At 36.2% G+C, this 57,671-nt stretch carries 54 protein-coding genes, 3 pseudogenes and 1 riboswitch (2 of these 58 only partly in view); of the genes and pseudogenes, 11 read left to right on the forward strand and 46 right to left on the reverse strand.

Features of this window, described 5'->3' with window-relative positions; genetic code table 11:
* Positions 1-111 carry the 5' portion of a Leu/Phe/Val dehydrogenase gene (locus C7Y47_RS01575; protein ID WP_132356637.1) on the reverse strand. Its footprint begins 984 nt before the window's first position, so the window shows 111 of its 1,095 coding nt (coding positions 1-111); the start codon lies at positions 109-111; its stop codon lies off the left edge, out of view.
* 433 nt (positions 112-544) lie between these two features.
* Here C7Y47_RS01575 and C7Y47_RS01580 point away from each other — a divergent pair, with 433 nt between their 5' ends.
* On the forward strand, positions 545-781 hold the full coding sequence (locus C7Y47_RS01580) for a DUF2627 domain-containing protein (RefSeq protein ID WP_132356638.1): 237 nt from the start codon (positions 545-547) through the stop codon (positions 779-781).
* Positions 782-849: 68 nt separating this feature from the next.
* On the opposite strand, the gene C7Y47_RS01585 is transcribed toward C7Y47_RS01580, so the two are convergent.
* From C7Y47_RS01585 to nusB, 18 genes are all read right to left on the reverse strand, one after another.
* Positions 850-1,575 carry a glycerophosphodiester phosphodiesterase gene (locus C7Y47_RS01585; protein ID WP_142507160.1) on the reverse strand — a complete coding sequence of 242 codons (726 nt, stop codon included), beginning with the start codon at positions 1,573-1,575 and terminating at the stop codon, positions 850-852.
* Entirely contained in the window at positions 1,568-3,139 is a 1,572-nt protein-coding gene (locus tag C7Y47_RS01590) for a DUF342 domain-containing protein (protein WP_142507161.1), read from the reverse strand. Before C7Y47_RS01590 ends, C7Y47_RS01585 begins: the two co-directional genes overlap by 8 nt.
* 382 nt (positions 3,140-3,521) lie before the next feature.
* On the reverse strand, positions 3,522-3,716 hold the full coding sequence (locus C7Y47_RS01595; protein WP_142507162.1) for a hypothetical protein: 195 nt from the start codon (positions 3,714-3,716) through the stop codon (positions 3,522-3,524).
* A gap of 277 nt (positions 3,717-3,993) precedes the next feature.
* Positions 3,994-4,374, reverse strand: coding sequence for a PH domain-containing protein (locus tag C7Y47_RS01600; RefSeq protein ID WP_142507163.1), 381 nt, complete (start codon positions 4,372-4,374; stop codon positions 3,994-3,996).
* A 445-nt stretch (positions 4,375-4,819) separates the two neighbouring features.
* A complete protein-coding gene (locus tag C7Y47_RS01605) occupies positions 4,820-5,122 on the reverse strand; it encodes a hypothetical protein (RefSeq protein WP_142507164.1) in 303 nt (100 codons plus the stop codon).
* An 894-nt stretch (positions 5,123-6,016) separates the two neighbouring features.
* Positions 6,017-6,868 carry an aminoglycoside phosphotransferase family protein gene (locus C7Y47_RS01610; RefSeq protein ID WP_142507165.1) on the reverse strand — a complete coding sequence of 284 codons (852 nt, stop codon included), beginning with the start codon at positions 6,866-6,868 and terminating at the stop codon, positions 6,017-6,019.
* A 457-nt stretch (positions 6,869-7,325) separates the two neighbouring features.
* Complete coding sequence (spo0A, locus tag C7Y47_RS01615; protein ID WP_053483724.1) at positions 7,326-8,117, reverse strand: sporulation transcription factor Spo0A; 792 nt, start codon at positions 8,115-8,117, stop codon at positions 7,326-7,328.
* Between the two features lie 338 nt (positions 8,118-8,455).
* Positions 8,456-9,403, reverse strand: a complete 948-nt coding sequence (locus tag C7Y47_RS01620; protein WP_142507166.1) for a SpoIVB peptidase S55 domain-containing protein — start codon at positions 9,401-9,403, stop codon at positions 8,456-8,458.
* A gap of 120 nt (positions 9,404-9,523) precedes the next feature.
* Positions 9,524-11,215 carry a DNA repair protein RecN gene (recN, locus tag C7Y47_RS01625; RefSeq protein ID WP_142507167.1) on the reverse strand — a complete coding sequence of 564 codons (1,692 nt, stop codon included), beginning with the start codon at positions 11,213-11,215 and terminating at the stop codon, positions 9,524-9,526.
* Positions 11,216-11,250: 35 nt separating this feature from the next.
* Positions 11,251-11,700 (reverse strand): transcriptional regulator AhrC/ArgR, encoded by a 450-nt coding sequence (gene ahrC, locus C7Y47_RS01630; protein WP_053483721.1) that lies wholly within the window; start codon positions 11,698-11,700, stop codon positions 11,251-11,253.
* Between the two features lie 100 nt (positions 11,701-11,800).
* The gene (locus C7Y47_RS01635; protein ID WP_142507168.1) at positions 11,801-12,619 is read right to left on the reverse strand and encodes a TlyA family RNA methyltransferase; all 819 of its coding nucleotides are present in this window, start codon (positions 12,617-12,619) and stop codon (positions 11,801-11,803) included.
* Positions 12,619-14,520, reverse strand: coding sequence for a 1-deoxy-D-xylulose-5-phosphate synthase (gene dxs / locus C7Y47_RS01640; RefSeq protein ID WP_142507169.1), 1,902 nt, complete (start codon positions 14,518-14,520; stop codon positions 12,619-12,621). Before dxs ends, C7Y47_RS01635 begins: the two co-directional genes overlap by 1 nt.
* Before the next feature lie 164 nt (positions 14,521-14,684).
* Complete coding sequence (locus tag C7Y47_RS01645) at positions 14,685-15,566, reverse strand: polyprenyl synthetase family protein (RefSeq protein ID WP_142507170.1); 882 nt, start codon at positions 15,564-15,566, stop codon at positions 14,685-14,687.
* Positions 15,567-15,569: 3 nt separating this feature from the next.
* Complete coding sequence (gene xseB / locus C7Y47_RS01650) at positions 15,570-15,803, reverse strand: exodeoxyribonuclease VII small subunit (protein ID WP_053483717.1); 234 nt, start codon at positions 15,801-15,803, stop codon at positions 15,570-15,572.
* A 2-nt stretch (positions 15,804-15,805) separates the two neighbouring features.
* The gene (gene xseA, locus C7Y47_RS01655) at positions 15,806-17,158 is read right to left on the reverse strand and encodes an exodeoxyribonuclease VII large subunit (protein WP_142507171.1); all 1,353 of its coding nucleotides are present in this window, start codon (positions 17,156-17,158) and stop codon (positions 15,806-15,808) included.
* A 687-nt stretch (positions 17,159-17,845) separates the two neighbouring features.
* Positions 17,846-18,661, reverse strand: a complete 816-nt coding sequence (locus C7Y47_RS01660; protein ID WP_142507172.1) for an undecaprenyl-diphosphate phosphatase — start codon at positions 18,659-18,661, stop codon at positions 17,846-17,848.
* Positions 18,662-18,808: 147 nt separating this feature from the next.
* Positions 18,809-19,675 (reverse strand): bifunctional methylenetetrahydrofolate dehydrogenase/methenyltetrahydrofolate cyclohydrolase FolD, encoded by an 867-nt coding sequence (folD, locus tag C7Y47_RS01665; RefSeq protein ID WP_142507173.1) that lies wholly within the window; start codon positions 19,673-19,675, stop codon positions 18,809-18,811.
* Between the two features lie 33 nt (positions 19,676-19,708).
* Positions 19,709-20,089, reverse strand: a complete 381-nt coding sequence (gene nusB / locus C7Y47_RS01670) for a transcription antitermination factor NusB (RefSeq protein ID WP_142507174.1) — start codon at positions 20,087-20,089, stop codon at positions 19,709-19,711.
* A 606-nt stretch (positions 20,090-20,695) separates the two neighbouring features.
* Here nusB and C7Y47_RS01680 point away from each other — a divergent pair.
* Positions 20,696-21,865: an MFS transporter gene (locus tag C7Y47_RS01680; RefSeq protein WP_255504967.1), complete on the forward strand. Its 1,170-nt coding sequence runs from the start codon at positions 20,696-20,698 to the stop codon at positions 21,863-21,865.
* Between the two features lie 77 nt (positions 21,866-21,942).
* On the opposite strand, the gene C7Y47_RS01685 is transcribed toward C7Y47_RS01680, so the two are convergent.
* Positions 21,943-22,353 carry an Asp23/Gls24 family envelope stress response protein gene (locus tag C7Y47_RS01685; RefSeq protein WP_132356667.1) on the reverse strand — a complete coding sequence of 137 codons (411 nt, stop codon included), beginning with the start codon at positions 22,351-22,353 and terminating at the stop codon, positions 21,943-21,945.
* Between the two features lie 535 nt (positions 22,354-22,888).
* On the opposite strand from C7Y47_RS01685, the gene C7Y47_RS01690 reads away from it, so the two are divergent.
* Together C7Y47_RS01690 and C7Y47_RS01695 are read left to right on the forward strand one after the other, a co-directional pair.
* The gene (locus tag C7Y47_RS01690) at positions 22,889-24,205 is read left to right on the forward strand and encodes a S1 family peptidase (RefSeq protein ID WP_142507176.1); all 1,317 of its coding nucleotides are present in this window, start codon (positions 22,889-22,891) and stop codon (positions 24,203-24,205) included.
* Between the two features lie 128 nt (positions 24,206-24,333).
* Positions 24,334-24,633 carry a hypothetical protein gene (locus C7Y47_RS01695; protein ID WP_142507177.1) on the forward strand — a complete coding sequence of 100 codons (300 nt, stop codon included), beginning with the start codon at positions 24,334-24,336 and terminating at the stop codon, positions 24,631-24,633.
* 928 nt (positions 24,634-25,561) lie between these two features.
* On the opposite strand, the gene C7Y47_RS01700 is transcribed toward C7Y47_RS01695, so the two are convergent.
* The 3 genes from C7Y47_RS01700 to C7Y47_RS01710 form a co-directional block, all read right to left on the reverse strand.
* Positions 25,562-26,020 (reverse strand): hypothetical protein, encoded by a 459-nt coding sequence (locus C7Y47_RS01700; RefSeq protein ID WP_185903366.1) that lies wholly within the window; start codon positions 26,018-26,020, stop codon positions 25,562-25,564.
* Between the two features lie 460 nt (positions 26,021-26,480).
* Positions 26,481-26,729: a hypothetical protein gene (locus C7Y47_RS01705; protein WP_142507178.1), complete on the reverse strand. Its 249-nt coding sequence runs from the start codon at positions 26,727-26,729 to the stop codon at positions 26,481-26,483.
* A 126-nt stretch (positions 26,730-26,855) separates the two neighbouring features.
* The gene (locus tag C7Y47_RS01710; protein ID WP_132356669.1) at positions 26,856-27,038 is read right to left on the reverse strand and encodes a hypothetical protein; all 183 of its coding nucleotides are present in this window, start codon (positions 27,036-27,038) and stop codon (positions 26,856-26,858) included.
* Between the two features lie 390 nt (positions 27,039-27,428).
* Between C7Y47_RS01710 and C7Y47_RS01715 the strand changes: the two genes are divergently transcribed.
* Entirely contained in the window at positions 27,429-27,737 is a 309-nt protein-coding gene (locus tag C7Y47_RS01715; protein ID WP_255504968.1) for a hypothetical protein, read from the forward strand.
* Positions 27,738-28,153: 416 nt separating this feature from the next.
* Here C7Y47_RS01715 and accC read toward each other — a convergent pair whose 3' ends face one another.
* From accC to aroQ, 12 genes are all read right to left on the reverse strand, one after another.
* Positions 28,154-29,512, reverse strand: a complete 1,359-nt coding sequence (accC, locus tag C7Y47_RS01720) for an acetyl-CoA carboxylase biotin carboxylase subunit (RefSeq protein ID WP_142507179.1) — start codon at positions 29,510-29,512, stop codon at positions 28,154-28,156.
* A gap of 13 nt (positions 29,513-29,525) precedes the next feature.
* A complete protein-coding gene (gene accB / locus C7Y47_RS01725; RefSeq protein ID WP_142507180.1) occupies positions 29,526-30,026 on the reverse strand; it encodes an acetyl-CoA carboxylase biotin carboxyl carrier protein in 501 nt (166 codons plus the stop codon).
* Positions 30,027-30,228: 202 nt separating this feature from the next.
* Positions 30,229-30,786: a SpoIIIAH-like family protein gene (locus C7Y47_RS01730; RefSeq protein ID WP_142507181.1), complete on the reverse strand. Its 558-nt coding sequence runs from the start codon at positions 30,784-30,786 to the stop codon at positions 30,229-30,231.
* Complete coding sequence (locus tag C7Y47_RS01735; protein ID WP_142507182.1) at positions 30,787-31,206, reverse strand: hypothetical protein; 420 nt, start codon at positions 31,204-31,206, stop codon at positions 30,787-30,789.
* A 62-nt stretch (positions 31,207-31,268) separates the two neighbouring features.
* On the reverse strand, positions 31,269-31,412 hold the full coding sequence (locus C7Y47_RS24800; RefSeq protein ID WP_166672062.1) for a hypothetical protein: 144 nt from the start codon (positions 31,410-31,412) through the stop codon (positions 31,269-31,271).
* A 1-nt stretch (position 31,413) separates the two neighbouring features.
* Positions 31,414-32,325 (reverse strand): stage III sporulation protein AE, encoded by a 912-nt coding sequence (locus tag C7Y47_RS01740; RefSeq protein WP_142507183.1) that lies wholly within the window; start codon positions 32,323-32,325, stop codon positions 31,414-31,416.
* A gap of 12 nt (positions 32,326-32,337) precedes the next feature.
* Positions 32,338-32,715, reverse strand: coding sequence for a hypothetical protein (locus C7Y47_RS01745; protein ID WP_142507184.1), 378 nt, complete (start codon positions 32,713-32,715; stop codon positions 32,338-32,340).
* A 5-nt stretch (positions 32,716-32,720) separates the two neighbouring features.
* Positions 32,721-32,930 carry a hypothetical protein gene (locus C7Y47_RS01750; RefSeq protein WP_012295089.1) on the reverse strand — a complete coding sequence of 70 codons (210 nt, stop codon included), beginning with the start codon at positions 32,928-32,930 and terminating at the stop codon, positions 32,721-32,723.
* Positions 32,931-33,064: 134 nt separating this feature from the next.
* On the reverse strand, positions 33,065-34,072 hold the full coding sequence (locus tag C7Y47_RS01755; RefSeq protein ID WP_142507185.1) for an NAD(P)H-dependent flavin oxidoreductase: 1,008 nt from the start codon (positions 34,070-34,072) through the stop codon (positions 33,065-33,067).
* Positions 34,073-34,682: 610 nt separating this feature from the next.
* Positions 34,683-35,240, reverse strand: coding sequence for an elongation factor P (efp, locus tag C7Y47_RS01760; RefSeq protein WP_142507186.1), 558 nt, complete (start codon positions 35,238-35,240; stop codon positions 34,683-34,685).
* Positions 35,241-35,257: 17 nt separating this feature from the next.
* Positions 35,258-36,319 carry a M24 family metallopeptidase gene (locus C7Y47_RS01765; protein WP_132356678.1) on the reverse strand — a complete coding sequence of 354 codons (1,062 nt, stop codon included), beginning with the start codon at positions 36,317-36,319 and terminating at the stop codon, positions 35,258-35,260.
* 2 nt (positions 36,320-36,321) lie between these two features.
* Positions 36,322-36,756 (reverse strand): type II 3-dehydroquinate dehydratase, encoded by a 435-nt coding sequence (aroQ, locus tag C7Y47_RS01770; RefSeq protein ID WP_142507187.1) that lies wholly within the window; start codon positions 36,754-36,756, stop codon positions 36,322-36,324.
* A 656-nt stretch (positions 36,757-37,412) separates the two neighbouring features.
* Here aroQ and C7Y47_RS01780 point away from each other — a divergent pair.
* Positions 37,413-38,345 carry a DUF1385 domain-containing protein gene (locus C7Y47_RS01780; RefSeq protein WP_132356681.1) on the forward strand — a complete coding sequence of 311 codons (933 nt, stop codon included), beginning with the start codon at positions 37,413-37,415 and terminating at the stop codon, positions 38,343-38,345.
* Positions 38,346-38,515: 170 nt separating this feature from the next.
* Here the strand turns inward: C7Y47_RS01780 and C7Y47_RS01785 are convergent, their stop codons facing one another.
* The 7 genes and pseudogenes from C7Y47_RS01785 to C7Y47_RS01820 form a co-directional block, all read right to left on the reverse strand.
* Positions 38,516-39,424, reverse strand: a complete 909-nt coding sequence (locus C7Y47_RS01785) for an NAD(P)H-dependent flavin oxidoreductase (protein WP_142507189.1) — start codon at positions 39,422-39,424, stop codon at positions 38,516-38,518.
* 188 nt (positions 39,425-39,612) lie between these two features.
* Entirely contained in the window at positions 39,613-39,966 is a 354-nt protein-coding gene (locus C7Y47_RS01790) for a hypothetical protein (RefSeq protein ID WP_142507190.1), read from the reverse strand.
* A gap of 289 nt (positions 39,967-40,255) precedes the next feature.
* Positions 40,256-40,720 (reverse strand): hypothetical protein, encoded by a 465-nt coding sequence (locus C7Y47_RS01795; RefSeq protein ID WP_142507191.1) that lies wholly within the window; start codon positions 40,718-40,720, stop codon positions 40,256-40,258.
* A 726-nt stretch (positions 40,721-41,446) separates the two neighbouring features.
* Positions 41,447-43,228, reverse strand: a pseudogene (locus C7Y47_RS01805) (vitamin B12-dependent ribonucleotide reductase); the annotation flags it as partial.
* Between the two features lie 76 nt (positions 43,229-43,304).
* Positions 43,305-44,156, reverse strand: a complete 852-nt coding sequence (locus C7Y47_RS01810; RefSeq protein WP_142507193.1) for a helix-turn-helix domain-containing protein — start codon at positions 44,154-44,156, stop codon at positions 43,305-43,307.
* 208 nt (positions 44,157-44,364) lie between these two features.
* Positions 44,365-45,153: pseudogene (locus C7Y47_RS01815) on the reverse strand (ribonucleotide reductase N-terminal alpha domain-containing protein); the annotation flags it as partial.
* A gap of 201 nt (positions 45,154-45,354) precedes the next feature.
* Positions 45,355-46,185, reverse strand: a complete 831-nt coding sequence (locus C7Y47_RS01820; protein ID WP_185903368.1) for a lipoate--protein ligase family protein — start codon at positions 46,183-46,185, stop codon at positions 45,355-45,357.
* A 549-nt stretch (positions 46,186-46,734) separates the two neighbouring features.
* On the opposite strand from C7Y47_RS01820, the gene C7Y47_RS01825 reads away from it, so the two are divergent.
* Both C7Y47_RS01825 and C7Y47_RS01830 read left to right on the forward strand, forming a co-directional pair.
* Positions 46,735-47,124 (forward strand): rhodanese-like domain-containing protein, encoded by a 390-nt coding sequence (locus C7Y47_RS01825; RefSeq protein WP_142507296.1) that lies wholly within the window; start codon positions 46,735-46,737, stop codon positions 47,122-47,124.
* Between the two features lie 594 nt (positions 47,125-47,718).
* A riboswitch (glycine riboswitch) is annotated at positions 47,719-47,795 on the forward strand.
* 164 nt (positions 47,796-47,959) lie between these two features.
* Complete coding sequence (locus C7Y47_RS01830; protein WP_142507195.1) at positions 47,960-49,297, forward strand: amino acid permease; 1,338 nt, start codon at positions 47,960-47,962, stop codon at positions 49,295-49,297.
* A gap of 76 nt (positions 49,298-49,373) precedes the next feature.
* On the opposite strand, the gene C7Y47_RS01835 is transcribed toward C7Y47_RS01830, so the two are convergent.
* The 3 genes and pseudogenes from C7Y47_RS01835 to C7Y47_RS01840 all read right to left on the reverse strand — a co-directional run bounded on the left by C7Y47_RS01835 (position 49,374) and on the right by C7Y47_RS01840 (position 54,300).
* Entirely contained in the window at positions 49,374-50,342 is a 969-nt protein-coding gene (locus C7Y47_RS01835) for a glutaminase (RefSeq protein ID WP_142507196.1), read from the reverse strand.
* A 276-nt stretch (positions 50,343-50,618) separates the two neighbouring features.
* Positions 50,619-51,009, reverse strand: a pseudogene (locus C7Y47_RS26230) (amidohydrolase); the annotation flags it as partial.
* Between the two features lie 429 nt (positions 51,010-51,438).
* The gene (locus C7Y47_RS01840; protein ID WP_142507197.1) at positions 51,439-54,300 is read right to left on the reverse strand and encodes a hypothetical protein; all 2,862 of its coding nucleotides are present in this window, start codon (positions 54,298-54,300) and stop codon (positions 51,439-51,441) included.
* A gap of 299 nt (positions 54,301-54,599) precedes the next feature.
* On the opposite strand from C7Y47_RS01840, the gene C7Y47_RS01845 reads away from it, so the two are divergent.
* Genes C7Y47_RS01845 through C7Y47_RS01855 form a run of 3 tightly spaced genes read left to right on the forward strand, consistent with a single transcriptional unit; the run spans position 54,600 to position 57,201 of the window.
* The gene (locus tag C7Y47_RS01845) at positions 54,600-55,049 is read left to right on the forward strand and encodes a hypothetical protein (RefSeq protein WP_142507198.1); all 450 of its coding nucleotides are present in this window, start codon (positions 54,600-54,602) and stop codon (positions 55,047-55,049) included.
* Between the two features lie 15 nt (positions 55,050-55,064).
* The gene (locus C7Y47_RS01850) at positions 55,065-55,967 is read left to right on the forward strand and encodes a tetratricopeptide repeat protein (protein ID WP_142507199.1); all 903 of its coding nucleotides are present in this window, start codon (positions 55,065-55,067) and stop codon (positions 55,965-55,967) included.
* Positions 55,960-57,201: an ATP-binding protein gene (locus C7Y47_RS01855; RefSeq protein WP_142507200.1), complete on the forward strand. Its 1,242-nt coding sequence runs from the start codon at positions 55,960-55,962 to the stop codon at positions 57,199-57,201. Before C7Y47_RS01850 ends, C7Y47_RS01855 begins: the two co-directional genes overlap by 8 nt.
* A gap of 73 nt (positions 57,202-57,274) precedes the next feature.
* Here the strand turns inward: C7Y47_RS01855 and C7Y47_RS01860 are convergent, their stop codons facing one another.
* Positions 57,275-57,671, reverse strand: partial view of a serine hydrolase domain-containing protein gene (locus C7Y47_RS01860; RefSeq protein ID WP_142507201.1) — the 3' end only. It continues 896 nt past the right edge of the window; 397 of the gene's 1,293 nt are visible here — the last part of the coding sequence; its start codon lies beyond the right edge, outside the window; its stop codon occupies positions 57,275-57,277.

Below are 57,671 nucleotides of genomic sequence, written 5' to 3' on the forward strand. Positions count from 1 at the left end.
CCCAAGTGTTGTGTCATGGATAGCGATAATCGCTTTTAACCCTGATGCTTCATCTTGGCAAAATACCAATTGTTCATAATCATACTTTTCCATATACTTGAAGATTTCCATGAAAACTCGCCCCTTTGCTTTTGAAAGTGCATCCCCAAATGCCCATTCCAATTCAGTATAATAAGTGTATCAATTATGCCTCGGCATAATTGCGTCCGGAAACGGCTTTGTGCCTGTACAAAGAATTTCTTTCCTATTCCATGACATTCGCCGGAGGCTTTAAATTCTTTCAGCTAGTATTTGGACACCAGCTGAAAGAATTTAAAATTGTTTAACAATGGATAATAATGCTCCATTTATTTTTACAATACTCACAATTTCGCAATTTATCAACTATTATTACATTTTCTTGTTTAAGTAAGAATTTTCTAAACATTCAGTTACAGCTATTCTATTATGTCTTTACTAGTTTTTGGGTATATCAGTAACATAGCTTCCTTGACATTCCGATATCCACAGGTACAATTAAAATTAGGAATAAGGGGGGACATGCATGGCTCGTTTAGCTGCATTTATTGTAATGCTTATTCCAGGTCTTATGGCTGCAGGTGGCATTAAATTTATGCGTGATACATTATTTGGTAAGCTCATTTCACCTTTCCCATTTTTATGGCTACAATTCGTCGTTGGCATTATTCTCTTTGTTATAGGCTTTGGCTTTTTCGCAGGATTCTTACTCCACCGCGATCGAAAAAATGGAAAAGTGGCTCCGCGCTTCCAAAAAAAATAAAAATAGCTATCCGTTTAAGTTCAAAAGACTTATTGGATAGCTATTTTTATCTTCATTCATTAGAATGATTAACGTTGCTGTTTCGCAATTACTTTATCAGGAAAATCAGTAATCCAACCAATCACAGAAGGATGCGGATTCAATAAAAATGTTTCATCCCCATCGATTGCATAATAACGACATGCTTTATTACTCGCTACACAAGCCTCCAAATATCTTGGCTTATAGTACCTTTTATGCATATGAACACTGTCAATAGCTTTGTAATCACTAAGCAAATCCCACTTTAATTTTTTTGTTGCTATAAGTGCTGTTTCATAGTTTGGCTTATATTGTTTCACAATCTCCAGTAGCTCATAGTGAAACGATGAAAAATGACTGCCAACTGGCAAAGTAAGCCCATGAAGCATTTGAATAAGTGCGTTTTTATTATTAAGAATTGTAGATTTTAATTCGATATTAAGGGGTAGCTGTCGTGAATTTGCCCAAGCTAAAACTACATCAAACGTCGGGATTTTAAACGTTGAAAACAACCGCCTCCAAGGCTTCCCAAGTTTAAAGCTTACTAGCTCTTCTATCGTACATTCGTTCACATGCTTATTGATGCCAACCAATCTTGACAGCTGTGGATCATGATACACAACTGGAATACCTTCTTTTGAAAGCTGGATATCTAATTCAATTCCATCTGCTCCAAGCTCTAAAGCCTTTTCAAAAGCCTTCAAAGTATTTTCAAGTGTATACGCTGAAGCCCCCCGATGTGCAAATACAGGAATGAATGATTCCCTAGACATTTAACTCACCATATTCAAGAAGAAATTTACCATTTGTCACCTTACTTAATAAGGATGATTTTTTGCCAATTTGAATATAGGTACCAGGATGAGCTTCCTTCGTCACAATAATTTCTTCTTTTCCAGCATGACGCATCTCATCCATTATGAGCTTAACCTCATGATCGATTGTTACTGCATCCGCTTTCAATTTTGTTAAGCTTTGTTTTGTTTCTTCAAATGTAGCTATTTGTTCCTTAGACATTTTATCAAGGAAAGGCAGTAAGCTTTTAATTTTCCCCTCGCGCTCAGAGATTTCTGATTGTAGCGACTTAAGCTGTGTAGCCCTCTCTTGCATAATAGAGTATCTTTCTTGTTTATTAACGCTTTCAATGATTAAGTCCGTCCGACGCTCTAAACGATTTCCTGAGATGGCAGTGACGATTGTATTTTTAGCTACCGTACGGCCCCCAATAATTTTCCCTTTCCGTTCATCCACAAAAATTGAATGTGCAGTGAGTTGTGATCCTAATGCGTAAAATCCTATATGAATGCTGTCAGCTGCAACTAGATTTGCTTCATTGACATGCTTAACGAAAATATTTCCGCCTGCCTCTACAATAGTTGAGCCTAAACCAAAAATCCCTCCACGAATATAAACGTCTCCTTCAATGGATTTAATAAGTTTGGCACCGCTTACACTTTCAGCACCCTCGATGGAAATATCTCCAGTAGCAATGACTGTATAGCCTGATGTAACGGTTCCTTTTATACTTAAAGAGCCATTAAATTCAATATTCCCTGTTTCAACGCCAACGTCTCCATTAATCGGCAAATGTCTATTAACACCGATCATACCTTTGATATCATCTAAGACACCAGCTATTTTAGAACGGATGACAGTTTTCCCATCCTCTTCTACTTCATAAGCCGATTTTTTATCGTATCGTATAGGAAAATCACGACCTGGTACAGCAGCCATAATTTCTCCTAGTACATTTTTCCCTGATTTACCTAATGTTGCAGGGATTTTTTCACCTAGCCAAGAACCTTCTGAAATTTCAGAAATAAAGTTCATGTCATAATAATCAGCTTTCCCATCTTCGCGAATTACTGGCTTTCTCTCTGGTTTAGGTAAGTATGTAATTTGTGCATCTGTTCCTGCTACAGGTGGTGTACCTTGTGCAATTAAAAATGCTTTTCCTGGATCAATTTTAGAAATATCAAAATCTAATATTCCATAAACAATTCCTTCGCTCTCGATTGTTTCCAGAATTTGTTGCGTTAATTTCTCTTTATTCTCTTGTATATAATCATGTGTTTCATATACAAATATTGAGGCAGACATTTTATCTCGTGCAATTTCTGCTTCAACATTAGGAAGCCAGCGTCCAATTTCAACAGGGCTAGTGTTTTCTGTTGCTAAGACATTTTTTAATATTGAAAAATTTGATAATTTAAGTCGGGGATGACTACGTAAAATACTATCAAATTCTTTTAATGGATAGCCAGCACTGTAAGTAATCATATAGACCTTACCATTTTCTTCGGTTATTTCGAATTTATCATTTCGAACTAGTATCAAGTTACCTCCTCCTTCCCTCTAACAGTAAGTATATACAATCTAATTACATTTGTTTAGAGACAATTGTCACTACCAAGAAAGATTTTACCCATACTTTGTAAGCAATATATTTATATATACCTTTAATTTTTATATCGAAATTAGTCGGTTTATACTATAAAAAGGTATGTTTTTACTCAAATTTAAAAATTCCCTTTCACGAATTGAAAAATCCCACCGTTAATAATCAGGAAATTCACAAAATCTTTAATAAATTTAAATAATACTAATGTATCTGTCTTAATTTTCATAAACCTACATTAGGCCTTCAATACTAAATGAATATGTCTTGAAAACCATTTATCAACTACTCATATAGGCTTCGAATTGAGTTAAAATATAGCTACGAGTCATTCTCTAGAATAACCTCAATGCGAATATGAGCGCCAAGTTGATCGAAATTCAGGAGCTGTTCACGTGTCATATAGTACACACTAATGCTTCCATTAATTCCAAGTCGCATCTCAAATAAATTTTCTTCTATCTGCGTTATTTCTAACGAGTTATTTTCGTCAAGCTGTAAGTTTACACTTTTCATATGTTATCACCCAATATAATTATATACGTTCAAGCAAAGATAAACGATCCACAGTATTGTTGACCGATCAATTATGCTTCGGCATAATTGCGTCTGGAATCGATGCTTCACCAAGAAACTACTTTCCGATTCCATGACATCCGCCGAGGCTTTAACTTCTTTCAGCAAGTGGTTTGGTAGCGACAGGTACAGGTATTTGGATACCCGCTGAAAAGTAACTTAACATTCATCTCACCACCAATAGATGTGGGACTTTTGCTGAAAGAAGTTATATTTATTACTTTCCTAATACATATTCCGCTAACACACTTTGAATTTTATAGATGTTAGTTGATTTATTAAAGTTTTTCTGAATCGGTAATTCACTACCTGAAACCCAAATTTTCAACTCTGCATCTAAATCAAACGTTCCCGCAGTTTCTACTGAAAAATGAAGAATACTCTTATATGGAATTGAATGATATTGCATTTTCTTCCCAGTTACTCCTTGTTTATCGATTAAGATAAGTCTTTTATCCGTAAAAATAAAAGTGTCTCTTATAATTTTATAGGCATGTTTAATTGTTTCGTGAGGTGTTAATAAATCTTTAACTTCTTCCCGTAATTTTTCTAGATTTACTTCACTTGCATTACCTATTATCCCATCAAATAAACCCATTTTAATTCCTCCTCCAAATGTCCATTCTTCATTTAAAATATGAGATTATTTTTCCATAAATTCAATGTAAATCTGCTGCAGTTAACCTTTACCTACGTGTATTAGCATAAAACGTCAGGTTAGGCGGCTTAAAAAAGTAAGTACATTTAGATTTTTACAGAACAATCCAACATATACGTTCAATTTTGATTTTTAGACATTAAAAATACGCCCTCTTAAACAGTCGGCGCAAACTGTCTAAAAAAAGCGTTAAAATTTTTGCTACGTTACTTAACTTTGATTTACCGGTCAATCTCCGCCAAACCAAACGCTATAAAGGATCACAGCTATTCCTTTCACTGTTATCGAAGACTATAAGACTGGAGAAAATGAAGAAGTCATTGATTTCAGTGAGAAAAGATTCGAAAAGATTTATTTCTAAAAAGCCGAGATTCGGCTTTTTTTATTAAGCTTCAGAAATTCCTATCCCAAAGCTAACTAATAATAAAAATATAGTCAAAATTACAAAACATAGACTATTGACAAAGACACTTAAGATTATAATATTTGTTTTTTTAGTTCTAATCCCCATCACCATTGAAACAATAAATCCAATATCTATTAATGCTAATAGCCATAAACAAATAGTTAGGAATGGTTCATTCACGAAACGACTAATAAAGAAAACTGCAAAAGTAGCTATGACTAATATAAGCGTAAAGATTATTGGCCTCGATTCTTTGCGAATAACTTGAAGATCACTTTCCATCAAAATCACCTCTCTGTATCTTTCATAACTGATTATCTTATATTTTTTTGCTATACAAATAGCTGGTCTAACTTTACTTAATATTATTAATAAGTCTCCATGAATCCACTTCGTCTGATTATGATCCAACCCATTAATTTTTCAATTGACGGGCATAGTTCATCATATATTTTTGGTAAGTTTTCATGTAAAAGTTCTTTTGTATCTATCCATAACCTATCTAATACGAAACGATTATGACGCGCTGGCTCATAAGGTCATACTGACGTTCTAGCTCGTACTGATACACGTAATCAAAGTGTCTCCAACATATAGCGTCATTCTCGTAACTCCAACAAATTGTGCGACCTGATCTTGCGTCAAATATCCGTCATTTTGAGCGAGTAGATCAATCGCAGTAACCTTTAATTCATGTCTCTTTAGTTCGCGCATAAGGCGGGATATCTCTGCATCTGATACCACATACGATTTCTAGAATCATTTTCCGACTATCACCTAATCACCTTCTTTAAAAAGAGGGCAAGTACCGCTATAAAAGCAGATACCTGCCCGTTATATTACACAATAAACATTACTGATATAGACCATATGATAAGAACGAATGAGAGAGTAAGGAAAAAAGTGTTTACTTTAGTTTCTTTATCATTTTTAATTTTTCTAATTATATTTACAAGATTTAAACAAAAAATAATCCCTAAGAACAGCATTACAAATAAACATTATACACGAAATTGGAAAATATGGTTTTATCCACTAAAACTCATTGCAATCCTTTAAACAAAACTTGTGTCGCCTGCCTTTCGATTAATTTCGCTAGTTGATACGCAATCTTTTCGATGTCATACGTTACTGTAAACGAATCATTACGACGTCTCCGAATAAAGAACAGAACTTCTATAAGCTTCTTATATATTTAATAATTTTATAAAAATAAAGGATGTGCTCTTTAGTTGATTGAGTATCGACTTTCAATAAACTTAAAATTCCTTTAACATACCAAAGTTCTAACGTTTGGTAGAACTCATTCAAATTAACCGAAACGTCATATTCTGCTAAAAATACTTGAGTGTATGTATCAATTTCCTCTAAATTCTGAGGTAAATATGACGCAAAAATGGCTACTAAATCAAAATATCTAGGTCCTTTCCGTGCCTCACTAAAATCGATGAAGCAAACATTTCGTTCAGCAGTTAACAAAATATTCCACGCACCTAGATCTCCATGAATCCACTTCGTCTGATTATGATCCAACACCATTAATTTTTCAATTGATGGGCATAGTTCATCATATATTTTTGGTAAGTTTTCATGTAAAAGTTCTTTTGTATCTATCCATAACCTATCTAATGCGAAACGATTATGACGCGCTGGTTCATAATGAAAATCCCTTAAATATTCTTGCAACATCTGATAAGTATTTAAAACCTTTTGCAAAGGAGCTTTTTCGTTTACTGAAGGTACGTAAACCTGTATTTGAAATAAATTTTTATCTATTTGAGTAAATGGCCCATCAAACTTTGAAGTTAAAATCTCACTCACAATATTTTTATTTTTTGTTCTAATATGTTGTATAAGTTTATATTCAAAGTAAGCCTGCTCTTTCGTATCAACGGATTTCAAAATATATTTTTCCGAAGTTTTTGTATGCAATAAAAAGGTTGAAGCTGTTTTTCCATTAGTTAATAAAGTTTCATTTGTAATTGTAGGTATATCAAATTCCTTTACTATTTCTAAAAAATAATCCATAAATTATCGCTCCTCTTGGCAAATTAAGTTGCTTCTAAGTTAAATGTTGGGGTGTATTTAGCACACTAACCTAGATGAACTCCGATTTCTTTATACTTCAAATTAAAAAAAGTAATCGCAGCTTCGAAAGCCATATGCATTCCGTTACATCACTTTTTGTAATCGTGGGATATTCATGTTAAAATTCATGCACAGTTCACCTTCTTATTACTTGTTTCTCGACAATTCAAGTATATATAAAACAGCGAATCTGTGCTTTTTATATGCGTGTAATTGTGTGAATACATTATAGAATCAAAAAAAAACACCTCCATGAATGGGAATTCCCCATAAATGAATGTGTTTCATAGTTTAATTCACTTAATTAACATTAAAGTTATATGATCTCAGTAATTAGTCGGTATAAATTCAATGAATTCTCTCTAAATAAGTCCTGTAATCCCTTGTAACTCTAGCCTTAACTCGCCATCATGTCGATGCGAATCTTGTCTGCAATCATGGCGATGAATTCACTATTTGTCGGCTTCGATTTTAAATGATGTACCGTATAACCAAACATCGACGAAATTGATTCATAATTGCCACGGTTCCACGCGACTTCAATGGCATGACGAATCGCACGTTCAACTCGTGATGGCGTTGTATTGAATTTTTTAGCAATTTCCGGATATAAAATTTTTGTCACAGAGCCTAATAACTCGATATCTTCGAACACCATTTGGATAGCTTCTCGCAAATAAGAGTAACCTTTAATATGAGCAGGAACGCCGATTTCTTTAATAATGGCTGTAATCGTGCTATCTAATTGATGTTGATTTAATTTTTGAGGTGCCGCTGGTTGTAAAACACTTGTCTTTTTAGGAAGTGTAGCCTTCTGCCCAGCACAATGTAAGATCTTTTGAACCAATTGATCAAATTCAAATGGCTTTAGCATGAAATAGGATGCACCTAGGTCTACAGCCTGTTTCATCACATCTTCTTGGCCAAAAGCAGTTAACATTATAACTTGAATTGATGACATTCGTTCATTTTGATACATCGACTCTAAAACAGCTAACCCATCAAGATGCGGCATTATAATATCTAGAAGCAAAATATCTGGTGTGAATTCTTCTAGCATTTGTAAACAAACTTTGCCGTTTGAAGCAGTTGCAATTATTTCAATTTCAGGATGCCCTTGAAAATACTGCTCCATCGTTTTTAACAACTCACGATTATCATCTGCAATCGCTACTTTAACCTTTGTCATTTAAATTCCTCCTTTTGAACTGCTTTGAATTACCCCAAAGCGTCACCTATCCCCTAATGCAATTTTTGCACACTTTGGAATTTTCGACATTTTTGGTTTAAAAACCTTTTCAATTTCCAAAAATGAGTATGTAGTCCGATACTTTCTTTTTATATCGACAAGTTATGATAAATACCTGTAAAGCTTCGAATGCTTATATCATTTATTTTAGTGAAAAAACGGAGATAAAACTACAGTTTTTTTAAAGTGTCGCTAATCACTTCATAAATAAACGAAATACTTGATGAACAAGATATTTTTATGAAAGAATGGAGCTACCTTTTCGGCAGCTCCTTCGTTTAAGATGATTTTTTTAACATTTCTGCTACTGTAAGCGCTGCTCCCTTTTTTGGCTCCTCCACAAACATATGTGTAACCGCACCTACAAAAAGACCGTCTTGAATGATAGGACTGCCACTCATCCCCTGCAAAATACCACCTGTTTTTTCAATGAGCTTCTTGTCAGTTACTATGAATTCAAGGCGTTCATTTTCAACCTTGGTAATTTCAATTGAAAAAGTTTCTACCTTACTGCCCTCAATCGCAGTATAGATTTCAGCCTTCCCTGTTTTTATATCCTTTTCATGCATAATTTCAATTGCTTTAGGCAAACTTTGTTGATAACCGTCTTCCCAACGGCCAAAAATTCCATAAACTGTATTTTTATCGATACTCCCTAATCGATTATGGTGTTTTTCAATGGAGGATATTTTATAGCCAGGCTGACCAGGTATGCTTTTACGAATTTGTTGAATCGAAGCTAAAAAAATGGAGCCAGCATGGAAAATAGGGGCTTCTTGTAACGTTGAATCAACGATTTGGTGGCCTAATGCACCGTAATTTTTTGTCTCTGGATCAATGTATGTCAATGTTCCTACTCCATCTGTTTCATCTTTTAGAAAGGAAATAACATGTTCTGCTTCTTGCTCCTGTAAATCAAGTGTCATTTCTTTTCCTTCACTTTTTATCGTCCATTTCTGTTGTCCTTGCCGAGCAACAGCTTTTTTGGCATCTACAAGTGTTTTTACTGTAATATCATTTATTTTTTCAATTACAGCGCCTCCTTTCATCCACTGATTGGAAGCTAACAGCACATCATGTGCTACAAATACATGTGATAGCTGAAGTTGAATACCAATTGCTTCGCCCATCGGAATTAGCTTTTTTGCGGCAAAAGCCTTTACGGGCATGAATAATAAAACGATGAGCATAGGCAAAATGACAAATTGACGCCAACGACGATACATACGACACCTCCTTTTTATTTTTGTCTTTTTACTATGTGTTTTTGTGGCGTTCTTATAAGCGGTAAATATTTGCGCAAAAAGAAAAAACCCAGAAACAACGAGTGTTTCTGGATTCTTTTGCTATCTCATTTGTTTTTTTCGTGTATTAGCCATTTTTAAAAGCTCTGTGGCGTGTTGCAAAGTTAAATCTGTAATTTCCGCTCCAGATATCATGCGACTGATTTCTTCAATACGAGCATTCGTATCTATTTCCAGCAATGACGTAAATGTTCGATCATGCTCGACTTCTTTTTTAATAAAATAGTGATGATCGGCCATCGCAGCCACTTGCGGTAAATGCGAAATACATAAAACTTGAGAATTAACAGATATTGCAGCAATTTTTTCTGCGATTGCTTGTGCTACACGACCACTTACACCAGTATCTACCTCATCAAATATAATAGATGTTATGCCATTTGAGGATGAGAAAATCGTCTTTAACGCAAGCATCATACGCGATAATTCTCCACCAGAAGCAATTTTCGGTAAAGATTTTGGCGGCTCGCCTACATTCGTAGAAATATAAAAAATTACTTGGTCTTTACCATTTGCATCAAAGTAAGGCAATTCATCAAAATTAACAATGAATTTTGCTTTTTCCATATGTAATTCACGTAGTTCGGCCATAATAGCTTCACTTAAATTATGTGCAGCGTCCTTTCGAACAGTAGAAAGTTCTGCAGCAAGTTCATTTAATACTGCTTCCATTTCCAATACTTTTCGTTCTTTTACTTGTAAAATTTCGTCTCGATTTAAAAGCTCATTTAACTCTGTTTTAATTTTATCGTAATACGCTAAAATCTCTTCAACTGTTGAACCATATTTGCGCTTCAAATTTTGTATTAAGGCTAAACGTTGCTCAACTTCATTTAATCGAGCCGGATCAAATTCTAATTCATCCAATACATTTTTGACCTGGTAAGCAGCATCCTGTAATGCATAAAATGCAGTCGTGACAGATTCCGATGCTTCTTTAAATTGCTCGTCAATTGTCGCAGCATCCTCTAATGCACCCATCGCATTGCCAATCCAGTCAAGGCCTTTAGAATCACCTTGAATAGCTTCATATGCAGCACTCGAGCGTTCGAAAATCTTATTGAAATTCATTAAACGACGACGTTCATCCAATAACTCATCTTCCTCGCCAAGTTTTAAATTGGCATCCTCCAGCTCTTTCATTTGGAATTGGTACAAATCAATACGCTGCGCCATTAACTGTTCGTCAATCGAAATCGAAGCTAATTCTTTTTTTAATGAACGATATTCTTCGTATTGAGAACTGTACAAATTTTGAATAGGTGTCAGTTGTTCCTCAGCAAAATGGTCCAGTAAATAGATATGCTGTTTCTCATCCATAAGCTCTTGATTTTCATGCTGTCCATGAATATCGATGAGGCTAGACCCAATATCACGTAGTACAGATAATGGCACAAGTTTTCCGTTTACTCGACAAACACTTTTTCCAGTATCATTTAAATCACGGCGCAAAATAATGGTATCTTCTTCTATTTCTATGCCTGCCTCTTCAAGTTTCTTATAAACAGGATGCCCAGAACTTGAAATTTGAAATAAACCACCTAATTCTGCCTTTTTAGCTCCATGACGAATAAATTCGGAATTCCCTCGGCCGCCAGCAAGTAAATGCACGGCATCGATAATAATTGATTTTCCTGCACCCGTTTCACCTGTTAAAACTGTTAAACCATCTGAAAAACTAACTGTTAAATCCTCAATGATGGCAAAGTTTCGAATACTAAGCTCTCTTAACACAAATTGTCACCTCTGTATCAAATTACCCTGCTATTTTACAGCATGTCTAATAAGCGATTTTTTGTATTTTCACGCTCATCTTCGTTACGACAAATAATTAAAATAGTATCGTCTCCAGAAATAGTACCTAAAATTTCAGGCCAATCTAAATGATCAAGTAGTGATGCAATAGCATTGGCATTACCAGGAAGAGCCTTCATTACCAAAAAGTGTGATGCACCATCAATGCTGACAAAAGCATCAGCTAACGCACGGTGTAATTTTTGTATTGGATTGAAACGTTGGTCTGCGGGCAAGCTATATTTATAGCGTCCATCCTGTAAAGGTACTTTCACAAGATGAAGCTCTTTAATATCACGTGATACTGTTGCTTGTGTCACATTATAGCCTGCATCCTTTAAAAAATCGACTAAATCATCTTGTGTTTCAATTTCATGATTGGCAATAATATCCCGGATTCGTATATGCCTCTGTCCTTTATTCATGTCGGTCACCTCTTATAAATAGTTGAATATTTGTATATTTACACTACCATTTTAAACATAAAAGCACAAGAAAAAACACGGCTCTGTAAATGAGCACGTGTTATTTTAGTGCACTATGCGCTTCTTCAACGAGTGCATTAAAAGCTGTATACGCAGGAATTTCTTCATTACCTATAGGATTCACTAAATGGAATAAAAATTCAATATTTCCCTCGCCTCCTGTAATTGGCGAAAACGAAGCATCCTTAACGACAAAGCCAACCTCTGTCGCCATTGCAGCAGTTTTTTCTAAAACTTCTAAATGTACTTTTTTATCACGAACAATGCCTTTTTTACCGACATTCTCTTTCCCAGCTTCAAACTGAGGCTTCACCAATGCCATTACATCGCCACCTGGCATTAACAATGTTTTTAAGACAGGTAAAATAAGCGATAATGAAATAAAGCTAACATCTATTGTAGCAAAGTCTGGCAAGCCCTCTGTTAAATCTGGCGCTGTCGTATAACGGAAATTTGTTTTTTCCATGACAGTTACACGTTCATCAGAACGGATCTTCCATGCTAGTTGGTTAGAACCAACATCTAATGCATAGCAATGTCTTGCACCATGCTGTAATGCGCAATCTGTAAATCCTCCTGTAGAGGAGCCAATATCAAGCATTAGCTTCCCCTCTACAGACATATCAAAAATTTGTAGCGCCTTTTCAAGTTTCAAGCCGCCACGACTAACATATTTTAAATCAGAGCCTTTTACTTGTAGTGGTGCATCTATAGCAATTTTTTCTCCCGCCTTATCAATGCGAGTTTCATTAGAAAAAACAAGCCCTGCCATAATAGAGCGCTTTGCTTTTTCTCGCGTTTCGCATAGCCCACGCTCTACAAGTAAAATGTCTACACGTTCTTTTGGTTGTTTTGTCATTATTTATTCAAACCTACTTGTTGTTTTTGTTGAAGTAACACATGCAGACGTGCCACTGTATCCTCAGCCGTCATATGAATTTCAGCGAGAAGCTGATCTACATTACCATGCTCAATAAAATGATCAGGGATTCCCATACGATCAATTATTGCACTTAAATAGCCATGGTCATGGGCAAATTCTAATACACCACTACCAAAACCACCTTGCAGTACCGCCTCTTCAATCGTCAAAATTGGTTTACGGCTTGTTAATATACGGTGAAGCATATTCTCATCCATTGGTTTAATGAATCGTGCATTGACTACTTCTATCTCAACACCTTGCTGCGCTAAAATATTGGCTGCTTCCAGTGCCATAGAAATCGTCGTACCAAAGGTTAAAATCGTTGCATCCTTACCTTCACGTAACACTTCCCAGCTACCAATTGGTAACGCCATAAGCTCATCATCTAACGGAACGCCTATACCATTGCCTCGAGGATAACGTAATGCAATTGGACCGCCATCATAGTCAATGGCTGTTTTCACCATATGCTGACCTTCATTTTCATCTTTTGGCATCATAATTGTCATATTTGGTATATGACGAAGGAATGCAATATCAAATACGCCTTGATGTGTTTCACCGTCTGCGCCAACTAAGCCTGCACGGTCAATTCCTATAAAGACATTTAGATTTGGACGTGCGATATCATGTAGTACTTGGTCATAGGCACGTTGAAGGAATGTTGAGTAAATGGCTAAAAACGGCTTCATGTTTTGTGTCGCTAAACCTGCCGCCATCGTTGCTGCATGTTGTTCAGCAATCCCTACATCAAAGAAACGTTCTGGGAAATCCTTTTGAATCCCTTGTAATTTTGAACCTACTGGCATTGCTGGGGTAATCGTGACAACGCGTTTATCCTCATGAGCAATTTTGCGGACAGTCTCAGCAATCAAGCTACTCCATGCTGGACCTTTCACCTCAGACTTTACAAAGGCACCGTTTTCAATTTTATACGGACCTGTCCCATGCCAATTACCAATTGTATCATCTTCAGCAGGTTTATAACCTTTGCCTTTTTTCGTAATGACATGAACGAGCACTGGGCCTTTCACTTTTTTAGCTTGTGATAATGTTGACTCAAGAGCATCGAAATCATGTCCATCAATCGGACCAAGATATTTAAAGCCTAGCTCCTCAAAGAACACACCTGATACTACTAAATATTTTAAGCTATCCTTTAAGCGCTCAGCAGTTGTAGCAAGCTTACCGCCTAGCACTGGGATCTTATTAATGAGCGATTCCAGCTCTTCTTTAGCTTTTGAATATTCTTTAGCTGTACGAAGACGCCCTAGTACACTGTGTAGCGCTCCGACGTTTGGAGCGATTGACATTTCATTATCGTTTAAAATGACAATCATATTTGTTTTAGCATGGCCGATATGGTTTAACGCCTCCAGCGCCATACCGCCTGTTAAAGCTCCATCTCCAATAATTGGTATCACGAAGTTTTTTTCTTTTTTGATATCTCGTGCTGCTGCCATACCCATGGCTCCTGACAAAGATGTCGAGCTATGACCTGTCTCCCACTCATCATGTTCACTCTCCACACGCTTTGGAAAACCACAAAGCCCTTTGAACTGACGTAATGTATCAAATTGATTTGCACGACCTGTCAAAATTTTATGCACGTAAGCTTGGTGGCCAACATCCCATAAAAACTTATCTTGTGGACTGTCAAACATTTTATGGAGCATAATCGTTAGCTCCACAACACCTAGGTTCGGTCCAATATGACCACCCGTGACAGAACATTTTTCGATTAAGAAGGTACGAATTTCTTGTGCAAGTCGCTCAAGACCCTTCTTATCTAAGCTTTTTAAAAAGGCTGGACTAGTTATATTATTAAAATCCACCTTTCTCACACACCTTTTCAATAAATTATTCACCGTAATTGTGTTTCCACTATTATAACAGTGTTATTAATATGCTAAAAGTACGAACACTTTATTGTTTGCACATTGGCAAACGCCTTCACCTATTCTAGCATATTATGTGCCTTTAACGCCTCGTTTTTCCCCTAGTTTTTACGATGTACAATATAGGCTGCAAACTCACGTAATAAGCTGGCATCTACTTCCAATTTATCTAGTGCGTTAATGGCATGCTGATAATGCTCAGCAAGCTTTTCTTTTGCCCCTTCTAAAGATAATAGAGCTGGGTATGTGCTTTTGTCACTTGCTACATCTTTACCTGCAGTTTTACCTAGTTCTTCTGTAGTACCCTCAATATCTAAAATATCATCTTGAATTTGGAAGGCAAGACCAATATGATGCGCATATTCCTTTAAAGTTTTGCGTTCTTCTTGCATTACATCAGCTAACACGGCTCCCGCTTCAATACTAAATCGTAATAGAGCGCCCGTTTTATTGATATGGACATGCTCAAGCTCAGCTATGTTTAACTGACGCTTCTCACCTTCCATATCGAGTACTTGACCCCCAACCATACCTTCTGCACCAGCTGCTTTACTTAACAGATTGACTAATTCAATGCGTTTTTCAGCTGATACATCCATGCGTGCTAAAATGCCAAACGCAAGTGTATTCAATGCATCGCCTGCAAGTGTCGCTAATGCTTCACCATAAATTTTATGATTTGTTGGCTTCCCTCTACGGAAATCATCATTATCCATACTTGGTAAATCATCATGGATTAATGAATACGTATGGATGACTTCAACTACAGATCCTACCGTTAAACCATCCTTCAAACCCTTATTGTAAAGTTCAAGAACAGCCAATACGAAGAGTGGGCGAATACGTTTACCTCCAGCTTTTAATGAATAAAGCATTGATTCTTTTAAATTGGCTGGTGCATCAATTTTCTTGACTAGTGCAAACATTTCAGCTTCAACTTGAGGTATGTTGCTTTCAATAAAATGTTTTAATTGCTCGTTCATTTTTTAGTTCTCTCCCTTTAGTGGATCAAATGCCGTAGTCTCACCTGTCTCTTGGACAATAGAAATTAACTGCTCCTCAGCATGTTGCAGTTTGCTATGGCAAAATTGTGATAGCTCCATACCTTGTTTATATAAATCAATCGCGTTTTCTAGAGGCACATCACCTTGCTCTAACTGACGGACAATTTCCTCAAGTGCCGTCATTGCATCTGCGAAAGTTTGTTGTTTCTCTGCCACAATTATTCCCCCTCATTTTTCGGCAAGATCTTTACCACATCAGCAATAACCTTTCCATCATGGAAGGAAAGTGTTAATTGATCCTGTGGCTTTACATCAACTGATGATTTTAACATTTGATTATCTTTATAAGCTACCGTGAAGCCCCTTGTTAAAATGGCAAGTGGATTTAATGCTTCTAAAGTTCTGACAGTTGCTTCAAATTGTTGTTTTTGTTTCGTTACATAATGAGTTGCAGCACGAGTTAATTGTTGGACATGAGTTTCTAGCTCTCGTTGATGGAAAGCTAATGCCTTTTTTGGCGAGTGCTGCTCTACCGCACTATGTAATTGTTGAAACCGCGCTGTTTTCTTCATCAAATCGACCTGCATGGCTTTTTGTAATCCCGTTTCAAGTTGAGCTAGCCTTTCTGTAAATGGTCGATATAGGCGTTCTGGCATTGACAACGGATAAGATTGTTGGAGCTTATTTAGACGCTGACGTTCTGCCATAAGTTGCGCTCTGACGATTTGATGCAGTTGTGATTTTTGTGTAAGCACCCGTTGAAATAATTCTTGTTGATCAGGTACAGCCATTTCAGCAGCAGCAGTTGGTGTCGGAGCGCGCAAATCAGCTACATAATCCGCGATAGTCGTATCGGTTTCATGACCTACTGCGCTAATAATAGGGATCCGGCTTCCAAAAATCGCTCGTGCAACAGCTTCCTCATTAAATGCCCATAAATCCTCAATCGATCCACCGCCACGCCCTACAATCAGTACATCGCAACTACCATCGATATTTGCTCGTTCAATGTTGTGAACAATATTCGGCGCTGCTTGCGCTCCTTGTACAAGGGTTGGATAAATAAAAACTTCAGCAAGTGGATAGCGTCTCTTTAATGTTGTACAGATATCTCGAATGGCAGCACCTGTTGTCGACGTTAAAACACCGATTTTTTCCGGAAACCTCGGAATTGGTTGTTTCCACTCAGGTTTAAAAAGCCCTTCTTGTTGTAACTGCTCTTTCAGTTGGTTAAAAGCAACAAACAAACTACCTATTCCATCTGGTTGCATTTCCTGTACATATAATTGATATGTACCGTAGCCTTCATAAACGTTTACATCTCCACGGATAAATACTTGCATACCTTCCTTTGGTTCAAACGCTAATTTTGTGGCTGCTGTTTTAAACATGGTGGCCGCAATTCGTGCTCCATCATCCTTTAATGTAAAATAAATATGCCCTGATTGATGAATTTTGACATTGGATAGCTCTCCCTTTACATAGACTTCACGTAAATGCGGATCAGCATCAAATTTCCGTTTAATATATTTTGTTAATGCTTTTACAGTTAAATAAGAAGCAGATGACATTTTCCCGGCTCCTTTACTAAAATCAAGTTTTTCACAAAACTACACCTATCATAACATTTTTTATTGCGCATGACGTGCCAAAATACAGTTTCGGTTGAAAAAACGACTGTCTTGTATAGAATTGAAAACCTTACTATAACATATCTTAAGATTTCGTATTAGATAAAATATGTCTTTTCGACGAAATAAACGGTGGAGTTGCGTTTTGACTGAGTGCTTTGCTAGGGGAGCAGATAGAAGAATCGGAGTGGCGGATTTATCTACGGGGGTGGCTGATTGAACCACTAGAGCGACGGAATGAAAATGAAGCGACGGATAAAACAGGCCAAGTGACGGTAAGAACCCCCAAAGCGACGGTATGAAAGTCAAGTCCTTAATATTGTGTAAAATTCTATACAATGTTCTTCAACTCTGACTTTAGTTTTGTCAAATTGTGCAGCTTATGTTGGAATTCGCCGCTAAAAGTGTGAGTTGCGCCGCTAACCAAAGGAAGAACGCCGCTAAAACACGAAATTCCGCCACTAACCAAGCAAGGAACGCCGCTAAAACTTGAAAGAGCCAGAATCGCTGATAAAAGAGCAGAATGAAAGCGAAACGACGGATAGATCTGCCAGAACGACGGATCTATTTGATTTTCTTAACAAACAAGAAAACCTCACAACTAAATAAAATTATGAGGCTTTTATATTAATAAAATATTAATAGAAGCGTCCCTACAAGAAAGCAATAATATGTAAAGTAGCTAAGCTTGCCACTTTTCATAATGCCCATAAACCAACGCATTGCAAAATAAGTCATAAATAGTGTCACAATAAATGTCGCAGCATAAGGAATTGCTAATGCACCTTTATTTGGCTCATCTAAAAAATCAGAAATCCCAAGGACAACTCCACCAAGACTTACAGGAATATAGAGCATGAAGGAAAATCGCAAAGCGGTTTCCTGTTTCATACCAACTGCAATGGCTGAAATAATGGTTGCTCCTGAACGGCTAATACCAGGTGTTAATGCTACAGCTTGACCAAGACCTACGATGATGGCGTCTTTCGCAGTCAAATCCACATCCCTTTTCGTACCACGCATATTACGGATTAACCATAGAGCAATACCTGTCACAAATAGCATAAGTGCTATCGTCGTCATACTAACATTATCCGCAATAACATCGCTTAACAAAACACCTAAAACCCCCGCTGGAATAGAACCAATTACTATGAATATGGCGAAACGAAAATCAGCTTTATAACGATTCTGTCCAGTTTTCAGATACAGGAAAAAATTCGTAATGAGTCGGACAATATCCTCTCGATAAATATAGACAATAGCCAGTAAAGAAGCTGTGTTCGTTAAAATAGCAAAAGTAAAACCTTGCTCACCAAGACCAAGAATTTCACTTGCAATCATAACATGTCCGCTAGATGATACAGGAATTGGCTCTGTAAACCCTTGTACAAGACCGATAATGATATGTTTAATGATCAGTATTAAATCTATGTTTTCCATAAAAACCTCCCTATTCATATGTATGACCCAAACGTTATATTAGACGTTAAAAACAACGCGAAAGTTCTCGAAATACTCAGAAAATAAACCATACAAAAAAGCTACCTCAATAAATTGAGATAGCTTTTTATAAAGAGTCATTCAAAATTATAACTTAACTGTATGTGCAAGCTTATTTTCTGCTGCTTGAACTGTGTTGAATAGAAGCATAGTAATTGTCATTGGTCCTACACCGCCTGGTACAGGTGTAATGTGAGAAGCAATACCATCGATCTCACTAAAGTTTACGTCACCGCAAAGCTTGTTGTTTTCATCACGATTAATGCCAACATCTATAACAACTGCGCCTTCTTTAACATGTTCCTTCTTAATAAAGTTTGCACGTCCAACTGCCGCAATTAATATATCTGCTTGTTTAGTGAATGAAGGTAGATTTGGTGTTTTGGAATGCGTATATGTAACGGTTGCATCTTTTTGTAGTAGTAGTTGTCCCATTGGTTTCCCCACGATATGACTACGACCTACGATGACCGCGTGCTTTCCTGCTATTTCAATTCCTGAATATTCAAGAAGTTTCATTACGCCAAACGGTGTACAAGGCAAAAATGTTTCTTGGCCAAGCATCATTTTCCCAACACTTACTGGTGAGAAGCCATCAACGTCTTTTTCCACAGCAATTGTGGCAATAACAGTATCCTCATCAATATGTTTAGGGAGTGGTAATTGTACTAAAATTCCATGAATATCTTCACGATTATTTAGTAATTCAATTTGTGCTAATAATGCATCCTGTGTAGTTTCTTCTGGCAGTTTGATTAACTCAGAAAACATACCAATGGCTTCACAAGATTTTTGCTTATTTCTCACATATGTAGCCGAGGCTTGGTTGTCTCCTACTAAAACAACCGCTAAGCCTGGTGTTAATCCTTGCTCTTTTAAACGCGTTACTCGCTCTGCTACTGAATTACGAATTTCTTGACCAATTTCTTTACCATTAATAATTGCACTTGACATAGACCTTAGTTACTCCTTCCAATTTAACACATTTTATTGTTCTGTAAATTTAGAAAGTACGCCATTAACAAATTTCGACGAGCCATCGTCGCCAAATGTTTTGCATAACTCGATTGCTTCATTAAGTACTACTCTTTTTGGTGTTTCTGGCATGTATAAAATCTCGTATACAGCTAGACGTAAAACCGTTCTTTCAATTTTTGGTAAACGGGCAAGTGACCACTTTTCAAGATGCTGCTCTATAGTAGCATCGATTTCCTCTAAATGTTCAACTGTTCCAGTAACAATCTTTTCGTAGAAGACATTTGTTGGTTGGCCTTTAATATGGCCCATTGCTTCTTCTACTGTTAGTTCAGTATTGTCTAGCTGAAACAAAACTTGCAACGCTTTTTCGCGTGCCTCATGTCGTTTCATGTAAAGCTCTCCTTCTTAAGTGGCATTAAGGTTTATAATAGCATAAATTCGTACGAGATACACGAATTCAAGCAAGTTTTCAATAATCTGATACCTTTTTCAAGCAAGTTTTTGCTTATTTTAACACCCTTCAATCAACTTTATGAAATTTAATGTTAAAAAATGAAAATCCATCATTATTGTTTAAATAACAAGAATGTTATAATCAAGGGAAATAACCCCATTTTTCGAGGTGTTCATTATGCATTATGAAGGTATTTGTACAAGCTGTAAAAGAACTTTCAAGCTATATGAAGGTGAGGAACAAAATAAAGCAATAAAAAGAACGCAAATCCTGCCTATTTTACTGCGAGGATTGTAAATAAAATCGTTTTGATATCGCAAGAAATTTCTTTAGCCATAACTAATAGAAGCAACAACGTAGTATGAACAAAAATTTATCGTGCCACCTTGTATAACTGCGAACTAATACTTCCACACTTATAAAAAACTGAAAAAATAAAACAAATCTTTTGACCCTATAGTTACTATAGGGTTTATTGTATTACATGGAAGTATTCTAGTAGATTTAGATTCATGTATCGTGAAAGATTGAAGGAGAACAAAATGAATAAGCAACAAATTTTAACCTTAAGTATTTTATTATCGAATTTATTCATTGCCTTTTTAGGCATTGGTTTAGTTATACCCGTGCTACCAACACTCATGAATGAGCTAAAAATTTCAGGCTCTGTCGTTGGTTATATGGTAGCAGCATTTGCTATTACGCAACTTATTGTTTCACCGATTGCTGGTAAAATGGTGGATACTATTGGCCGAAAAATTATGATCGTTGCAGGTCTTTTTATATTCGGTTTTTCAGAGCTACTATTCGGGCTCGGACGCACAGTTGAAATACTCTTTATCTCGCGTATGCTAGGTGGTGTAAGTGCTGCCTTTATCATGCCGGCGGTGACTGCCTATATTGCTGATATTACAACATTGTCACAACGTTCAAAGGCATTGGGCTTTATGAGTGCAGCGATTAGTACTGGCTTTATTATCGGACCTGGGATAGGTGGATTTTTGGCCGAAATCGGAACACGCATACCATTCTACGCTGCAGGTATACTTGGATTTTTAGCAGCTATCTTGTCAATACTATTACTAAAAGATCCGACACGTGCTTCAGATGATGTAGAGTCTGCGCCATCAATTTTAGGCAGTGTAAAACGTATTTTTAGCCCTCTATACCTTATTCCATTCGTCCTTATTTTCGTACTGTCCTTTGGTTTAGCTGCATTTGAATCGTTATTTAGCCTATTTGTGGATCATAAATTCGCATTTACGCCTTCAGATATCGCGATTATTATTACGGGGAGTGGGGTAGTCGGGGCCCTTGCTCAGCTGATGTTATTCGATTGGCTGACAAAGAAAATGGGCGAAATTAATCTTATCCGTTATTCACTCATCCTTTCTGCTGTTTTAACATTTGCTATGACCATTGTTAGTCACTATTTCGCAATTTTATTTGTCACATTCTTTATTTTCGTCGGCTTCGATTTAATCCGTCCTGCCGTTACCTCTTATTTATCGAAAATAGCTGGTAATGAACAAGGATTCGTCGGCGGCATGAACTCCATGTTTACAAGTCTCGGGAATATCTTTGGTCCTATTTTAGGTGGGATATTGTTTGATATAAATTTAAACTACCCATATTACTTTGCGACAATTGTTTTAACAATCGGCGTAATACTTGCTTTGTTCTGGAGAAAGCCGAAGCAAATTGAACTATAATAAAGTAGCGATAATCACTGCTAATCAATTTCCATTAACAACGAAAAAGAAGGATTGCCTATAGGCAACCCTTCTTTTTATTCTTGTACGGCTACTTCTTCTTTTTCAAAGTGAATACCTGTAATGTGTACATTCACTTCTGCTGTTTCAAGTGCTGTCATATTATAAATCGCTTGGCGAATTTGCGTTTGTACTTCCTTCGCCACTTTCGGAATTGTATAGCCGTATTTTACAGAGCAAAATACATCAATGGCAATCTCACCAGTTTCAGTAACACCCGATTTAATGCCCTTATTATGCACTTTTTTACCGAAGCGTTCTACTACGCCAGTAGCAATATTACCACGAGTTGCCGCGACTCCTTCTACCTCGTTTACTGCTATTCCAGCAACAACCTCGATTACTTCCGCTGCTACTTCGATTTTCCCAAGTTCTTCTTTTCCAGAAGGCGTTGGTTGTACGAAAGATTGTCCTACTTTCTCTGCCATACAAATATCATCCTTTCCCTTACACATCACAAACAAATGCTGTACTTACGCTTATTATACTATAAAAAGGAAGGTTTGGCTTCGTAAAGCCGATTTAATTTATTTAGGACAGGTAATATCGATAAATTCGATAACGACTCGATAAAAACGAAAAGTGAAAACAGTCGCTACCTCATAAATATATTTTTCACCCTCCCTCTTAGTAAATTAATCAAATTTAATTAGAGTGAATCCTCCCTACTAGCCATTTTGCACCAGGAAACCTGGCGTTAATTTTATCACATACGACTTTCAATAATCCATAATGATAATAAGCTATAATTCACTATATATGAATCAATTTCATAAATCATATTTTCCAAAAATATCAACAAAAAAGAACTAAATAGTTTCAATTAGGATAGAAGAAAATTCCTTTCATTTTTTTGTTTAGTTCCCACCCGATTTAACTGAATTTTCCGTTAATTAGTTTACATTATTAAATAATTATGTTTAAATTCAAGAGAATACTACTAAAAGGGAGTGAGAATTAAAAATGATAACAAAATACAAAGTTTTTATTGTACCTTTAGTTTTTGTCTTTGCTTTATTGTTACTTAACACCAATGTCAGTTCTACTTATGCAAAAAAGCTAGAAGATTTGAGTAACTTTAGTAAGTTAGACATAAGTACAAAAAACACTATCCAACAATACCCTTTAGAAGTTCAAAAGAAACTTGTAACACAAGCAACCGAAATGAACGATGTTTTTAATATTCTCGACAAAGTATTCGGAAGTTACGAAGCGTTCTCCGATAAAGGCACTATATATCTATCAAATAGTGGTGAAATAATTATTGGATTAACAGGCATTTCAGATGAAAAATTAAATACTCTTAAGGCTTCTCTTCAGGTTATAGATGAAGATAATTTAATTAAATTTGAATCAGTAAAATATAGTATTAATGAGTTAGAACAAATTCAAGACGAAGTAGCACTAGCTGTTCAAAGGTTAATTGAAGATAAATCTGTAATTACAGACCTTGATTTGATTGACAAAAAAATAACTGTTTCTGTAGAAGATTTAAAAACAGATGAAGAACAAAAAATTTTATCATACCTAAATCAAAATAATTATATAGATTTAATTCAATTAAAATCACATGATAAATCAATGAATCCTTATGGTGAACTAGCAAGAGCAAGAAATTGGACAAAATTAGGTGGAGGAATCCAATTACGTAATGCTTATGATCATCTGTGTACTACAGCGGGGATAGGAAAGAAAGGAACAAATTACTTTGTATTAACGGCTGCACATTGTCTCGATTCCAACAATACTTATGTCAAACAAGATACTGCTACTCTCGGTGTTGTTCATAGCAGAGGGCATTATTCCAATATAGACGTAGGGTTAATCCGTGTTACAACTGCAAGCACAATTACACGATATGCAACAAATTATTTTTATGAGCTTGCAGAAAATAAAGATGATTATGATAGACGAGTGACTGGAAGTAGCACACCTATTCAAGGTCAATTCGTTTGTAAATCAGGAATAACAACAGGTGTAACATGTGGAAATATATCTACATTAAAAACAACATATATTGATCCCAATGGTTTAGCACCGGGAACAAGAAATGTAGCTAGAATAACTCCTTTAAGCGGGGTTGACTATTCTCAACCAGGAGATAGCGGTGCAATTACTTATGACCCTTCTACCTATAGAGTAGTGGGAATTCATAGCGGTGGTGGTGGTTTAACAGGTCTTATGACAAGAATCAACGATGTTATAAGTCTATATTCAGATTCAACTAATACATTTTCCATCTATTCAAGTTCTACAGATGCTTTATTAGTAAGTAAATAATCATATTTTTAATCTTATTCCCCCGAACAGACAACGTATGGTATCTATTCGGGGTTTCCAATTAAGAAGGAACATACATTAAAGTGTACAATTTATGAAAAATACTATATGAAAGGAAGGGGAGTTCGATGAAAACTTATAAAGCTTTAATTATGTTATTTATTTTTACCTTTTTTTTAATTGGATGTTCCACAGATAGTAACGATATTGGCCCAAATATTAAAGGAGAAGTTGTACAAATAGAAGGTGACAGATTTTTAGTAGTTGATAAAGAAAGACCAGAAATACGAAAAGTATGGTTTACTACGGATGAAATTTATACTGTACGTGTTGGATTAACAGTATCTGTATGGGCTTCTGAAATTACTGCTGTTCCTAATGAAAAGGGATTTGGGGAAGGAATTGCCGAAAAAATCATTATTGAGTAAAATAAAAACCGCCATAATAATGAAGGGAAAGATGAACAATAAAGATCCTCTTCCCCTTCATTATTATTCCTTTTTATCTTTGATAATCCCTTGTCTTCTTGCGCCATTATCTACGTTAAGTTCATTTCCATAGTCAATTTTCCCTTTATTTTCTTTTCTTGAATCGTACAAAACATTGCTTCTTCGTTAATCACATCATAAAGGACATTATCAGGTCAGATGGCTAGTTTAACTCCCTCATCATTTGTGAACCCTTTCCATGGCACAGCTACCATCATAATTTTTGGAAAATCCCGCCTTTTCTTCATTGCTTTTTTCAGTCTGTTTTGCTTCTTCTGTAAGGTGAATATTCACTTTATCTTTTGCTTTATCACTTTTAACGGTAGGGGCTTTAACTGCAGTATTGTTAACAGTATCTTCAAGTACTTGTTATCTGATTTAACAAACCAAACCATATATGTATTTTTTTAATAATCAGGAGATATATAGGTAGAATTAGACAATATGGATATTTTTACGTTTATATTAGTGGTGATTTTAGTTTTTACATGTTTAACAATAGAAAGAATTTCGAAAGATATACGTGAACAAAATAAAGAAATTATTGATATTTTGAAAGAAGAACAAGCGAGATAAAGAAGAAAATACAAGCGATTAAGTTAAACATTTATTCTAGGTTTGTGCGCATGATCTTAACTATAGCAAAATACATAGCAGATTCAATGCAATTTCGCTAACAAAACCACTCTGAAAGATATGTCGATAAATATAAAAAGTTAGGCGATAAATCCAAAATTTTATTCGATAAATTAACAAAGTTAGTCGATAAATTCAAATAACCTCTCGATAAAAAATGAACAGCAAGCAATCTTCAAAGGGAGCATTTTTTCCTTATGTTGTGCAATAATCGCTCCCTTTAATCGACTAACTAATCTACTTCTAAAGCGAAGGCGTAGAAAGCGTCGCCACGAGATACATTCGCTTCCTTTTCATCTTTCCACCATACGCCATATGAATAATAATAAACTCCACGTTGTGTAGGTGCGGTAAAACGATTGTCTTTTACCATTACTTCAGTTTCTTTTTTATCATTCATTAGTACAACATTAAATTTATTTGGTTTTAGTTCGTAATTCATTACAAGAGTTATATTTTCACCAGATTTAACTTTTATAGGTTTTTTACCTTCTAATAGTTCAACTGGTCCAGCAGTATCAACGCATTTATTTGGCCAACAATAGGTACCGAGTGTAGTTTCAAATTTTTTATTATCAATTTCTATATAGACTTTAGGAGGCTTTTCTCCTGACAATCCATTAGTTGTTGAACACCCCATTAAGATAAGTCCAAAAAGAGCTGCTAAATATAAAAAATATTTCTTCTTCATGCACATCCCCCCTAATATTTGAAAAGGTAAACTTTCTCTTGTTTAAACGTTTCTAACAAATAATGAATTAAACTGTATAGGTCTTCTATATAAGTTTCAATAGTTATTTGTTCCTCTTCCGAAAAAGTATAGTAAGATTTCCCAGCCCCTCTTTGTTCCCAGACTACAACATTAAACGTTTTTCCAAGTTCGGAATTATATTTATAAATCAGTGGTAAAGCGGCAGATTGTTATCTTCACCAAAAATAGAGATATATTGTTCTTGATGTTGACCTGAATTATATGCATTGTATCATTTTTCCAAAAAAATATTTTATTCAAGCGTTAATAACTACATGAGTATATAAAAAATAAGCCGATCAATAATCGACTTATTAAACACCCCAATTGTTGAATAAGTGAGAATATACATTCGCTTCTCACTTTATTAACTTATATAAATTATTGTAATTATGTAGTGTTACTGTCTCTTTTCAACAAATAATAAAATTAGTGTTGCCAATGGACCTAACACAAGGGAAAGTAAAAACCAATTTAACCCCGTTCTATTCTTCCCTTGTGCAAGTGCAGCATTGATCAACGCTAATGTACCCCAGCCTACGACATATTGATTATCCATCATCTGGCCCCCTATTTCATTAAACACTGCACGTTTAGTATAGATTTCTTCATATTTTTGATTATAACACATCCAAATAACATACTTCATAAAAGGCGAAATCCGAGAGCTAACCGGGCACCGATGTCCGTTAAACCAAAACGATTGTTATTTTCAAAAACGCCGAGCTGCTTTTCGTGCATTTTAATGATTCCGTAAAAATTGCCCACTCCCATCTTAAATAACGTCCATCATTAGCTCGATTTCGGACGCTGCGTAAATTACGTTGTTGACCGTTAAAGGTTCTCCCATGAATACATATAAAGCGCCTTGACCTTCGCTGTAATATACGTCTGTTTTACGCCCAGTCCGTTCGAGTAGTTTGCGTTGGATATTAACAATACTAACTGCAATATTCATTCCATTTAATCCCCCTTATAACTCCGTTTGTTTAAGCGTCGAAACACATAAGATGATAAATACGTCGACTGGCGATTTAAAACCGGTTTTAACTACGTATAAAGGCGAAATAAAGGCGTAATGCTTCCTCATTACTTATACCCGAGCATAATACCGTTTTCAGACAAGATATCTGTAAAAACAATTAAATACTTCCCTCGATAGATCCACGCTGTCTTACCATTGATTTAGGCGGTCATTTAAAGGCAAATCGATGTGTTGTTAGTGTGTTCTTCAAGGCTTACGTCTGAAAAATCTTCCGCAATCAACTATTTAGTCACAAGAAGGAATATTAAAATAAAACGTTGAATTAAGTTTAGAAAATTAATTAATTGGAAGTGGTCATCTAAAATGCAAGAAAAATTAAAAAGTTTTATAAACGATCCCTGGTGGTTGATTTCAACAACTATGTCAGAATCCTTAACGAAAGAGTTAGAGAAAGAACTTTCACTAAAACACATTCTCTACGGAAAAAAAGCTGTAGCAATGGCTAGAAGAGAAGATAATGATGATGTTATTTTTTGGATTAAAAAGCTAAACAAATATGCTGTTGTTCATTTAACATATTCAAAAGAAACTTCAAATGATTTCCCTATTACATTACTATTTACATTGAGTGAGTTAGAAGAATACTGTAAGACTGTTTCAAAATTTTATTAAACAAACGAAAACTAATAAAAGCTTGGTGCCCCTAGCTTTCATTGGCCATTGTTGGTGCAACGATCAGTCGTATTCTTTAATCGTTTGTTTGCGTGCCCGATAAGCGATTTGTTCTTTAACGATGATTAGCGCCGAATATGCACAAATACGATTATCTTTTAAACGAATTAACGTCAATCATAATTGTTGGCGCTGTTATTAGCGGTTTATTATTTTCATTTTTAGGATCATTTTTCATTCAATAGATATTTTCTATATCGAAAATACCGGTACGATGACTATTTTTACGCATAAAAAAGACCCCCTAACGATTCAGTTTCGTTAAAGGGTCTAAAAATCGGATATTCCGTTTTGTTTTATTCCTAATTGTATTTAGCTGACAAATATCGCACAACTATTGCGCAAGTTGATACACCTTACTTGCTTGTCCCCAAAACATCATTCTCTTCTAGGAACTTCGTATTGAATTGCGCTGATTTGAACACGTCATTGTTCATCAATGCTTCGTGGAATGGAATTGTTGTATTGATCCCAGGACCAGATACTTCAAATTCGCTAAGCGCACGATTCATTTTCGCAATCGCTTCTTCACGTGTATTGGCATGAACAATTAGTTTTGCAACCATAGAGTCATAGTATGGAGGGATTGTATAGCCAGCATATACAGCAGAGTCAATACGTACACCGTAGCCACCTGGAGTTACGTAAGTATCTACAGTACCAGCTGATGGCATGAAGTTTTTATAAGCATTTTCTGCGTTAATACGGCATTCAATTGCCCAACCATTTAATTGAATATCATCTTGAGTGAAAGGAAGTTTTTCACCAGATGCAATTTTTAATTGTTGTTGTACAAGATCTACACCAGAAATCATTTCAGTTACTGGGTGTTCTACTTGGATACGAGTATTCATTTCCATGAAGTAGAATTTATCTTCTTGATAGTCATAAATAAACTCGATTGTTCCGGCACCTTCATAGTTACAAGCTTGTGCAGCTTTAACGGCAGCGGCACCCATTTCAGCACGACGCTCAGAAGATAGCGCTGGAGATGGAGCTTCCTCTACTAATTTCTGCATACGGCGTTGAACGGTACAGTCACGTTCACCTAAATGTACAACGTTACCATAGCCATCCGCTAATACTTGGATTTCACAGTGACGGAAGTACTCGATGAATTTTTCTAAATAGACGCCTGGATTACCGAATGCTGCAGCAGCCTCTTTTTGCGTAATTTCAATGCCTTTTACAAGTTCTTCTTCTGTACGAGCTACACGGATACCTTTACCGCCACCACCAGCAGTTGCTTTGATGATCACTGGGTAACCAATTTTAGCAGCCCATTCTTTACCTGTTTCGATATTTGGAACAATACCAGTACCCGGAACAAGTGGAACACCTGCTGCTTCCATTGTTGTACGTGCAACGTCTTTAATACCCATAATTTTAATAGAATCAGATGAAGGTCCAATGAACTTAATGCCTGCGTTTTCACAAGCCTCAGCGAAGTCAGCGTTTTCAGATACAAAACCGTAACCTGGGTGGATACCGTCTGCACCCGTTTTTTCTGCTACGCTCAGTAAAGCCGGGAAGCTAAGATATGAATCTTTTGATAGCTTTGGCCCGATACAATATGCTTCGTCTGCTAATTTCACATGTAATGCGTCAGCGTCTGCTTCTGAGTATACGGCAACAGATTGAATGCCTAACTCTTTACAAGCACGAATGATACGCACAGCGATTTCGCCGCGGTTTGCAATTAAAACTTTTTTCATGGTTGTGCACTCCTTACTCAGCTTTTACAAGGAATAATGGTTGACCGTATTCTACTAATTCACCGTCTTTAACAAGTACATCAACGATTTCCCCTTGAACTTCTGCTTCAATTTCGTTGAATAGTTTCATAGCTTCTACGATACATACGATTGTTTCATTACCAACTTTGTCCCCCATTTTAACATAAGCTGGTGAATCTGGATTTGGAGATTGATAAAACGTTCCAACCATCGGTGATACAATTTTATGTAACGATGGGTCGTTATTTGCTTGTGCTGCCGCTGGTGCTTCTTCAGCTTTTGCTGGAGTAGCTGGTGCTACAGGAGCTGCTACAGGCGCAGGCTGTTGTACAACAGGTGCAACTACTTCTTTTTTAGGTGCTACAGTATCAGTAACAACAACAACATTCTTTTTTAATTTAACTTTTGCGCCATCTACTTCGTAAACGAACTCGTCAATCGAAGAAGAATCTACTAATTTAATAATTTCGCGAATTTCTTGAATTTTGAACATTTCTAACTCTCCTTATGAAATAAAATCTACTACAAACACTATTTTATATTTTTTTCGAACAATTTGAAATACTTTAATGCAAATTAAGTAAATATGAACAAAATAAAAGGCTTTCCTTTAATAAACGAAAGCCTTTTCATTATACTGATATATAACAATAGTTTTAAATAAACAGAAAATTCCTATTTATCTTTCTATTTTTTTAATAATTATTCGCGCTGAATTTTACTTGGACGTCATTTGCGCCTTCCATCTCTGTTTTTACCAAGTAAATAATTTCATTTGCTTGAGCTTTTGACAGCTCCTCCGCCATAACAGTTACCTGTACTTTACCACTATCTGCTCGTACAAACGCATCAGAGTAACCTAAAGATTTAATAAGCATTTCTAACATTGCTTCAGAGGATTCTTGTTTAATAAGGTTATCCATGTCATTATACGCCTTACTTTTTTCTTCTGCTGTGTAATCTTTTGAACCGATCTTCTGTTCTAATTGCAAACGAAGCTGGCTTCTTTCATCACTAACTTGCATGCGCATTTCTTCAAATAAATGACTTGGAGAAGATACTTCCTTCGTCTCTCCCTCTTTCGTTGCTTCTTGATCAGTCACACCCGTTACCGCAGTTTGCTGTAATGCGTCATCTGTGAAAATAGTTAGTCCATTAAATTGTTTTGCTGGATCAACCAAATAATACACTGAGATAACCGCTACTAGACTTAATAATGTCATAAACCAAACTGTTCTTCTACGTACGCGCATTTACTTTTCCTCCTTATTTTCCATTGGAACGATAATAATTCGATGAATCGGCAATTGCATTACTTGACTAACAACAGCACGAATTTCATTTTTCACAAAGATATCTGATGCTCCTTCTGAAACAATTAGCATCCCTGTTACTTCTTTCGTACCTTGTTCAGTTCCTCGAAAATATTGACTGAATAGTTTATTGTCATCCTTCTCAGCTGTCATATCTCCGTAATAAAAATAGACTTTAACCTCCCCAACACCTTTCATAGCCTTCAGTGTCTGCTCAAGTTTTGCTTCATTGGTCATCGATGTTACTTGCCCATTCGTTGTACCCGTTTGATACATTGGTAAAATGATGAAAATTCCCACGGAGGCAGCAATAAGCATTAAGACTATAAATGACGTTGTTTTTTTTCGTTTCTTTTCCACATCACTTGTACATTGCCTCCTTTCATCTTCTCTTTTTCAAGTGTATGTACGCTTGTTTCCTCCTATGAATTGATAAATGGAATCTTTAATAGCAATTGCAAAAATACTAACGTAATAACAAGCTTTGTAAGTGAAATTATTTCTTTATCATCTGTTAGAAACACAAATATCTGACAGATAAAGAGCATCGCTAATAAAAGAATCAATCTATCTCCCCCCAGCCATAACTTGCACAAAAACGATGAGGAATAAACAAGAAAACATAAATGAAAAAGCAATTAGAAATGATACAGCACATAAGGTAAATAGAGACTTACTAACATGATCAAGTAGTTTACAAATATCATCAAAAGCAATTGGTTCTAAAATAGCAGCTAACATTTTCAATGAATACGCACTGACAACAAGCTGAACTGTTGGAATGAACGACACAGTAATAACCGCTATAAAAGCAGAAATACTAGTAATAGAAGATGAAAATTGTGTCATATGCTGGAACATCGAAAAACTATCTACTATAAAGGAACCAACAACTGGAATATTTTCCTCTATTAATTTCTTCACAGGCTCTGCAACAGCTGCACTGACACTAAATGCAGCCACCCCACTCGCAGACATTAAAATGATGTAACAAATTACAGATGCCGAGACGATGCTCATAATGGTAAAACGAATCAATTCGGCAATTCTCGTAAACGAAATTTCTTTAACAATGACACTGCAGACATCAAACACAATGGCAAAAAGCACTCCTGGAATAAGCCATTTACTACTAATAATCGTTAAGACTTGTACAAAGAAAAGTAAAAAAGGCTGCCAAGACGCAATCGCTGTAATACTGCTAGATAAAAGAAAACTTGAAGTAAGAATGGGATAAAATGCAGTAAATATATGAGCAAGCCCCTGTGCTATTTCGTCTATTAAATTAAATGAACTCACAACAACTGGTCCAATAGTTGCCAGTACAATAAGAAAGAAAAGTATCCTTGTCCCTTTTTCAAATTCTGGTAAAATCATATTTACGATCAAAATAATAATGACATAGCCACACAAAATAAGCGTCATCTTCAGCAATAGAAAAAATGGATCAGTTAAAAACGAAACTATTTGCTCTAGCAATGTCTTCGCCCCTTAGTTTAGCCGTTGTAAAATGGCCGACACCTCCTGTAAAACAGCCAAAAATTCCTTAAACCAGTACAACAAAATAACAATCTTGACCCCATCATAGACAATCTGCCCGAGTACTTTATAGCTTTGTTCCACAAGTAAAAAAGACACCCATTGCCCTACATAGAAAAGGCTAGCACTTACTACAATTGCTTTTGCATATGGCAAAAAAGCTAATGTCTCAAGCAATTGCTTGATGAATGGCAATAGGAGTGTAGAAAACAACATACCAAACAGCAAAAACGAAAACATTACACTAATCAGCGCATGGAGTGGCTTTATGACTTCTTTTATAAGCAATAATAAAAGCAGCATGACAACAGCAACAATGACAATTTCCATTTACACTACCCGGAAGAGGTTAGCCATTGAAAGAATGTAAGAATTTCATTGAAAAATAGACGTAAAAATCGCAGTAATTCCGCTGTCATATATAAGTAGGCAATGAAAAATAGGAAAAATGAAAATTCTTTTTTTCCTGTTTGATCAAAGAAGACATGAAGAAGCGCAACTACTAGTCCCACTCCAGCGACTCTTAATACGTCTTGTAATTCCATTTCATACGCCCCCTCGTGTACAGCAATATATGTTGCTACCCTCAAAAAAAGACCTCCATACATACGTATAGAGATCTTAGTATTTTTATGAAATTAATGATGCCTCAGCATTTTCATCCGGAATCGGAAAGAAGTTACAGCAGCTTGGCAATAATGCTTTTCACAGTACCGGGTTGTTTCACTAAATAGCTCTTTTCACCCATCCACATCGATAAATATTCGGCTTTGCCCTGTTTTGCACTTTCTTTACGAATAGTAGTAGTTAAATCATTTTGCAATGGATAAGGTGCTACAACAGCATCTTTCATACGTTCGGTAAAAGCATTTGCTAAGCCTCTTGCTGGTTTACCAGAAAAAGCACGAGTAATTGTCGTCTGCTGCGCTTTCGATTCAAGCAAGGCATTTTTATAAAGAGGTGAAATTTCACATTCATCCGCTACTAATAAGGCTGTACCAATTTGAACCGCTTGGGCACCCCTTGCTAGTGCTTTACTTACATCTTCCTTTGTGACAACGCCCCCAGCAGCAATAATCGGTATGGCAATTTGTCCTACTACTTGCTGCAGTAAATCATGCAAATCAATTAATTGCATTGGTTCAGTGAAAGAACCTCGATGACCACCAGCTTCACCACCCTGAAGGACAACAGCTTGCATCCCTGCTTGTTCTACACGCTTTGCTTCCTCTAATGTAGTAGCTGTACCAATAACATAAACATTGTTATCCTTTAAACGATGAATAACTTCTGCTGAAGGAATGCCAAACGTAAAGGAACAAATGGCGACATTTTCATCAAGAACAGCTTGTACTTGATCTGCAAATACTTCCTTGGACACAACACTTTGTACAGGTGAAAGTCCAAGCTCATCATAAAACGGTTGTAAAGCCATTCGAGCTTTTTGAAGTACATCGATATCAATACGCGGCTCTTCCTGTACAAATAAATTAACAGCAAATGGCTTTTTCGTTAGCTTTTTAACTTCCTGAATAAAACTTTTTGTTTGCTTTCCATCTAAATAGCCTGCTCCAATAGAACCTAAAATCCCTTCCTCTGCACAGGCAGCAACAAATTTTGGCGTTGTTACACCGGCCATTGGAGCCTGTATTATTGGATACGTGGTCTCAAAAATTGTTTGTAACATAGCATTCACTCCTTACTATTATTGTAAACAACTTTTCCAAATATGACCACATATCAAATAATAAAAACTCTTTTTATACAAAGAGGTTGCTATTTTTCTGGATCATCACCAAAACGTGTGGTTGATTTCCGTTCCTACTGGGCGCTTTGTTGCTGCCGCTACGTTAACACTACGCTTTCGCACAGAAAACATCCGCTGCGCTGCAGGGTCTCGGGCCAACACGATGTTGGTCACGAAGGCGTTATCACAGGATGTGATGCTTTTAGCCTTCGTTCCTCTATTGCTGATCCCCGAGGAGTCGCCCTATCTCCACTCCAATCAACTATTTCATAGTAAAAGTTTTAACAAAAGTCATCCACAACTTTTGGTGATGAACCATTTTTCTATCCTTTGCCACAAAATTTAACATTATATGTATCCAATATGAGCGGATGGTTTTTGCGCGAAAGCGAAGCGACAGCAGCACGATGGTTTTTGCGCGAAAGTGTAGCGGCAGCAACTCGTTGTGACTGACTTCCTCTATTCCAAAGGATATTTGGGGCACTCGCTGAAAGAAGTTAAAAAAACCTACCCTTTTGTTAAAAAAGAGTAGGCTGAATGCTTTTATTTATTACGCACGAGAAACGTAAGAAGCTTCTTCTGTATTGATGATTAACTTATCACCTTGGTTTACGAAGAATGGCACTTGTACAGTAAGGCCAGTTTCAAGAGTTGCTGGTTTTGTACCACCAGAAGCTGTATCACCTTTGATGCCAGGCTCTGTTTCTGTTACTTCTAGCTCAACAGTGTTTGGTAATTCAACACCTAGCATTTCACTTTGGTATGATTGAATATGAACTTCCATGTTTTCTTTTAGGAATTTCAATTCATATTCAATTGCAGCTGAAGAAAGTTCAGTTTGCTCATATGATTCTAAGTCCATGAAAACATGATCGTCACCTTGTGCATAAAGGTATTGCATTTTACGGTTATCGATTTGTGCTTTTTCAACTTTCTCACCAGCACGGAAAGTTTTTTCATTTACTGAACCGTTACGTAAGTTACGTAATTTAGAGCGTACGAACGCAGCACCTTTACCTGGTTTAACGTGTTGGAAATCTAACACGCGATATAATTGGCCATCTACAATAATTGTTAGACCTGTACGGAAATCGTTTACTGAAATCATTTGTGTTCCTCCATAGTTTATAAAATAATAAGTTCTTTTGACGAATGAGTAAGCAGTTCATTACCTGTCTCTGTGATTAAAATATCGTCCTCGATACGTACACCACCGATTCCCGGTAAATAAACTCCTGGTTCAATCGTTACGGCCATACCTGGCTCTAGCACCGCTTCTGAACGTATTGATAAGCCAGGGCCTTCATGTACTTCAAGACCAATCCCGTGTCCTAATGAATGACCAAATGCCGCGCCATATCCTTTTTCTGTTAAGTAGTTACGCGCAATCGCATCCGCTTGAATCCCTGTGAAGCCAGGGCCAACCTTTTCAAGTGCTAAAAGCTGGGAAGCAAGTACTGCGTTGTACATATCCACTAATTTTTCAGATGGCTCGCCAACTGCAACAGTACGTGTAATATCCGAGATATAGCCATTGTACAATGCTCCATAGTCTAATGTGACAAAGTCGCCTTTTTCAATCACTTTATTCGTTGCAACGCCATGTGGTAAAGCTGAGCGAAGACCAGACGCAACAATTATATCAAACGAGGATTGAGTTGCTCCTTGTTTACGCATGAAAAATTCTAATTCATTCGAAACTTCAAGCTCTGTTTTACCAGGCTTGATGAAGTTTAAGATATGTGTAAATGCGTGATCAGCAATTTCACACGCAACCTTAATAATATTAATCTCTTGTTGCGTCTTAATCAAGCGAATTTTTTCAATTAGCCCAGAAATCGGCACTAAATCAGCTTGAATTTTATTTTTATACAGCTCATATGTGCCATAGCTAACAGTATCTTTCTCAAAGCCCAATAATTTGATACCCATATTTTTTACTTGTGTTGCAATTTCTTCAATGATCGTCGCCTCATGCTTTACAATTCGGAAGTCCTGTACTTGCGCAGCTGCTTGCTCTGTATAACGAAAATCCGTGATAAACACAGCATCATTTTGAGACACAATCGCTACGCCCGCTGTTCCTGTAAAACCAGTCATATAACGACGATTGTACTCGTTTGTAATTAAAATGCCGTCAATATTTTGTTCTTGAAGTGCCTTACGAAGCTTTTGTAATTTCATCATAATCAATTCTCCCTCTCAATAAATGTGCGTAGTGCCAGTTCATAGCCTTTCGTACCTAGTCCACTGATTTGACCAAGGCATGCCGGAGCGAGATAAGAATGATGACGGAAAGCCTCACGTTTATGGATATTTGAAATATGTACTTCTATAACCGGCACAGAAATCCCTGCTATTGCATCATGTAACGCAATGCTTGTATGGGTATATGCACCAGGATTAAAGATTATACCATCATATTTTTCGTCCTCTGCTTCATGTACCCAATCAACAAGTACCCCTTCATGATTAGATTGACGAAACTCGACAGTGGCACCTAAAGACGCCGCAAGATTCTGAATATTGTTTTTCACATCTTCTAATGTTTCGTAACCATAAATATGTGGCTCTCGTTTACCTAGTCGATTTAAATTAGGTCCATTCAAACATAATAACTTCACGCATATTCGCCTCTTTCTATGTACTTGCCATTATTTTATCATACAAGGCGCATACAGCAACTAATTTCCTTTTTGTGCTGTGTGCTCCTTTTGATGAAAATTCGCAGTTTCAAGCAAGAAACGTAATAGACAAATAACAATGACTATGAAAGGGATCGAGAGTTTTTTAAAGGAAGAAGATTGTAAAGGCAAATCCAGAACAATCCATTCTAATGTGATGGACAAAAAAAGACCAAGCAAAAAAGAAGATAGCACAGCTGGGATAATATAGACATATCTCAATGTAATAAATAATAAAAATCCAATCAAAAATAAGACTAGGATGAGAAAGCTCCATTGAAATAGTTTTGAGCTACCTTCAAATATATTCCATTTTTTATAAAAACCTATTGGATTCCATTTAATAAGATGAAAGTATTGAAGTCCCTTTAAACACAATGCTAAAGCGAGTGCGCTGACGAGCGATGTTATACTAGCTACTTTCAAGTAAAATCCTCCTAACTTGTACCACGAGTATATGTTCAAGCGTTAATCATTTCCTAAACTGTACGATTAGTGTAACCATATAAAAATTTTACTATGCGTAACTCTAGAGGTTTTTCACTAAATTTAGTACAATGGTACAGTTGAAATATATAAAGAGAGTGGTGTTAGCCTTGAGCAATTCACCTGTATACGGGGGACAAGCACAGTTAGAAGGTGTAATGTTCGGAGGAAAGGAACATACGATTACCGCTATTCGCCGTAACGATGATTCCATTGATTATTATCATTTTAAAAAAGTTCAAAACCCTATTTTACAAAAGCTTAAAAAAATTCCATTAGTACGGGGCGTTGTCGCACTGATTGAATCAGCTGGTTTAGGCTCTCGCCATATGCAATTTTCAGGAGACCGTTACGACGTTACACCTGGCGAAGAAGCAGAGCATAAAGAGGAAGGCTCGAGACTTCAAATGATTTTAGGAGTTGCAGTTGTAGGTATCCTTTCCTTTTTATTTGGTAAATTTGCCTTTACATTAATTCCTGTATTTATTGCAGATTTTTTCTCTAAATGGATAGAGGGCAAAACCGGTCAAATTTTACTTGAAAGCGGCATTAAGCTATTTTTACTACTTACCTATTTGTATTTTATATCTTTAACTCCGCTAATTAAACGAGTGTTCCAATATCACGGTGCAGAACATAAGGTTATAAATTGCTATGAAGCTGGTATGGACATAACAGTGGAAAATGTGCAAGCACAATCACGCTTACACTATCGTTGCGGTAGTAGTTTTATGCTGTTCACTGTGTTTGTAGGCATGTTTTTATATTTCTTCGTACCAACTGATCCACTTTGGTTACGCATTTTGGACCGTATTCTCTTAATTCCCGTTGTTCTTGGTATATCATTTGAAGTACTTCAAGCGACAAATGCATGCCGTAATATTCCTGTGTTACGCTTCCTTGGCTATCCAGGCTTATGGCTACAATTACTGACAACACGTGAGCCTAAGGATGAACAAGTAGAAGTAGCTATCGCTTCCTTCAATATGCTGCTTCAAGTTGAGCAGCAACCAGAAATCGCCGCTACTTTGAATCATGATTAATCAATCAATTATGCCTCGGCATAATTCCGTGACATCCGCCGGAGGCTTTAGGCCAGCTAATATTGGTCACTTAGCCACAGAGTTCCACTATTTAGGTGGATGAATGAACACCCACTTAAAGTTAAAGGGGCAAGTCCATATTTAGTTGGACTTGCCCCTTTTTATAGTTTTTATAATGACTGTACAGCAATTATTTGCTGCTTTGCTTTCTCGTACTCTACTTCCAAAGTTTTAAGTATTTCAGGAACGGACTCGCGTTTGACAATGTTTGTGATGCCATGTCCGGCAGACCAAATATCTCGCCATGCCTTGACATTTACTAGATGTGTTAAATCAATGTCCTCTCTCGGCTTCAATGTTGCAGGATCAATGCCTTCCTTTAATAAGGATGGAATTAACACATTTACATGGACACCGCTAAAGGCGTCGGTATATAAAATATCAGAGGTATCACTGTCAATCACCATATTTTTGTACTCCTCAGGCGCATTTCCTTCATCACAAGCTAAAAAACGAGTACCCATATAGGCAAAGTCTGCTCCCATTATTTGAGCGGCTAATACGTCTGCACCGCTAGAGATGGAGCCTGATAAAATGATCGTTCCCCTAAAGAATTTCTTAACCGCAGATACAAAGCCAAATGGGTTCAGTTGCCCGCCATGCCCACCAGCACCTGCACAAACAAGAATTAGTCCGTCTACACCTGTTGCCGCAGATTTTTCGGCATGTTTAACGTTCGCAACATCTGCATAGACCTTTCCTCCATAGCCGTGAACAATGTCTATAACTCTCTTAGGATTACCTAATGAAGTAATGACAATTGGTGGCTGGAATTGTTCAATTAACTGGAAATCTTCCTCAAAACGCGGATTCGCTACAGGGTGACATATAAAGTTGACTGCCCATTGCTCAGTAGGTAGCGCCTTTTTTATTTCTTCTAGCCACTCAGCACATGCTGAAGCGGGTCTTGCATTTAATAATGGAAATGAACCGATAGCCCCTGCTCTACTAGCTTCAATAACCATCTTAGGATTAGAAACTAAAAACATCGGAGCTACTATAATTGGTAAACTAGACATACACTCTCCCCCTTATACTTAAATATTTCGAGAGAGTTCCTGAAAATCCTACTAAAAAATTCAAATTTTTTGTTTGCCCCCTCATCTTAGGGCATCCCCCTCATTAAAAAATATGGTTTTAGTTTGGTCGCTTATTTTAGAACCCTTGATATTTTAAGGGATTAAAATTATGAAATTAACTCAATTAATTATTTTGACCATATTGTTCTTTTGTTATCATCTTTTATTAAAACTACTTCTGAAAAATCCCCATAATCTCTCTTCTCTAGTGAAATGTGGAATTTATCAAGAGAATTACCAAAATTTATCAACTTAGACTTAATATTAATATAGATTACACCATCTTTTTGCCATATTTTCTCACCAGAATAAGAGGAACCACTTTCAGCAATACTTCCTTTAATTAAAATTTTCTCATCTCCTATATTAACCTCACTTATTGCAATACTTTCAGGTGATACCGTTGTCGTAAAAAAAATCATAGCTATACCTCCTACAGCTAAAATAATTATTATTAAGGTAATAATTAAGCCCTTTTTCATACAATCCCCACCTCGATTTCCCTAAATTTATAATTGTTATTATAGTTTAATAGAGACTTAATTCCACTGAGTACTTTGTGAGGGTGATCCTGTTCCATTTGCATAATAGACTTTATACGTATGTGTAAAACCTAGTCCACTCACATATCCTGTTTTACTCTTGATACTATCTCTCAAAGTTGTAGGAGTTTTTATTGTTGAGCCTGCACTTAGTTTAGTAGAAGAAACTGAATTCCATACATCTACAGCAAAGCTAGAGCAGTTGTTTAATGTTGACCAAGAATCTCCATTAGTTATTTTTGAATTTATTGTATCTAATTACAGCCTGTGTTAAATCCATACTCAAAGATACTCGATTTGAATAAGCTCCTTGAGAAACAAATTTTGATTCTAATCCGTACCATAAACCAGTATGTTCAGATTTATTTCCCCATGTCCCTACAGATATTAATTTATATTGCGCTATACCACTAAGCTTGCCGACACTGATTGAAGTTGATTTATAATTTGATACTGTTATCCATGCATGTCCAGAGGTACTTGGAATCGAACTCCCATTATCTGCATCCGAACTAGCATAAATAGTTAAACCAGCAACTCCATTAGTTTCAGCAAAAGGAACTATATCAGTAGTTTCACCTAATGTCGGGTCTAACTCTGCTGTTACGTCATTTGATGCAAAAGCCTGCAAAGGAGAAAATGCTACTAAAACTAGTGAAAGTAACAATAGTGTACTGAATAAGATTTTTTTCAAGATAATTCCTCCTAAATTTAATTTTTTGATAATACTATTACTTTTACTGCTACTCTCCTTTTGTTAAGATAGCGATATATCGCATATTATAACAGAATTTTTAGATTATTCCGTTAATTTTATGCAAGATGCGCCAATTGAACCAATTGGGGCATCTCCCGGTAACAACAAAGGAGTAATATATCGTTGGACGCCTCAGACTTCTGCCAATTCAGATAGTAAAGCCTCGATTCCACTATTAAAGAAAGTAGAACAATTCCGGGGGCATTTCACGACCGCTATATTCGATGTAGGGTATGATTATAAGCAAGCTTTACTGAAAGAAGCTGGACACTTGTATAGGCCAACATTATAAAAAAGAAGAAATATACTATCTCACTTTTGAAGAACTTCGAGAAATCGTGCACACAAAGATTATCAGATCATCAGCAAGCGAAAGGACGAGGACAAATTATTTGAAAGACTTACTCCCCTACGCTTTATCACGCGTGAAATCATTATAGGTGAATACAAACGAGAACATATTGAAATATTGTAATAACTAAATACGTCAAGTAAGAACTTCTGTCTTAATGAACGGCAATCCCTTGGCATAATTACGTCCGGAATCGGCTTTGTACTTAGGTCTAAGCCCTCCGGAATACTTCCGTAGCTAATGTTTGTCCAAATGAAGATAAAAAAAGTGCCTATCCGTCTTTTTGACGAGATAGACACTTTTTCATTATTTTATAGGCCACATTTTAACTGTGCAGCACAGTTTGTACATGTATTACAGCCACCGATTTCCTCTACAGTTCCTTTACGGCATACAGGGCAAGTATTTCCTACATCCGAACCGATAACTGTTGTCGATTCTAACGCTTGAATCGTATCTACTAATACAACCGGACGCTTCGTTGGTACTTCTACTAATTCTTCCTCGAATGATAGTTGATCCATATCATTTTCTTCAGCTTTTAGTGTCAGTACTTGTGAATCACGGCTACCATCTACATAGACCGTACCACCTTTAGCGCCACCTTTATATAAGCGCTCGTACACTTTTTCAACTTGCTGTACTGTATAACCTTTTGGTGCGTTTACCGTTTTTGAAATGGATGAATCAATCCATTTTTGGATGATACATTGTACATCAGCATGCGCCTCTGGTTTTAACTCCATCGCCGTCACAAACCATTCAGGAAGTTCGTTCTCACTCACTTCTGGATGACGTTCTAAATATTCATGTACGATCTCTGCTTTTACCTCGATGAATTTACCTAGACGACCTGAGCGGTAATATGTGAACGAGAAGTATGGCTCAAGACCAGTTGCCACGCCAACCATCGTCCCAGTAGAACCAGTTGGAGCTACTGTTAGTAAATGCGAGTTGCGAATACCAGTTGCTAAAATTTGCTCTTTAATATGTGCAGGCATTTTTTGCATGAAGCCTGTTTCAGTAAATGCTTTACGTAAACGTGCTGTCTCTTCCTCTGTTGCGCCTACAAGGAATGGGAAGCTACCACGTTCTTTTGCAAGCTCTGTTGACGCCTCATACGCAGTTTCAGCAATCGTTTTAAAGATTTCATCAACTAGTTCATTACCTGCTTCTGAGCCATATTCTTTTTCACAATAAATGAGTAAGTCCGCTAAGCCCATTACACCTAAGCCAACACGACGCTCTCCAAGAGCTTGTACACGGTTTTCTTCTAGGAAGTATGGTGTAGCATCAATAACATTATCTTGCATACGAACACCAACACGAACTGTTTCACGTAGTGCTTCGTAATCAATTGTTTGATTTTCTTTATTCGCAAACTGTGCTAAGTTCACAGCTGCTAAGTTACACACAGAATATGGTGCAAGTGGTTGTTCCCCACATGGATTTGTCGCTACAACGCTTTGACCATAAGCTTTTGCGTTAGTCATGTCATTAGCGTTGTCGATGAAGAAAATACCTGGCTCTGCAGAGTATGTTGCACAAACGTTGATTAAATTCCATAATTCCTTCGCTTTAATCGTGCGGTAAGTGCGTACTTTATAGCCCAGTTTCTCCCATTCACGCACATCTCCAACTTTATGCCATTCACTGTTGTAAATAGCCATCTCTTCTTTTGTATATTCTTCAACAGCTGGGAAACGAAGCTCGAATTCAGCGTCATTTTCAACTGCTTGCATAAATTCTTTTGTTAATGTTACAGAAATATTTGCACCAGTTAAAAACTCTGGATTGTGAACCGTATAAGTACCACCATCACGCAGTTTGTTTTCCGCTTCACGAATAATAGCCGTATCAAAACCACCTAAGCCTTCGATACCTTTATAGTTAACAATACCTTGATACATCGCTTCCTCTTGGAATGAAAGAGGCTTAAAGTTTAATTTTTCTTTTGCTAGACGAATAATTGTTTTATCCGTTGTATTTTCGATTAGGTATCGTAGAATACGTGGATTTTGCATTTTTGAAATAATAAATTCCACGATATCAGGATGCCAATCTGCCAGCATAATCATTTGTGCCCCACGCTTTTTGTTACAAAAAAATATTTTAAAATACTTTTCCGATGTGGTCATTTCTGCCACATTCTTATGCTTTCACATAAGATCAGACTATATCATCAAAGAAAGATTTGATTTTTTCATATTTTCTATTGAGTTGTAAGGAACCATGACCGTATAACTTTCGAACAATCTTTAACACATCAGCTTTTCGATAAATGAATAAGTCAACGCATCCTTGTTTTGGGTAAACTTTATGGATGGTTAAAGCTAGTTGTTGATTATGCAAAAATTGGAGTAATGATAAAAGCATTTGACAATTACCTGTAAATCCTATTCTCCCACGCTTGGAAAAATGGCCATCTGCATCAAAAAACCCTCTTAAATAAGCCCATTGCAAATCCTCATTTTTAAAATCAATCCAACTTTCAAAACCTGTTTTTCGAGGTGTAATACCCAACCTCATTAAATCATTGCACATTTCTGTTGAATTAATTGTTAAAGAGTATTTGTTTTGTTCATTTGGTGCATTGCGTTGACGGAATTTAATTGCTTCTTGCATAGATAATTCTTTTGCTATATCTTCAAGTAGTTGCCGGTCCTGTTCAGCAAGTGATAAAATAATACGCTTCGATTTACCACGATCATTTATAGTACCATCACCTGTAATATAACCTACTAAATAAGCCTTATTTGCAGTATCAATATTTTTAAAATAGTGTTCATCATAATGATACTTTTTATTTTTCAGCTTTCCTGCTTGACCAGGCTTTCTTGCTTTAAAAAAATCTAGCTCCTTATTCCACCTAAAGATTGTTCCTCTTCCAATGTTAAGTGTTTTTGCAATATCAACTTGGCTCATACCATTTTCATGCAACTCAATAATTCTTTTAATCAATCGTTCTTTGTCTCGCGCCTCGTAAGGACGTCTCCGTACATTACGATTTACTTCTTCCATGCTTCCACCTCCGATGTGGTTCAAAGTTTAGGAAGGTTCAATAGTCGTTGAACGTTCAACTACGTTTCCATAGATGCTTCGCTGCTGATTGCCCAATCTTTTCTTTTTTCAAGCATTCACGCCTAACTTCACAGTTTACGTTGTAGCAAGAAAAGCTCTCAGGGTGTTCCAGCAATTCACGAGATTTTAATCCCGCCGTTTTCGGTTAACGGGAACCACCTTGTTCGACAAGATGAGTCAGCTTCGCAATATCATCTAACCATGAAACGGAACCGGATGATTTACCATTTACACCACGTGCTAAAGTGTTACGTGGACGCAATGTCGAACCATTCGTCCCTACACCACCACCGCGGCTCATAATTTCCATTACTTGCTTACGATGATCACTGATTCCTTCACGTGAATCTGCTACAAATGGCATTACGTAACAGTTGAAGAACGTTACATCTGTTTCAGATCCTGCTCCATAAATAACTCGTCCAGCTGGAATGAACTTTAATGATACTAACTGCTCATAAAACTTCTCAAACCATTCTTGGCGTTTCTCTGGTGTTTTTTCAGCAGCAGCAAGTCCTGTTGCATTTCGTTTTGCGATTTGTTCATAAAATATTTCAAGAGGCTTTTCTAGCACGTCAATTGAACGTGTAATCACACCCGTCTCTTGCTCTTTCGGATCATCTAAAGCACTACGGTAATCTTCCTCAATCAAAATTTCTGCTGTTTTCGTAGACATATCAAGCTTTTGAATTGTCCCTAAACCACGTGCAGGGAATTTCGGATCTGACTTCACTGTTAATACGACAAAATCACCGGCTTTTAACGTTTTCTTCTCCGTATCCTTAAACGAGTAGCGATCGATCATTACAAGTCTTGATACACCTTTATGCGTAATGTGCATATCAGGTGTTACAGGATGAACCTGTGGAAATTGTTCAATGTCTTTGTTTAACTGTTTAAATTTGTTTACTTCGGGTTGATGATTTGTGAGTACCATCGTTTTGCCTCCCTTATTTTCTACCTTACAAAATAAATACACAATATCATGTGTCGCTAAACACTACATATTGTGTATATTTCTTTAATTAAGATACTATATATAGTTTTTCAATTCAACTCTTGCAATTTCGAATAGAACCCGAACTGCTTGTTATTACAAGGATTGAACGATAAAAAAATATTTTTCTTATACCATTTTTTATTTTTTGAAGTTCCAATCATCACATGCATATTTTTTTTCTTCTAGTGCATGTACATATTCTAATTGCTCCTCAGAAAGTGTAAATGGTTTTAAATCAATTTGCAACGATTTTGCAAAACCATCTCTAAATGCTGTCACACATTGTTCTATCGTCACTGGTTCTTTAACAAGGTTATTGATAGCAACAGCCTTCTCTGGCATCTTTCTACGCATACGGTCCTTCGCCTCTTCACTTGAAAAATTGAAGACAGACAATAATTTTTCTTGATCTAAATCAAGTAAAATAGCTCCATGCTGTAAAATAACACCTTTTTGACGTGTTTGTGCACTACCAGCTACTTTTTTACCTTCCACGACAAGCTCATACCAACTTGGCGCATCAAAGCAAACTGCGCTTTTTGGTTTCTTTAAGTCTGCTCTTTGTTCTTCTGTATCAGGTACACTAAAATAAGCATCCATACCTAGATTATGAAAACCTTGCAATATACCTTCACTTAACACTCTATATGCCTCTGTCACTGTTTCAGGCATATTTGGATAGCTTTCTGATACAATGACGCTATATGTCAATTCATGTTCATGTAAAACAGCTCTACCACCTGTTGGACGACGAACAAAGCCTAGTCCTTGTTCTCGTACCGCTTCTAGATTAATATCTCTGTTTGCCTGCTGAAAATAGCCAATCGAAAGTGTTGCTGGCTCCCACTCATAAAAACGAATGACTGGTGGGATTAAACCTTCACTATGCCAATCAAGTAATGCTTCATCTAACGCCATATTAAAAGAAGGGCTACATTTCCCTGAATTTAGAAAATACCAAGTTGTCATATTTTCATCTCCTACAAATATTATGCGAATGTGTACAAAATAAGGCTCATTGCTATAGCGGGTGGTTAATTTCCGTTACGGCTGGGTGCTTTGTCGCTAACGCTTCGCTTTCGCACAGTTAAAACATTTGTCGCTGACGCTTCGCTTTCGCGCAGATAAAACATTTGTTGCTGACGCTTCGCTTTCGCACACTTAAAACATTTGTTGCTGCCGCTTCGCTTCGCTGCAAGGTCTTATCGCCCAGCCTTCACTCCAATAAACCTATATAGGACATACATTTTAACAAATTTCATCCTACTCTTAATAATGAGCCAAAAATAGTGCTTCTCAAATTTTGACCTTTTCGTTTAATTCAATTCTTTATCTAAGTAATCCCCCACACTAAACCAAGAAAATAGTGGATGATTCTGTGGCCTTTCACTAAAACATTCATATACAAAAGATAGATTAATTCTAGCCACAATGTAATTTATTTTATCAAACTCATTGGACTATCGCTAGCGCATCTTTTATAATAATAAAGAAGATAGAAAGGGGTAAGAAATTTTGTTGAACATACTTATCACAATCGGTGTTATTTTAGTAGTTGTAATTGCTTATATCGGCATTAATGCCCTACGACTAAAAAAAGCCGTAACAAACCTAACACAAGAACAATTTATTGAAGGCTATCGTAAAGCACAGCTTATCGACGTACGTGAACAAAAAGAATTTGATGCTGGTCACATCCTTGGTGCACGCAATGTTCCTTCAACTACTCTACGTCAACGTCACAAAGAAATTCGCCCAGATTTTCCAGTATATTTATACTGTCAAAATACAGGCCGTAGCTCACGTGCTGCTCTATTTCTTAAAAAACGTGGCTACAACCAAATTTACCAACTTCAAGGCGGCTTCCGTACATGGACAGGTAAAGTAAAGTCCAAAAAACAAAATTAAAAAATCAATAAGACATAAATCTACTCATGAAATAAAGTAAATTTATTTGTATTTACCTATATCAATTTTGTTTTAAACAAAATGTAAACCATCTCAGATGACTATGAGATGGTTTCTTTTTGCAAAAAATTCTGAGTTTCTACTATATTATATATATTGTTTAACGTCTGACAAGTTAGTTCTACAGAAAAGGATATAACAACGTGAGGTAATATACTTATTACATTCACATTCCCATCATCAATATGTGGTTGATTTTTTCGTTCCGACTCAGCGCTTTCCTAGGGGCGTCCGATGACCCGCGAAGTCGCTTTAGTCTCCTCTCCAATCAACTTATAAAATGTCATTCATAATTTTCGTAGATGCGCCACTTTATACTACGAATTAAATAGTATCCTTAAATTAACGTATGTCTAAAAATACTATTTTTCGTAAAGTATTTACCTAGATGAACTCCATTCTTCTTTTTTTCTGAAAATGTTTGAAATTTACCCTTGAATAATTAACTAGGCACTGATAGGATTTATAATATCTTAAAATAATGTCATACGGACATACAATATAAGCTATGAATGCTATGGATAACACTATAGCAGGAGCAGTTCTGGAGAGAGCGCATTTTGCGTCGCCGAAGGGTTCACTATCTCAGGCAAAAGGACAGAGGAGTAATATCAACTTTCAACACGAAAGCTATACGATACGAATGTTTTTCTGTATTTACATACAACATCCGTAATCGGTATTTGTTATTCTGTCGTTTACGAGACTAGTGTCATTACTAGTCTCTTTTTTATTTTCCAGTCATAGTTTTTACGTATCTTTGAGGGGGATCAACGTGGAACAACAACAATTAAAACGTGAATTAAAAAATCGCCATGTGCAGCTCATAGCGATCGGTGGAACAATCGGTACTGGTTTATTTTTAGGTTCAGGTAAAGCCATTGCTTTAGCGGGACCTTCCATCATCTTTGGCTATCTCATTGTCGGAACCGCCTTATTTTTTGTTATGCGGGCATTGGGTGAATTATTATTATCGAATGCTGGCTATACATCATTTACCGATTTTGCATCCGAATACATAGGTCCTTGGGCAGGTTACATCACTGGCTGGACATACTGGTTCTGTTGGATCATGACCGCTATGGCAGATATTATTGCAGTCGGCGTTTATACACATTATTGGTTTGATATACCTCAATGGGTGCCTGCAATCGGGTGTTTAGTACTGTTACTAATTTTGAATTTGTTATCTGTAAAACTATTTGGCGAACTAGAATTTTGGTTTGCCCTTATAAAAGTCATCACCATTGTGGCACTGATTGTTATTGGCCTAATCATGTTATTTACAGGCTTTCAAACAAGCTCTGGCACAGTGACAGTTGAAAATCTTTGGACAAATGGCGGGTTATTCCCGAACGGCCTATACGGTTTCCTAATGGCATTCCAAATGGTTGTTTTCGCCTTTGTTGGTGTCGAATTAGTAGGAGTTTCTGCTGCAGAAACGGCCAACCCTAAAAAAAATATTCCTTCTGCCATTAATAAAATTCCATTACGCATTTTATTATTCTACGTAGGAGCGTTATTTGTTATTTTATGCATTAATCCTTGGTATGAAATGTCTGCATCAAGTAGCCCATTTGTACAAGTATTTACACTAGCTGGTATTCCAATTGCTGCAGGTATTATTAATTTTGTCGTCCTTACATCCGCTGCTTCAGCCGGTAATAGTGGTTTATTTTCTACTAGCCGCATGCTTTTTAATCTTGGAAACAACAAGCAAGCTTCGCCAAAGTTTGCAAAGCTCAATAAAAACAGTGTGCCAAGTAACGCACTCGTTGTTTCTGCAATTGTAGTTTCCGCTGGTGCATTACTAAGTAAATTAATGCCTGAAAATGCCTTTAGTATTGTGACAACGATTAGTGCTATTTGCTTTATATGGGTGTGGAGTATTATATTAATCTCTCATATCATTTATAAACGTAAAAATCGCGCACTTCATGAAGCATCGATTTTCAAGGCACCTTTTACTCCGTTCGTGAACTATTTAGTACTTGCCTTCTTTGCATTTTTATTAGTAGTCATGTTCATTTCAGAGGCAACACGTACCGCATTACTATTAACACCAATTTGGTTTATTCTACTAATGATTATTTATAAAATGAAAAGAAAGTAATTTTATTGCAAATTAACAATATAATCAACATCATAAAAAAGATGACTCCATTTATGAAGTCATCTTTTTGAATGGATTAAAAAATATTCATATTCCACTCGGTAGCAATATGCTTTAGTAAATTCACTCCAGCTACACTGTTCCCGATGTCATCAATTGCTGGTCCGTAAATGCCAATACCACAGCCAGTAGGAAAAGGTGAATCTAAGCCCGCGTGACTTGGCACTGCTACTAAAATTGCTCCAGAGACACCACTTTTTGCAGGTAACCCGATAAATGCTGCAAATTTACCAGAAGCATTATACATCCCGCAAGTAACCATCAATGCCTTCGCTAATTTTGCTACTTGTTTAGGAAATAGCTGTGTTTTTAATAAAGGATGATAACCATCATTGGCAATGACTAAACCAATCATCGCCAAATCCGAAACATTTACTTCAATAGCACATTGTTTCAAATAAACCTCTAATGCTTCTTCTACAGGACAGTCTAAAAAGCCAGAATCCATTAAATAATAGGCTAATGAACGGTTTCGATTGGCAGTTTGCCACTCAGATTGATAAACCTCTTCATTAACCTTTAATTCCTTGCCAACGATTTGTTCTAAAAATTGAATGATTTTCGAAACCTTCTCTTGTGGAGAACTACCGTCAAGCATAGAGGATACTGTAATCGCTCCTGCATTAATCATTGGATTAAAAGGTTTTCCAGGCTGATGGCTTTCTAGACGAATAATGGAATTGAAGGTGTCACCTGTAGGTTCAACATCTACTCGTTCTAAAACATAAGGTAATCCCCGTTCCATACACGCCAATATAAATGTAACGACTTTTGAAACACTTTGCAGCGTAAATAGTTCAGTTGTCTCTCCGGCTTTCATTTCCTCATTATTAGTACCGATAATCGAAATCGCTAATTGATTTGGCTCTTTTTCCGCTAAAGCGGGAATATAGCTTGCGCATTGTCCCTCTTTAGCATAAGGACGAAACTGTTTCACCCATTCTGCCGCAAGGTGATTATGATGATTGATATGATCTGTCGGCATTTTGTGATCTCCTTTCAAAAAAACGGCATTTTCACGCCATAACTACTCAATAAATACACTTTACTAAGAAAAAACTTAATAATAGGCAAAAACAGAGTCTCCATAGTTTACCCTACGAAGACTCTATTTGGTATAACTTTTTAAATACTTTTTAAAGTTTTGGATGCTTAGCCTTCCGGAAAAGTCTCCTCACCCAGACTTTCCTTCTTCTTCAATATGTGCTGGATTTCAATTTAATCAACAGCAGTCTATTTCATAAGTTTGCATTTCTCAATTAAGTATTAGTTTTTGCATCACATCATACAGTCTTTTATTCGGGATAAAATATGACGCTACCCCCACAAAGGCGATTTCTAACGATGTTTCAGTCATTGTGCCTTATATTATTGATAAATTTTATACTTGATGTTTTTTAAGCGCTCTGTCACCTTTTCATATGGTTGCACGACATGTTGTACCGTATAATGCACGCTCGCTTTTGGCATGATATGCTCACGTAAATAGTTTACCCTAACATTCATTAACTCAACGGCATCTCATACACCTCTTCCTAGATATGGTGCAGCTGCTGCATGTTTGCAAGAGAGGTGTATTATATCAGATAGAAATCGACATCATCGAAAATACTAGCCTTCGCCATATTAGCTTTACCTGAACCATTTTCCTCTCTCCAATCACTTCTCCACATATACTTTTTAACATAATGTCACCCAACTTATGAATTTCATCGGAACACTTTTATGTTTTATCACCCAACTTTTGAATTTTATCGATTAACTTTCTCGTTTTATCACCTAACTTTTAATTTTTGGTCATATCTTCCACTTCTTGAATCGCTAACATCGCTGATAGAACCGCGAAAAAGCTTGTTAGCAGCGAAACTTTATGTTTTAGCGGCGTTCTTTATGTGGTTGGCGGCGAATTCCAACGCAAGCTGTAAAATTTAGGAAAACTAAAATCAGGGTTGAAAAACTTTGTATAGAATTTTACACAATATTAAGGACTTGAAACAATTATTATCAACATCTTCATTCCAGGCACACACATTAAAACCCCGAATAAATTTCTTTATCGGGGTTTTGGTTTAAACTATTTTTTATAAATCGTTTGCATACATCTTCTTATATAAAATTTCTAATTTCTTCGAGAGCTTACCGTATGCAGTTTGCCAAGCTTTACGAGCTGCTGCATTATCGTTTGTAGCTGGCACGTAAAGAGCATGAACCTCTGCTACCTTTTTCAAATCACTCTCGGCCTGAGTTAGCTTAGAATAGTTTTTCACGACGCTCTTTTCGGAAGCACTAAGACCATCATATGCTGTACGAATTTCTTTTACTTTCGTCTCCAAGTCATCAATATATTCACCATTTACAAGCAATGAATTAATGGAGTCCACTAATTTCAAAGCAATTTCATTAGACTGTTGTTGATTTTTATCTTGATCAATAATGGATTGTCTTATTTCTGGACTTACTAAACTCATTTGTTTTGATGTAAGCTTAGCAAAAGCTTTGATGACAGTAGTTGGGTTACTATTAAATGATTTTTCATACGTCTTCATAAATGATTCAACTTTTTTTACATCAGAAACTGCTGTTGTTAAGATGGAAGCATTCGTAATACGTTTTTTATCGCTAGAGCTTAGCTTATTATATTGCTTTGAAAGCTCATTAATTTTTTCCATTGAAACTGTATACGTATCATTTGAGACAATTTTTGCAATTTCATTATTTAATTTAGTGATATCTGGTGCATTGCCATCTTCTAAACGATTATTGAGCAAATCTTCATATTGCTGTTTTGCAAGAAACTGTTGATTTGCAGGTAGTTTTGCATAAGCAGTTTGTACTGTTTGAATTTTTTTCGCTTGTTTCGTAGCATCCGTTTCTTCTCTTGCGGTTTGCACTTTTTTATGGAATGATTTCACACCAGAAAGATCTTTACTAGCCGCTGTTAATAAATAATAGTTTGTTACATACTTTCGTCCAGCGGAAGATAGGTTTTTATATTTTGTTGTTGCTGCATTAACAGCAGATTCAAATTGTACAAATGTATATTTCGTTACATCAGCAAGCTTATCCACATCAGCCTTTAAAGCCAATGCAGCAGCTTTATCAGCCGGTTCCTTACCATTTGTATTAACGGTAATAGTTGGTGTATTTAATAAAAAATCATTTGCATTATAAACAAGTGATTGTTGTAGACTAGTTAACTTATTATAAGCGTTCAATACATTCGTGTAGTTCGTTTTTAACTTACTTTCAGCTACACCTGGCGTTACTGAAAGTTTTTGATAGGCGTCCATATCCTTAACAACTTTTTCAGCTGCTTTAAAATCTTTTTGCAAGGTTACAATGCTATCATATCCGACAATTTTAGCCGCTGAATTTTTCGTTAAGCCCTTATATTCATTGATAATACGGTTTACATTATTAACATGACTTTGCCAAGTAGTTACTGACGGATCAATTGGGTAACTATCAACCACATCGCCTACATAACTGTCGATCTCGCTATTTAATTTGTCTATTTGACTGTTTTCCGCGTTTTCTGCTAGAAGTAATGTATGCATATATTTTGCTGGTACAAGTTGAAGTTGTTTATAAGTTAACTTTTCATAAGACGTACGTATTGATTTTGCCGTAGTCACCTGTTTGCTAGGTGAATCTTTTTCTGACAGCTTATCGAAAAGTTTAATAAATTGTTCAATCTTTTTAATATCCGCTTTAGCATCACTTAAAATTGTTTGATTTTGAACAGTTGCTCGGTAATTTTGAGATAATTTTGCTATATCCTTTTCAATTGTTTCAACTGCTGCTTGTAAAGATTCTAAGCTAGTAGGTACATACTTCGCAAAGGAATTTTCATATGTTAATAATGCTACAATTGTCTGATTGATTCTTCTAACTTCTTTAAATTCTTCGATATCTGCCGGATCTTTCAAAATGTTTTTAATGCTATTGTATAGAGCATCATTTAGATCTAAGCTACGTTGTAATAAATCAAACTTATCATAGGCCTCATCGATTTCTTTTAAATATTTTGGTAGGTCTTTTTCATTAACCTCTTTTACCTTATCTACTTTCTCATTTAACTTGCTAATTAAATCTACATCTGCAGCTGCTCTCTTTAATACATCATAATTTGTTACATTCGCCTTTGCTACAGTTGATAGTGCCTGATATTTACTTTCCAATGCCGTGACAGCTGACTTAAAAGATTCTAGACTTGTCATATTATATTTGTTGTCATTTATTAGTAAAGTTTTAATGTCTTCAACCATTGAATCAGAAGGTTCATTCGATACTGATCTCACAGCAGAAACATCAGATTCCACGAAAGAAGATCCTACCTTTGCCTTTACTTTAACAATGATATCTTTCATGCCTTTTTCTAAAGCATCTTTAGGAATTTTGTATGTGTCGTTAGTTGCTCCATCAATAATTGTGAAGGATTCACCAACTTTATAAAACCATTGATAGCTATATGTAATTTGACTGCTTTGTAACTTTGCTCCGGCATCATCGGTTACAATTGCACCTGCGACTTGTACCAATTCACCTGGTACTGCATAATTTGAACTACTATCAATTTTTGGAGCAGTTATTGAAAGTTTGAGGTCATTAATCGAACGGGGTTCACTCTTATACTTATCGCCATTTGTTGTAGTCGCTTCCACGAAAACTGCTTTGCCTGCCGCTTCAACTGGTATTGTAAATGACGCAGTTGTAGCACCAGAGATTGGTTTTTTCGTTGAATCGTTAGAACCATCTACATAATACCACTGATAACCATTAACAATTGAATTTGCTGGTAAGTTTTCAATAGAAGCTTTTAACGTTTCATTTATTATATTATTTCCTGTGACGGAAACTGTATTGGCTGCCGCTCCTGCAACTGTTGGTACAATAAGAGCTACCGGGATAGCTGCTGCTGTCAAAAATAATTTTTTATTCAAATTTACATACCTCCTCTATTATCTATTGAATTATATCGGTTACATTTTTAATAATTCTCTTCATTTTATTGAATAATTCTAAAACGTGCATTTTCTCCCTATTTCAATAACGAAAATAGTATTTTTTTGATTATAGAATTTGATTCAAAAAATTAACCAGAACAATATAGTAAGTTTTTTTGTAATGAGAATGAAGGAGCATGACAATCCTGTAAAGAAGGTGTTTCCAGTTTAAAGAAATATATGTATAATACAACTATTATCAGGATATTAATAGGAAACAGGAGCTTGATGGAATTATGGAAAATCTATATGAACCTAGTTTAACAAACAATGAAGTAGACAGGACAAGAAGCTATGAGATTAGTAATCTATTTTTTGTTGCTACATTTGGTGGTATTTTTGCCATTACCATACTAGGTATACAAAACGCTAAATGGCTAAAAATTGAGAAAAAACACATACAGTTATTAACGATTATTAGTATTGTACTTATTATTGCGAAGCTTGCAGTCGTTTACGCAATTGGTCAACAACTCATCCCCATAGATGAAAAATATATTAAATTTGTTGGTCGACTATTTGGGGTTGCCTGTTTTTTCATTTTCTTCGCATTTTTAGACAAGCCGTATAAAGAACATTTAGCAGTAGATGGTGGTGCTGAATCATTATGGAAGCCAGGATTTATCGCAATCATCTTCTCTGGCTTAATCGATGCTTTGGTTACGTTATTCTTACTAGCACTATAGGAAAGGAGATATATTATGAGTGAATTTGAAGAATATGATGAATATGAAGAACCATCCTTTGAAGTTATCGAGCATTATTTTAATATAGGGAAATATCCCCAAGTTATTGAGCTTATTAATGAGGAATTACATGACAATAGTGAAAATAGCCGGCTTTGGTATATGTTAGCCTACAGTAACTATGCAATAAACGAATTTGGTGAGGCTGAAGAACAATTTCATGAAGCGATGAGATTAGGATTCGATGAGGAAATCATATTTTATTTTCTCGGCCATCTATACATGGAGACCGAGCGATGGCAAGAAGCAGAAGAAGCCTTTCTTGAATCACTTCGCTTAAATCCAAATAATGCAGAAACACATGCAGGCTATGCTGTTTTAATGAAACAAACAGGATATCGTAATAAATCAAAGTTATTAATCAATAAAGCATTAGAATTAGATCCGGACAATTCATATGTATTACGGAGAAACTTTATTTTACAAGGTGTACATGGAAGTAAAGAACAACAAATCCTTGCATTAGAACAATATATGAATTCAGCAGATAGTGAAGTGGCAAAATTGTTGCACCTCGGAATAAATGCCTCCTTCCGAAATAACGAAAAAGAAGCGAAAGAATATTACAGACAAGCCTTTCTTTTAAATCCTGAGGATCAAACATTACTAGCTCTATTAGAAGAGATGGAAATTACAACCCACCCTCTGCTAGCGCCTAATCGTTTTATAGAGCGTTTAGGGGGTCCATCTATCATTTGGCTTGTAGGGATTGGGCTAACCTTTTTATTACTAGCACTAGGGTTTGATAGTATAGCCATGCTGTTTTTAAAATGCTATGTAATCCTTGCACTTTATACATGGATATCAGTTCCATTGGCAAAGGGACTAAGAAAAGTAAGGGGTTATAGATATGGATAAAATTAAATGGTTACAGCAAATGGTGGAACAAAGCCCAACTGACCCTCAAGCACATTACTGGCTTGGAAAAGAGCTTGCTGAAAACGATCGTTGGTTAGAAGCTATACAATCGTATTCAACAGGAATTTCTCTCTGTACAGATGATACACTACGTATGGAAATCATAAATGAATTAACAAAAACGAGTTTGCAAATTCAGCAAACGAAGTCAGATGAAATGATTGAGACTACTGAAGACATTGCCGCTTCAGCAGAAGCATTGCTTGAAAGAGAAGACAAAAGTAAAGAAACCGAGTCGGATCAAATAATAGATTTTACACCTAGGTTAAAAATTATTGATGGTAAAGCCCCTAAAACAGTAAAAAAAGGTAAGGAACAAATCACTTTTACGGATGTTGCTGGACTTGATGACTTAAAAAAGACCATTACTTTACGTATTATTAGCCCATTTTATAACAAAGGTCTATTTGCTAAGTTTCGAAAAAAAGTAGGCGGCGGTGTACTGCTCTATGGTCCCCCTGGTTGTGGAAAAACATTTATTGCCAGTGCAACCGCTGGTGAATGTAAGGCTAATTTCTATCCTGTTCATATTACAGACATATTAAATCGCTATATTGGTGAAAGTGAACAAAATTTAAAAGCGGCTTTTGATAAAGCACGTTTTCAAAAGCCAAGTATTATGTTTTTTGATGAAGTAGACACGATTGGTATGAGTCGGTCTAAAGCTTCTGAATATACTCGAGGAATCATCGACACATTCCTTACAGAGTTAGAGGGAATTGATACAAGCACAGATGAAGTACTTATTATGGCTGCTACAAATACCCCTTGGGATATCGATAGTGCCTTAAAGCGCCCTGGTCGATTCGATCGTCTCATCTTTGTCGCTCCACCAGATAAAAAAGCGAGAGAGCAAATTTTTAAATTGAAGCTAGCAGGAAGATATGCTGAAGAAATAGATGTCGAAACACTAGCTGCTCAAACTGAGTTTTTCTCAGGTGCAGACATTGAAAATACGATTGAATTAGCTACCGAAAATGTACTTGCTGAAATTTTAGCAACCGGTGATGAACGTCCTATCACAACAAATGATTTATTACACGTTTTAGAAGAGATACAGCCATCTACATTAGAATGGTTACGTACTGCCAAAAACTATGTGAAATACGCAAATCAATCAGGACTTTACAATGATGTTGAAAAGTATCTTCGTGTTCACGCTAAACGCATATAATGAATAAACTCAAAGAGACATCTCAACTATGATTTGGGATGCCTCTTTCTAGTTTCAAAATATAATATTCCATCTATTGCTTATGAAGCATATACGTTTTTTCATAACAATCGATATATTGCACGCGCTCTATTTCGCCTGATAATGAATAATAAAAGATCAATTGTTCATAAATCATCTCGGTTAAAAAAGCGCTTTTCGTAGCGTCATGACTAATTGGTATAAGCTTAAATTTATATAATGCGCCATACATCTTAGGGACCGTTAGATAAAGCTCTTCATTTTTAATAGAAATAGTAAGTACTTTATTTCTCATTGAATATTGCCCCACGATAGATTCATTCTTTGTGAACGTTATTGGAACTGCAGGGGCCAATGAAGATACATTTTTATCAAAAACGACCTTTGCAATCTCTCTACTTACGTGCATGACAGGTGTAACATTCATATTGCTTAAAAAGATAATCGTA

It is taken from the genome of Lysinibacillus sphaericus (assembly GCF_006864135.1).
Lineage (GTDB): Bacteria > Bacillota > Bacilli > Bacillales_A > Planococcaceae > Lysinibacillus.

Excerpts from the sequence above, each read along its gene's own strand:
- ahrC (WP_053483721.1), bottom strand. The coding sequence starts at position 11,700 with ATGAATAAAGGACAGAGGCATATACGAATCCGGGATATTATTGCCAAT.
- C7Y47_RS01685 (WP_132356667.1), bottom strand. The coding sequence starts at position 22,353 with ATGGCAGAGAAAGTAGGACAATCTTTCGTACAACCAACGCCTTCTGGA.
- C7Y47_RS01845 (WP_142507198.1), top strand. The coding sequence starts at position 54,600 with ATGGAAAATCTATATGAACCTAGTTTAACAAACAATGAAGTAGACAGG.
- C7Y47_RS01820 (WP_185903368.1), bottom strand. The coding sequence starts at position 46,185 with ATGACAACTTGGTATTTTCTAAATTCAGGGAAATGTAGCCCTTCTTTT.
- C7Y47_RS01635 (WP_142507168.1), bottom strand. The coding sequence starts at position 12,619 with ATGACAAAACAACCAAAAGAACGTGTAGACATTTTACTTGTAGAGCGT.
- C7Y47_RS01745 (WP_142507184.1), bottom strand. The coding sequence starts at position 32,715 with ATGGAAATTGTCATTGTTGCTGTTGTCATGCTGCTTTTATTATTGCTT.
- C7Y47_RS01835 (WP_142507196.1), bottom strand. The coding sequence starts at position 50,342 with ATGCCGACAGATCATATCAATCATCATAATCACCTTGCGGCAGAATGG.
- accB (WP_142507180.1), bottom strand. The coding sequence starts at position 30,026 with ATGTTCAAAATTCAAGAAATTCGCGAAATTATTAAATTAGTAGATTCT.
- C7Y47_RS01660 (WP_142507172.1), bottom strand. The coding sequence starts at position 18,661 with ATGGAAAACATAGATTTAATACTGATCATTAAACATATCATTATCGGT.
- xseA (WP_142507171.1), bottom strand. The coding sequence starts at position 17,158 with ATGTCATCTGCTTCTTATTTAACTGTAAAAGCATTAACAAAATATATT.
- C7Y47_RS01765 (WP_132356678.1), bottom strand. The coding sequence starts at position 36,319 with ATGATGAAATTACAAAAGCTTCGTAAGGCACTTCAAGAACAAAATATT.
- C7Y47_RS01850 (WP_142507199.1), top strand. The coding sequence starts at position 55,065 with ATGAGTGAATTTGAAGAATATGATGAATATGAAGAACCATCCTTTGAA.
- C7Y47_RS01610 (WP_142507165.1), bottom strand. The coding sequence starts at position 6,868 with ATGGATTATTTTTTAGAAATAGTAAAGGAATTTGATATACCTACAATT.
- C7Y47_RS01750 (WP_012295089.1), bottom strand. The coding sequence starts at position 32,930 with ATGGAATTACAAGACGTATTAAGAGTCGCTGGAGTGGGACTAGTAGTT.
- C7Y47_RS01620 (WP_142507166.1), bottom strand. The coding sequence starts at position 9,403 with ATGTATCGTCGTTGGCGTCAATTTGTCATTTTGCCTATGCTCATCGTT.
- C7Y47_RS01810 (WP_142507193.1), bottom strand. The coding sequence starts at position 44,156 with ATGGAAGAAGTAAATCGTAATGTACGGAGACGTCCTTACGAGGCGCGA.
- C7Y47_RS01600 (WP_142507163.1), bottom strand. The coding sequence starts at position 4,374 with ATGGGTTTATTTGATGGGATAATAGGTAATGCAAGTGAAGTAAATCTA.
- C7Y47_RS01730 (WP_142507181.1), bottom strand. The coding sequence starts at position 30,786 with ATGCGCGTACGTAGAAGAACAGTTTGGTTTATGACATTATTAAGTCTA.
- C7Y47_RS01680 (WP_255504967.1), top strand. The coding sequence starts at position 20,696 with ATGAATAAGCAACAAATTTTAACCTTAAGTATTTTATTATCGAATTTA.
- accC (WP_142507179.1), bottom strand. The coding sequence starts at position 29,512 with ATGAAAAAAGTTTTAATTGCAAACCGCGGCGAAATCGCTGTGCGTATC.
- C7Y47_RS01790 (WP_142507190.1), bottom strand. The coding sequence starts at position 39,966 with ATGAAAAAGGGCTTAATTATTACCTTAATAATAATTATTTTAGCTGTA.
- C7Y47_RS01585 (WP_142507160.1), bottom strand. The coding sequence starts at position 1,575 with ATGTCTAGGGAATCATTCATTCCTGTATTTGCACATCGGGGGGCTTCA.
- efp (WP_142507186.1), bottom strand. The coding sequence starts at position 35,240 with ATGATTTCAGTAAACGATTTCCGTACAGGTCTAACAATTATTGTAGAT.
- C7Y47_RS01595 (WP_142507162.1), bottom strand. The coding sequence starts at position 3,716 with ATGAAAAGTGTAAACTTACAGCTTGACGAAAATAACTCGTTAGAAATA.
- C7Y47_RS01700 (WP_185903366.1), bottom strand. The coding sequence starts at position 26,020 with ATGAAGAAGAAATATTTTTTATATTTAGCAGCTCTTTTTGGACTTATC.
- nusB (WP_142507174.1), bottom strand. The coding sequence starts at position 20,089 with ATGAAACGACATGAGGCACGCGAAAAAGCGTTGCAAGTTTTGTTTCAG.
- C7Y47_RS01855 (WP_142507200.1), top strand. The coding sequence starts at position 55,960 with ATGGATAAAATTAAATGGTTACAGCAAATGGTGGAACAAAGCCCAACT.
- C7Y47_RS01755 (WP_142507185.1), bottom strand. The coding sequence starts at position 34,072 with ATGTTACAAACAATTTTTGAGACCACGTATCCAATAATACAGGCTCCA.
- C7Y47_RS01645 (WP_142507170.1), bottom strand. The coding sequence starts at position 15,566 with ATGAACGAGCAATTAAAACATTTTATTGAAAGCAACATACCTCAAGTT.
- C7Y47_RS01695 (WP_142507177.1), top strand. The coding sequence starts at position 24,334 with ATGAAAACTTATAAAGCTTTAATTATGTTATTTATTTTTACCTTTTTT.
- C7Y47_RS01715 (WP_255504968.1), top strand. The coding sequence starts at position 27,429 with ATGCAAGAAAAATTAAAAAGTTTTATAAACGATCCCTGGTGGTTGATT.
- spo0A (WP_053483724.1), bottom strand. The coding sequence starts at position 8,117 with ATGACAAAGGTTAAAGTAGCGATTGCAGATGATAATCGTGAGTTGTTA.
- C7Y47_RS01605 (WP_142507164.1), bottom strand. The coding sequence starts at position 5,122 with ATGGAAAGTGATCTTCAAGTTATTCGCAAAGAATCGAGGCCAATAATC.
- C7Y47_RS01785 (WP_142507189.1), bottom strand. The coding sequence starts at position 39,424 with ATGTCTAGTTTACCAATTATAGTAGCTCCGATGTTTTTAGTTTCTAAT.
- folD (WP_142507173.1), bottom strand. The coding sequence starts at position 19,675 with ATGTCAAGTGCAATTATTAATGGTAAAGAAATTGGTCAAGAAATTCGT.
- C7Y47_RS01705 (WP_142507178.1), bottom strand. The coding sequence starts at position 26,729 with ATGAAGTATGTTATTTGGATGTGTTATAATCAAAAATATGAAGAAATC.
- C7Y47_RS01710 (WP_132356669.1), bottom strand. The coding sequence starts at position 27,038 with ATGAATATTGCAGTTAGTATTGTTAATATCCAACGCAAACTACTCGAA.
- C7Y47_RS01690 (WP_142507176.1), top strand. The coding sequence starts at position 22,889 with ATGATAACAAAATACAAAGTTTTTATTGTACCTTTAGTTTTTGTCTTT.
- C7Y47_RS01580 (WP_132356638.1), top strand. The coding sequence starts at position 545 with ATGGCTCGTTTAGCTGCATTTATTGTAATGCTTATTCCAGGTCTTATG.